The sequence below is a fragment of the Salinarimonas soli genome (assembly GCF_008386575.1).
GTDB classification, from domain to species: domain Bacteria; phylum Pseudomonadota; class Alphaproteobacteria; order Rhizobiales; family Beijerinckiaceae; genus Salinarimonas_A; species Salinarimonas_A soli.
Map to the genome: position 1 here is coordinate 1 of NZ_VUOA01000014.1, position 55,479 is coordinate 55,479.

A 55,479-nucleotide genomic window follows, 5' to 3' on the forward strand; every position below is an offset into this window, starting at 1 on the left:
GCCCGCCTCGGCCGCGCGTCAGTCTGACCGATGGCGACGCGCCTAGACGGCCGCTGATGCGTGCCGGGGCGACCCGGACGGGGCCGGACCATCGACCCGGGCCCCCGTGGACGCCGCTGGGCTCTAAGCTCACGGCCGACTGCCACAATCGAGCCCGCGGCGTCCCGCGCCCCCTCGATCCTCTCTCGCCCGCCCTCCGGCAGACGGCCGGACCGGCCGGGCCGCCCTCGGGGCGCGATGCGCCATGTCCGGGCGACCTCCCCTCTCCCATGGGGAGAGGGATGCACGAAGTGCCAGGGGGTGAGGGGGTACCACGCCGGTCCAGCGGTTCCCCAACCCCCTCATGCTGAGGAGCCTGCGCCAGCAGGCGTCTCGAAGCACGCACCACGCTTCCACAACCGTCCGGAGATCACTGGAGCGCCCTTCGAGGCCGGGCTCACGCAGGGCACCTCAGGACGAGGGTGTCGGTGGGGGCAGCGGGGCGGGAGACCTCTGGTTCGAGGTGGTACCCCCTCACCCCCGGCCCCTCTCCCCATGGGAGAGGGGAGGCGCGCGCCCTCCTATAGGGTAGGAGGGCTTGGCAAGGGCATGAGAGGCGCGGACCACAATCCCATCGGGACGCCGCCTGCCGGCGCCCGCAATCGCTCAGTCGATGTCCTCGACCTCTTCCCCGCCGCCGTAGACGCGCTGGGCGAGGGCGGCCTCCACGAAGGGGTCGATCTCGCCGTCGAGCACGTCGCCGGGGCTCGTGGATTGGGTGCCGGTGCGCAGGTCCTTCACGAGCTGGTAGGGCTGGAGGACGTAGGAGCGGATCTGGTGACCCCAGCCGATCTCGGTCTTGGCGGCGGCCTCGGCGTTCGCCTTCTCCTCGCGCTTCTTCAGCTCCGCCTCGTAGAGGCGGGCGCGCAGCATGTTCCAGGCGGTGGCCCGGTTCTTGTGCTGGGAGCGCTCCTGCTGGCAGGCCACCACGATGCCGCTGGGGATGTGCGTGATGCGCACCGCCGAATCGGTGGTGTTGACGTGCTGGCCGCCGGCGCCCGACGAGCGGAAGGTGTCGATCCGGCAGTCGGACTCCTTGACCTCGATGTTGATGCGGTCGTCCACTACGGGATAGACCCACACGGAGGCGAAGCTCGTGTGCCGGCGGGCGTTCGAATCGAAGGGCGAGATGCGCACCAGCCGGTGCACGCCCGATTCGGTCTTGAGCCAGCCATAGGCGTTGTGGCCCTTGATCAGGAGCGTCGCGCCCTTGATCCCGGCCTCCTCGCCGTCGGTGATGTCCATGAGCTGGACCTTGTAGCCGCGCCGCTCGGCCCACCGGGAATACATGCGGTGGAGCATGTTGGCCCAGTCCTGGCTCTCCGTGCCGCCGGCCCCGGAATGGACCTCCAGGTAGGTGTCGTTCGCGTCCGCCTCGCCCGAGAGCAGCGTCTCGACCTGCCGGCGCGCGGCCTCCGTCTGCACCTTGCGGATCAGGACCTCGCCCTCGGCGACCGTGGAGGCGTCGCCCTCGGATTCGCCGAGCTCGATGAAGGTGAGCGCGTCCTCGATGTCGCGCTCCAGGGCCTTGATCGCCGCGATCTGCTCCTCGAGGGCCGTGCGCTCGCGCATGACCTTCTGGGCGTTGTCGGCGTCGTTCCAGAGGTTGGGATCCTCCGAGAGAGCGTTGAGCTCGCTCAGGCGGCGCTGCGCGTGGTCCCAGTCAAAGATGCCTCCTCAGCAGCCCTATGGACTGCTTGGCGGTCTCGAGAAGCGATTCGATTTCGGCGCGCATGGTGCGTTCGCAGGACCCCAGGGATGGAGGGGGTGATTACCCGCCCCCTCCCCTCATGTAAACCCGACGGGCGGGCTCTAGTAGAGGCCGCCGGTGCCGGCGCCCGCGGCGCGCTCGGCCTCCGGCGTCACGCCGCCGCCGCCGAGCCCGATGACGGAGTAGTTGTCGGGCGGCGCGGTGCCGGGCTTGAACGCCTCCAGGATCGTCCCGCTCTCGCCCCCGGCCCGCAGGCCGCTCGCCGCGCTGATGCGGATGAGCTTCACGCCGGGCGGCACGCGGAACGGCGTCGCAGGCTTGTCCTTGAGCGCGGCGGCCATGAAGTCGCGGAAGATCGGCGCCGCGTACTGGCCCGCCGTGGCGGAGGAGCCGAGCGAGCGCGGCCGGTCGTAGCCGAGATAGACGCCCACCGCGAGGTCGGGGGAGAAGCCCACGAACCACACGTCCTTGGCGTCGTTGGTGGTGCCCGTCTTGCCCGCGAGCGGCTTGCCCACCGCCTTGACCACCTGCGCGGTGCCGCGCTGGACCACGCCCTCCAGCATGGAGACCATCTGGTAGGCGGTGATCGGGTCGAGCACCTGCTCGCGCTTGTCGACGAGCTTGGGCTCGTTCTGGTTCGCCCACGCCTCGGCGGCGCAGCCCACGCATTCGCGCTCGTCGTGGCGGTAGATCGTCTGCCCCATGCGGTCCTGGATGCGGTCGATGAGGCTCGGCTTGATGCGCCGTCCGCCGTTCACGAGCATGGCATAGGCCGCGGTCATGCGCATGACCGTGGTCTCGCCCGCGCCGAGCGACATGGAGAGCACCGGCAGCATGTCGTCGTAGATGCCGAAGCGCCGGGCGTACTCGGAGACCAGCGGCATGCCGACGTCCTTGGCCAGCCGCACCGTCATGAGGTTCTTCGAGTGCTCGATGCCGTAGCGCAGGGTGCGCGGGCCCGACGACTTGCCGTCGTAGTTCGACGGCGTCCAGGCCTCCTGGCCCGGGCCCATGTCGACGGTGATCGGCGCGTCGAGGACCACGCTGGAGGGCGTGTAGCCGTTGTCGAGGGCGGTGGCGTAGACGAAGGGCTTGAAGGAGGAGCCGGGTTGGCGCTGGGCCTGCGTGGCGCGGTTGAACTCGCCCTGGTCGAAGGAGAACCCGCCGACCATCGCCTGCACGCGGCCCGTATAGGGGTCCATGGCCACGAGGGCGCCGGAGATCTCGGGGATCTGCCGCAGCCGGTACTGGCCCATCTTGCCCTCCAGGGGCTCGACATAGACCACGTCGCCGGGGCTCACCGTGCGCTCGACGGGCCGGCGCGTCCAGCGCATGCCGTCGGCGGGGATCACGCCGGTCTGGCGGTCGCGGGACACGGCGCCGGAGGGCTCGCGGCGGGGCTGCAGGCCGATCTTGGCCTCGTTCTTGTTGACCTCCAGCACCACGGCGATGCGCCAGGGCTGCACGTCGGTGAAGGCGCGCACCTCGGCGAGCGCGGTGCCCCATTCCCGGGCGCCGACCTCGATCCGCTGCTCGGTCCCGCGCCAGCCGCGGGCCTCGTCGAAGCGCACCAGACCGTCCACGAGCGCCCGGCGGGCGAAGGCCTGGAGCTTGGGATCGAGCGTCGCTCGCACCGACAGGCCGCCCTCGTAGAGCTTCTTCTCGCCGTAGCGCTCGGCGATGTCGCGGCGCACCTCCTCGGCGAAGAAGCCCGAGGCGATGGTGTTGGGCGAGACCACCCGCGGGTTCACGTCGAGCGGCGTCTTCTTGGCCGCGTCGCCGTCCTCGCGCTTGGCGTAGCCGTTGTCGACCATGCGGTCGATCACCCAGTTGCGGCGCTCGATCGCCGCCTGGCGGCCGCGGAAGGGATGGTAGTTGTTGGGCGCCTTCGGCAGCGCCGCCAGATAGGCCGCCTCCGCGAGGCTGAGCTCGTGGACGGACTTGCCGAAATAGTTCAGCGCCGCGGCGGCGACGCCGTAATTGCCGAGGCCGAGATAGATCTCGTTGAGATAGAGCTCGAGGATCCGGTCCTTCGAGAAGGCGCTCTCGATGCGCAGCGCGATGAGCGCCTCGCGGATCTTGCGCTCGTAGGAGCGCTCGTTGGTGAGCAGGAAGTTCTTCGCCACCTGCTGCGTGATCGTCGAGGCGCCCTGCTCGCGCCGGCCGCCCGAGCGCAGGTTCGTCACGATGGCGCGGGCGATGCCCTCGGGGTCGATGCCGCCGTGCTTGTAGAAGTTCTTGTCCTCGGCCGAGAGGAACGCGGCGAGCACGGTCTTCGGCACGGCCTGGATCGGCAGGAAGAGGCGCCGCTCGCGGGCGTACTCGGCGAGCAGGCTGCCGTCCGCCGCATGGACGCGGGTCATCACGGGCGGCTCGTAATTGGCGAGCTGCGCGTGGTCCGGCAGGTCCTTCGAATAGTGCCAGTAGAAATAGCCCAGCACGGCGGCGCTCAGGACGAAGAGCACGGCGCCGATGCTGAACAGAAACCCGAAAATCCGCAGGATGATGCGCATCCGCCCCGATCCGTCGCTGAGGGACTCCACCGCACCCGGCGGCCCCGCCCCATGTTCCCGCTCCGGGGCCAAACCGCAAGGTGGCCCAGCGGGAATCGTTACACCCATGGCGCCACAGACACGGGATCTATGGTGAAACTGGGGCGCCTGCGCCGATCGCGTGCCGCGTCGCGAAGTAGCGGTCGATCGCCGCCGCCATTGCGGCCGTCGACTTGGCCCGCCAGTCCTCGGACTGCAGAAGGTCGATGTCCTTGCGGCTCGACAGGTAGCCGAGCTCGACCAGCACGGAGGGCACGTCGTGGGCGCGCAGCACCACGAAGCCGGCCTCGCGATGGGGGTTCGAGTTGAGGTTCATCACAGGCTCCAGCTCGCCCACGAGCTTGCGCGCGAATCCGTTGGAAAACCCCCGGGTCTCGCGCAGCGTGAGGTCGCGCAGGATGTCGGCGACGTCCCCCGCCGTCTCGGCGGCCGCATGCCCCGCGATGGCGTCGGCCTGGTTCTCGCGGTTGGCGAGCCGCTCCGATTCGGCGTCGGTGGCGCGCTCGGAGCCCGTATAGACCGTGAGCCCGCGCACCTGCGGCTGGTTCGAGATCGAGTCGGCATGGACCGAGATGAAGAGATCGGCCCGCGCCACCTGGGCGATGCGCACCCGCTCGCCCAGCGGCACGAACACGTCCGTGGAGCGGGTCATCACCACCCGGTAGCGCCGCTCGCTCTCCAGGCGCTGGCGCAGCCGCTCCGTGAAGGCGAGCACGAGATCCTTCTCGTGCACCCCCGCCGCCGTGCGGGCGCCCGGATCGATGCCGCCGTGACCCGCATCGATGACGATCACCGGCCGCCGGTCGCCCTTCGGATCGGGGATCGGGGTCGGCGGGGCGGGGATCGCGGCGGCGGCGTCGACCGCCGCCTGGCGGGCGAAGGTCTCCCGGTCCGTGCGCACGAGCTCGAGGGTGAGGATCGCTGCGCCGTCGGCGCGCACCGAGCTCTCCACCCGCGAGACGAGGGCCGGCCGCTCGAGGTCGACGACGATGCGGGAGCGGCCCGCCGCGTATTGCCCGAAGCGGAACGAGGCGATCGCGCCGCCCCGCGCCTTGGCGCCATCGGCGGGCAGCTGGAAGTTCACCTCCGGCAGGTCGACGATCACCCGGTCGGGCCGCTCCATGACGGCGGCCCGGGCGGTCACGGGCCGCGAGAGCGTGACGACGAGCCGCGTCTTGTGCCCCTCGCTCGCCACCTCGGCCGCCACGGCGACGAGCGGGACGGGAGCGTCGGCGGGGCGCGCCGGAGCGGGGCCGCCCGCGAGCAGGAGCGTCAGGCCGGCGGCGAGACAGCGAAGGATCGTGGCGTTTGGCATGGCGGGGCGTGTTCCTCGATCGCCCTCGTACCCGATACTGGCGGCATGGTTAACAGGTCCTCAACGCGCGAGCGGCGCCGCACGTGCCCCGTGCCGCGCCGCCATCGAGGCGGGAGGGGCGCCGCGCCGGGGACCGCGACGGCGCGCACGAAGCGCCGCGGCGCAGCCCTGCCCCCGTCTATCTTCAACGGAGACCTTGCCAAATGCCCGCGCAAGTCTGTAATGATCGGGACCCCGTCCGGCATCGTCGAAGCTGACGGAGGGCTCGCTTGCCGGCCGCCAGGGCCGGGTTTCGAACCCTTCTCCTCCTGCAGATGCGCAACCGGACGGTGTCGTGCACCGCGACGCCGCTGCGTCGCGTCATCCGATAAGCCGGCTCGCCCGGCGCATCGACTTCGAAGGGGCCATGGGATGGGCGCAGGGACGGGATCGGCTTCGATGCCTGCCGTTGCGCCGATCGTGCCGCCCGGACCGCTTTGCAGGACCGCCGTCCTGCCGGCGCCGTCAGTGCCCATGGCTCAGGTCATAACCCCCCGCGCCCCCCAGCGGCGCGACATGTCGGGTCCCTCCCGGCCGCTCTCCTCGCCTTTGCGCCGTGCACCGGCACAAGGAGCGTCGCGCCAAGCGACGCGGATCGGAGCGCCGGGCGGATCCGCACCCTCTGGTGTTTTCAATGGCAAACAAAATGTTGATCGACGCCTCCCACCCGGAAGAGACCCGGGTGGTTGTCGTTCGCGGCTCGAAGGTCGAGGAGTTCGACTTCGAGTCCGCAAGCCGTAGGCAGCTGCGCGGCAACATCTACCTCGCGAAGGTCACGCGGGTCGAGCCCTCGCTCCAGGCGGCCTTCATCGAGTATGGCGGCAACCGGCACGGCTTCCTCGCGTTCAGCGAGATCCACCCGGACTATTACCAGATCCCCACCGCCGACCGTCAGGCGCTGCTGGAGGACGAGGCCCGCGCCGAGCGCGACCAGGAGCGCGACGACGACCGCCGCCGCTCCCGGCGCGGCCGCAACGAGGCCCCCAAGGCCGCCTCGGCCGAGAGCGGCGAGGCCGTCTCGGAGGGCGAGAGCGAGGGCGATGAGCACGCCGACGCGGAGGCGAACGGCGACGAGGAGGACGTGGTCGAGCAGCTCGGCGGCGATTCCCTCGACGAGCTGCCCGAGCGCACCCGCTCGCCCCGGCGCCAGTACAAGATCCAGGAGGTGATCAAGCGCCGCCAGATCCTGCTGGTCCAGGTCGTCAAGGAGGAGCGCGGCAACAAGGGCGCGGCGCTCACGACCTACCTCTCGCTCGCCGGCCGCTATTCGGTGCTGATGCCCAACACCGCGCGCGGCGGCGGCATCTCCCGGAAGATCACCTCCGCCGATGACCGCAAGCGCCTCAAGACCATCGCGCAGGACCTCGAGGTTCCCGAGGGCATGGGCGTGATCCTGCGCACCGCGGGCGCGTCGCGCACCCGGCCGGAGATCAAGCGCGACTTCGAGTACCTGATGCGGATGTGGGAGAGCGTTCGCGAGCTCACCCTGAAATCGTCGGCCCCGGCCCTCGTCTACGAGGAGGGCTCGCTCATCAAGCGCGCCATCCGCGACCTCTACAACAAGGACATCGACGAGGTTCTCGTCTCCGGTGAGGACGGGTACCGCGAGGCCAAGGACTTCATGCGCATGCTCATGCCGAGCCATGCCAAGGTGGTGAAGCCCTATCGCGAGGCCTCGCCGCTCTTCGCCCGCTTCGGCGTGGAGCAGCAGCTCGACGCGATGTTCTCGAACAACGTGTCGCTGAAGTCGGGCGGCTATCTCGTGATCAACCCGACGGAGGCGCTCGTCTCCATCGACGTGAACTCGGGCCGCTCCACCCGCGAGCACAACATCGAGGACACGGCGCTGAAGACGAACCTGGAGGCCGCCGACGAGGTGGCGCGCCAGCTGCGCCTGCGCGACCTCGCGGGCCTGATCGTCATCGACTTCATCGACATGGACGAGAAGCGCAACAACCGCGCGGTCGAGAAGCGTCTCAAGGACGCCCTCAAGACCGACCGGGCGCGCATCCAGGTCGGACGGATCTCCGCCTTCGGCCTCATGGAGATGTCTCGCCAGCGCATCCGCACGGGCGTGCTGGAGAGCTCGTCGGTCCCCTGCCCCGTCTGCGCCGGCATCGGCACCGTGCGGGCGACGCCGTCGGTCGCGCTGCACGTCCTGCGCTCCATCGAGGAGCAGCTCATCAAGAGCGCCTCGCACAACTTGAACGTCCGCACCCACATGGCGGTGGCGTTCTACATCTTGAACCAGAAGCGCCTGCACCTGCGCGAGCTCGAGGAGCGCTTCGGGGTCGAGATCATGATCAGCGTCGACGAGACGCTGCCGCCGGCGACCTCCTACGCCGTGGACCGCACCGATCCCGCCCTGCGCGTGGAATCGAAGGCGCCCGCGACGGGGATCAAGATCGACACGATCGCGCCGCCCGAGATGGAGGAGGATCCCGATCCCGTCGTCGAGGAGGACGAGGACGAGGAGGAGACCGAGGCCGAGGCGCCCGCCAGGACCGCCCGCGCCGAGAGCGAGGGCGAGGGTGAGGGGGAAGGCGGCCGCCGCCGCCGGCGCCGCCGCCGCCGTCGGGGCCGGGGCAACGGCGAGACGCGCGAGCACGCGGGCTCCGCAGAGACCGAAGGCGACGAGGACGAGCAGGCCGGCGACGCCGTCGCGGCCGCCCCGACGCCCCGTGCGTCCGAGGAGCGCTCCGACGGCCGCAGGCGCCGCAACCGCCGCGGCGGGCGTGGTGGCCGGGGCAATGGGGCCCCGGGCGGCGACGAGGCGGGCGAGGCCGGTGAGGTCGAGACGGTCGAGGTGCCGCTGACCGCCACCGAGCCGGTGGTCGAGGAGCCGATCGCCGCCGTGGCATCGGTGGACGCGGAGGAGCCGGCGACCCCGGCTCCCGCCATCGCGGAGGCCGCTCCCGAGGAGGCCCCGGCCGCGAAGCCCCGCGCCCGCCGCCGCAAGCGCGTCGAGATCGCGACCACCGAGGAGGCTCCCGCCGCCGAGGTGCCGGCACCTGCACCCGTCGAGGCCGAAGCCGCCCCGGCTCCCGCGCCGGAGATCGCGGCCGCTCCGCCGGCTCCCGCGGAGCCGGAGGAGCCGGCCCCGGCGCCGCAGCCGCTCCCTGAGCCCGAGGTGATCGTGCTCACGCCGCCCGACCCGAACCGGCCCAAGCGTGCCGGCTGGTGGTCCAAGGCCAAGGCCGCCCTCACCGGCGAATGAACCAAGGAGCCCCCTCCCCACCGGGAGGGGGCTCTTCTCGTTGTGGGGCGGAACAAGCCAAAGCGCCGCACCGCGCGATCCAAACCGCGGCGTCCGCGTTGGACGCGCGGGCCGCGACCCGGCCCGTCCGCACCGGAGAGCCCGATGACCGAGACCAGCGACCCATATCTGTGGCTCGAGAACGTCGAGGGAGGCGAGGCGCTTGCCTGGGTGCGGGCCCGCGACGAGGCCACGACCGGGGTCCTGTGCGATGCGGCCTTCGAGGCCGACAAGGCCGCGATCTACGAGATCTCGACCCGCCCCACGAACATCCCGTTCATCACGCGCCGGGGCCGCTACGTCTACAATTACTGGCAGGACCAGACCCACGTGCGCGGCCTGTGGCGCCGCACCACGCTGGACAGCTATCGCTCGCCCAACCCCGCCTGGGACGTGCTCCTCGACCTCGACGCCCTGGCCCGCCAGGAGGGCGAGGACTGGGTCTGGCGCGGCTGCTCCACCTTTGAGCCCGAGCACCGCATGGGCCTCGTGAGCCTGTCGCGGGGCGGCGCCGACGCCACCGTCACCCGGGAGTTCGACCTTGAGGCGAAAGGGTTCGTGGCCGGGGGTTTCGAGCTGCCCGAAGCGAAAGGCGGCGCCACCTGGATCGATCGCGACACCCTCATGGTCTCCGCCACCCTCGGCGACGACCCGGCGACCGCCTCCGGCTATCCGCGCAAGGTCCGCCGATGGCGGCGCGGCGAGCCGTTCGAGGCGACCCCGGTCCTCTACGAGGGCGAGCGGAGCGACGTCTGGATCTCCGGCTCCGTCGACCGGGAGCCCGGCTTCGAGCGGACCTTCCTGCGCCGCCAGATCACGTTCGAGGAAGGCGAGAGCTTCCTCATGGGCGACGACGGCATGCTCCGACGTCTCGACCTGCCCCTCGACGCGCGCTTCACCGTCGACCGCGACTGGATCTTCGTCCGGCTGAAATCGGACTGGTCCCTCCCCGGTCGCACCTACCCGGCGGACGCGCTGCTCGCCGCCTCGTTCACGGCGTTCCTCGACGGCGCGCGCGACTTCTCGGTCCTGTTCGAGCCCGCCCCGAGGCGGGTGCTGGAGAGCTTCTTCTGGGCGGAATCGAAGCTGTTCATCACGGTGCTCGACAACCTCGCGAGCGAGATCCTCGTCGCCCGCCCCGACGCCTCGGGGGCCTGGGACATCGCTCCCGTCCCGGGGCTGCCGGACGCGGCGAACGTCGACGTGTGGCCCCTCGACGCCGGCTCGCTGGAGCGCACCGACGAGGTGCTCGTCTCGGTGACGAGCTTCCTCCAGCCGTCCGCGCTCGGCATGATCCACGCCGACGGCCGCTTCGAGATCCTGAAGGAAGCGCCCTCCGCCTTCGACGCGACGGGCCTCGCCGTAACCCGCCACGAGGCGATCGCGGCGGACGGCGAGCGGATCCCCTATTTCGAGATCGGCCCCGCCGACCGGAACGGCCCCGCCCCAGCCGTCCTCTACGGCTATGGCGGCTTCTCGGTGTCAATGACGCCGTCCTATCTCGGCTCCGTCGGCAAGGTCTGGCTGGAGCGCGGCGGCGTCTGGGTGGTCGCGGTGATCCGCGGCGGCGGCGAGTTCGGCTCGGGCTGGCACAAGGCCGGCATGCGCGAGGGCAAGCGCACCTCGCACGACGACTTCGCGGCGATCGCGGCCGATCTCGTGGACCGGGGCGTCACCACGCCGCGCCGGCTCGCGGCCTATGGCGGCTCGAACGGCGGGCTCCTCGTGGGCAACATGCTCACCCGCTATCCCGAGCGCTTCGGCGCCATCTGGTGCACCGTGCCGCTCCTCGACATGCGCCGCTACACGGGCCTGCTCGCCGGCGCGAGCTGGATGGCGGAGTACGGCGATCCCGACAAGCCGGAGGACTGGGCCTTCATGCAGGGCTTCTCGGCCTACCAGAACGTGGCGCCGGACAAGGCCTACCCGCCCGTCCTCCTCGTCACCTCGCGCCGCGACGACCGCGTCCATCCGGGCCACGCCAGGAAGATGGCGGCGCGGCTGATGGAGGTCGGGGCGGACGTGCTCTTCTACGAGCCGGACGAGGGCGGGCACGGTGCCGCCAACAAGGAGCAGGCGGCGTCCCTGTCCGCTCTCGGGTTCTCGTTCCTGCGCCGCACCATAGGGCGCGCGGACGCCTGAGGACGCGATCCCGGAGCAGGCGCCGGCCCGTCGAGGCGTTGCCGCGCCTTGTAGGAAAACGCCGCGGTTCTACGGATCCGAAGCGATGCCTTTTCTTCGAAATGCGGGCTTTTCTTGCAGCGCGTCATCACCGTCAAAGAAACGTGAAGCCGTTTTTGGACGGGGCTTCTTGCCTTCACCTCGGAACTAGACGACGCTGGTGATGTTGAAGCTCGAATCAGAGGAGGGTGGTTCGATGACGGCACGCAATGCTCACCCACCGGTTCGCGAGGCGTACAATCTCTTCCGGCGCCGCTCGGAGCCGGATCTCGTCTGTGCCGTTCCCGAGGATCGCACGGTCCCCGAGTTCGTGACGGCGAGCGACTGGGAGTTCGGCGGCAAGACGACGGGGGCACCGATGGGAGATTTCGATCTCCAGGCCGCCCGTGCGTCCGTACGCTTCAACGGCTTCTATCTCTATCATGCCTATCTGAGCCGCATGCAGGCCGGCCAGGCGCGCTGAAGCGCGCCTGCGCTCACGGGTGGAAGCCGAGGGCTCTCACTTGCCGCACAAGCCGATCCGCTCGAGGGTCCGCACGTCGCGGGGATCGCAGTCGGTCGCGAGGAAGCGGCGCCACTCCGCGGTGGAGCCATAGAAGGCGTTGCGGTCCACGTCCCCGCGAATGCCGGGCACCCGACCCGTCGTGGTGTATTGCCAGAAGGTCCAGCGACGGCCCACGTAGCGCTGATGCGTCTCGGCGGCGACGCTGCGCAGCCAGAACGGATAGGTGTCGAACTCCGTCGTCCCCTCGAAGACGTCACGGTGGAACGTGATGTCGGTATAGATGATGGGACGCTTGCCGGTGTGCTCCTCCATGGCCCGCAGGAGGATGCGGATCTTCTCCTGCGCGGTCTCGCGGGGGAGCGTCTTGGGGCAGGTGCGGGAATGGCCGTTCCATTCGACGTCGAGGACGGGCGGCAGCGCGTCCGGGTCGTTGGGCACGTTCGCCTTGAACCATTCCGCCTGCTCGTGCGCCGGACGGCACCAGAACACGAAATGGTAGGCGCCGCGCGGGATGCCGGCGGCCCGGGCACCGGCCCAGTTCTCGCGGAACTTCGGATCGATGTGATCCCCGCCCTCGGTGGCCTTCATGAACACGAACTGCGTGCCCGCGGAGCGCACCGCGTCCCAGTCGATCTCCGACTGCCAGCGCGAGATATCGATGCCGTGGACGGGGAAGTTCTGCGCCGAGGCGACGCCGTCGTGGGGCCTCGCGTCACCCTTCTTCGGGTAGTAGGCGCGCTCGCCGATCGAGCAGGACGCCAGGGCGAGGCACAGGAGCAACGCGCCGAGCGGGCGGCTGAGGGGGAAGGAGGGCATGTTCACTAACGCAACACACGAACGGAGAAGCCTCACCATGCTTCATCAAGGCTGACGAAGGCTTAACGCGCCACGAATTGTCGGCGCTCCCTAGCCGAGGCCGAACCAGAGCGTCGCGATCCCGAGGAACGCGAAGAAGCCGACGACGTCCGTGATGGTGGTGACGAAAGGGCCCGAGGCCACCGCCGGATCGACCTCGAAGCGGTCGAGCAGCACCGGGATGACGATGCCGCCGAAGGCCGCCGAGGTCAGCGTCACGATGAGGGCAAGCCCGATGACCGGCCCGAGGCTCGGGAGCCCGAACCAGACCACCGCGACCACGCCCATGACGAGCGCGAAGGCGACGCCGTTGATGAGCCCCACCAGGATCTCGCGCCCGACGATCCGGCGCACGTTGCCGCGCCCGAGGTTGCGGGTGGCGAGCGCACGCACGGCGACGGTCATCGATTGCGTGCCGGCATTCCCGCCCATCGAGGCCACGATCGGCATGAGGACGGCGAGCGCCACCATCTTCTCCAGCGACTTCTCGAACAGGCCGATGACCGCCGAGGCGAGGATCGCGGTCAGCAGGTTCACCAACAGCCAGGTGAAACGGCCGCGCGCGATCTCCCATACGTTGTCGGACAATTCCTCGTCCGGCTTCACGCCGCCGAGCGCCTTGATCTCGGCGTCGGCCTCCTCCTCGATGACGTCGACCACGTCGTCGATGGTGATGACGCCGACCAGACGTCCCGCCTCGTCGATCACGGCGGCCGAGACGAGGTTGTAGCGCTGGAAGCGCCGCGCCACGTCCTCCTGCTGGTCCGTCGCTTCGACCTGGTCGGGCTCGTCGAGCATGATCCCGGAGATGCGCACGGGCCGCTTGCTGCGCAGGAGCTTGTCGAGGGGAACGGATCCGAGCAGCCGGATTCCGGGATCGACGACGAAGATCTCGTAGAACGTGTCCGGCAGCTCCTCCGTCTCGCGCATGAAGTCGATCGTCTGCCCCACGGTCCAGAACGGGGGCACGGCGATGAACTCCGTCTGCATCAGGCGGCCGGCGCTGTCCTCCGGGTAGTCGAGGGCGCGCTGGAGCGCGACGCGCTCCACGGCCGGCAGATGCTGGAGGATCTCGGCCTGATCGGCATCGGTGAGGTCCTCCAGGATGTAGACCGCGTCGTCCGAGTCGAGATCGCGGACGCCCTCTGCGACGGTCTCGGTCTCGAGCTCCTCGAGGATCTCCTCACGAACGGCGTCGTCCACCTCGGTGAGGGCCGAGAAGTCGAAGTCGCGTCCCAGGAGCTCGATGAGCTGCGGGCGCTCCTCCGGCTCCAGAGCCTCCAGGAGCGTGCCGACGTCCGCCTGGTGCAGGTCCTCCACGAGGAGCGAGACCCGGCCACGGTCTCCCGCGCCGACGGCATCGGAGACCGCGTCGACGAAGGCCGGGTTGATCTCCTCGTCCTCGTCCAGGCGAAAGGGCGGCGGCTCGCGCCGGGCGGCAGGGATCGTCGCCGTGTCGACGGTTTCCATCGCTCACCCCCTCTTTTTCCGGTTCGTCCGGGCTTGTAGGCGGCTGGGCCGGGCCTGACAATGCGACACCGGCGGAAAGGCGGGGGTTTCCGCCCGATCGCGCACCAGGAGCCCGCATGAGCCCCACGATCTTCACCATCGGCTACGAGGGCGCCGACCCGGAGCGTTTCGCCGCCGCCCTCGACCATGCCGGCGTCGCCGTCCTCGCCGACGTGCGGGCCGTGGCCCTCTCGCGCAAGCGCGGCTTCTCCAAAAATGCGCTGCGGGCGAATCTCCTGGCCGGCGGCATGGCCTACGAGCACTTCGTGGCGCTGGGCACCCCGAAGGCCGGGCGCGAGGCGGCTCGAGCGGGGGACGCGGCCGGCCTGCGAGCCGTCTACGAGACCCAGCTCGCCACGCCCGAGGCTCAGGACGCGTTCGCCGACCTCGAAACGCTCGCGCGCCAGCGACCGATCTGCCTCATGTGCTTCGAGCGTGACCCCGCCCTGTGCCACCGCCGTATGCTGGCGGAGCGTCTGGAGGGATTGGGGTTCAGGACGGTCGACCTCACGGTGCCGTGAGAGCCCTGAAACGGCAACGGCGACCCGAAGGTCGCCGTTGCAGGAGCCCGGTGGCTCATATTTGGTGCGGCCGAGAGGACTCGAACCTCCACTGGTTGCCCAACTAGCACCTCAAGCTAGCGCGTCTACCAATTCCGCCACGGCCGCGGGAGGCTCCGGAGCGGCCAAGGCCGTTTCGTCCGGAGCGGCGGTGCGAATACCAAATCGATCGGACCACCACAAGCGAATAAAGCAGCCCGTCGCGACGATCGGGCTCAAATCTCCGCCGCCGCGGCGAGCGCCACGCCGCCGCCGCCGATCGTGAAGCCCGGACGGTCGATCACGTCGGGCCGGCGGATGATCTCCGTGATCTCCACCTGGATGCGGGTTCCGGTCACGACGACCTGTCCCCGGGCGATCGGGTGGTCGTTGGCGAGGATCTCCACGGTGTCGTTCTCCGTGGCCTCCAGCTCGATGATGGCGCCGCGGCCCATGCGCAGCAGCATGTGGATGGGCATGCGGTTGCGCCCCAGAACCACCGTGACGTCCACTTTCAGGCTGTCGATGGTGGTCAAGGCGGTCCCCTTCGAGTCGACGCGGGCCCCCGCGCCGCTTACATGCTGCGGGAACCGACTTGATCAAAACAGGGTGAACCGGTGGTTAACGTCCGGGAACGGCTGCCAGACACCTTCCTGGCCGGCGGGGGCTCGCCTCCCGTGCGCTGGAGCGTGACGGACGGGCTCGTCGACTACGCCGAGGCCGTCGCCGCCATGGAGGCCCGCGCGGCGGCGATCGCGGAGGGACGCGCGGACGAGCTGGTGTGGCTCCTGGAGCACCCTCCCCTCTACACGGCAGGCACCTCCGCCCGCGACGAGGACCTGATCGAGCCGGACCGGTTTCCCGTCCACCGCACGGGCCGCGGCGGGCAGTTCACCTATCATGGTCCGGGCCAGCGGGTCGCCTACGTGATGCTCGACCTCAACCGCCGGGCGCCCGACTTGCGCCGCTACGTGGCGGCGCTCGAAGCGTGGCTCATCGGGACGCTCGCGGCCTTCAACATCCGCGGCGAGCGGCGGGAGGACCGGGTGGGCGTCTGGGTGCGACGGCCTGACCGGGGCGCGGACGCGGAGGACAAGATCGCCGCCATCGGCATCCGCGTCCGCCGCTGGACGACCTTCCACGGCATCAGCCTCAACGTGGAGCCCGACCTGTCGCACTTCTCCGGCATCGTGCCGTGCGGGGTGTCCCGGCACGGGGTGACGAGCCTCGTCGATCTCGGCATCCCGGTCACGATGCCGGAGGTGGATATGGCGCTGCGGGCGGCCTTCGAGGACGTCTTCGGGCCGACCGCCGATTAGCGCGAGGCGGCCTCTCGCAGCGCCTGCAGGACGTGGACGCGGATTGCGGATGAGAGGTTCGCCTCGCCCCGGCCGGAGTCGATCTCCCCCACGAGCCCCGCGAGCGAGAGCCCCCGCACCGCCGCGAGGGCGCGCAGCTCGGCCCAGAACGGCTCCTCGAGCGACACGCTCGTGCGGTGGCCGGCGATGGACAAGGAGCGCTTGACGACCCGCGCGCTCAAGGCTCGTCCCGGTCGAGCCGATGCCCCTCGTGCCGGCGCTCGCTGAGCTTCTCCAGCTCGTCGGCCTTCTGGCGCTCGGCCTTGGTGCGCCCGAAGGCGGTGCGGTTTGCGGCGGCCTTGGCCTCCTTCTCGGCCTTCATCCGCGCCTTCCTCGCCTGACGCAGGTTGATGATCTCGCCCATGGCTCTCTCCTCGCGCCCGATCATATCGCGGGTCGCGCGCCGTTTGAACCAGCCCGGCTCCCGCGAACCTTTCGCACGGCGACGCGTTTGCGCAGCGAACGGGGCCCTTGCGGCCGCGGACGCGAGGAGAGATTCGATGAAGGCTCTGGTCTGGCACGGCACGAAGGACATCCGCTGCGACGAGGTCCCCGATCCGCAGATCGAGCAGCCGCGCGACGCCATCATCAAGGTCACGAGCTGCGCCATCTGCGGCTCGGACCTGCACCTCTACGATCACTTCATGCCGGGGATGCAGAACGGCGACATCCTGGGCCACGAGTCGATGGGCGAGGTGGTGGAGGTCGGCCCCGAGGCGAAGCACGCCCTCAAGGTGGGCGACCGCGTCGTGATCCCGTTCACGATCATCTGCGGGCAGTGCGAGCAGTGCAAGCGCGGCAACTTCTCGGTCTGCGAGCGGACGAACCGCAACAAGGACATCGCCGCCAAGGCCTTCGGGCACACGACAGCGGGCCTGTTCGGCTACACGCACCTCACGGGCGGCTATGCCGGCGGCCAGGCCGAGTACCTGCGGGTGCCCTATGCCGACGCCACGCACATCAAGGTGCCGAAGACCCTCACGGACGAGCAGCTGCTGTTCTTGAGCGACATCTTTCCGACGGGCTGGCAGGCTGCCGTGCAGTGCGACATCCAGCCCGACGACACGGTCGCGATCTGGGGCGCCGGGCCGGTGGGCCAGATGGCGATCCGCTCGGCGATCCTGCTCGGCGCCAAGCAGGTGATCTGCATCGACCGCGTGCCGGAGCGCCTCGACATGGCGAGGGCTGGCGGGGCGATCACGATCAACTTCGAGACCGAGAGCGTGATCGAGCGCCTCAACGAGCTCACCCGCGGGCGCGGCCCCGAGAAGTGCATCGACTGCGTCGGCCTCGAGGCGCACGCGACCGCCACCCTCGACGCCATGTACGACCGCGCCAAGCAGGCCGTCGCCCTCGAGACGGATCGTCCCCACGTGCTGCGCGAGATGATCTATGTGTGCCGTCCGGGCGGCGTGCTCTCGATCCCGGGCGTCTATGGCGGGCTCCTCGACAAGATCCCGTTCGGAGCCTCCATGAACAAGGGCCTGACCTGGCGGATGGGCCAGACCCACGTCAACCGCTGGACCGGCGATCTCCTGCGCCTCATCGAGGAGGGCAAGATCGATCCGTCCTTCGTCATCACCCACACGGTCGGGCTCGAGCAGGGACCCGACATGTACAAGGTGTTCCGTGACAAGCAGGACGGCTGCATCAAGGTCGTGATCAAGCCTTAAGGGAACCGACGCCATGCGCTTTGAGACCGAACGCACCCGCCGCCGGGGCCACCCGGATTCCGCCACCGACGCCCTCGCCCGGGGCCTGGGCTGGTTCTCCATCGGGCTGGGCCTCACCGAGCTGTTCGGCGCCCGTTCCCTCACCCGGGCGCTCGGCATGGAAGGCCAGGAGACCCTGGTGCGCGCCTATGGCGTGCGCGAGATCGCGACGGGGATCGGGATCCTCGCCTCCGAGGATCCGACGCCCTGGATCTGGGGACGGGTCGCGGGCGACGCCCTCGATCTCGCGACGCTCGCGACGCAGCTCAAGGGCGGCAACCGGGAGCGGGAGAATATCGGCATCGCGATCGGGGCAGTGGCCGGCGTGACGGCGCTCGACATCCTGTGCGCCCAGACCCTGAGCCAGGAGAGCGCCACGCCGCTCGCGCCGAGCCGCGACTACTCGGATCGAAGCGGGCTTCCGCGCTCGCCCGATGCCATGCGCGGGGCCGCGCTGGGCAGCGTCCACATCCCGGACGACTACAAGACGCCCGAGTCGCTGCGGCCCTACCCGCTGCATTGAGCCGGCTGGCACCGTGCGGGCGGGGCCGGGAGGCCCCGCTCACCCTCAACGAGGCCGCGGCCGCGGTGCCTAGGCCGCCTCGGCAGGCGTGAGCGCCCTCACGAAGCAGGCGAAGAACTCGTCCGCGTTCTTCTTCGCCACGCCGTTCACGAGGCGCCCGCCGAGCTGCGCGAGCTTGCCGCCCACGGTCGCCTCGACGTCGTAGACGAGCTTGGTGCCGCCCTCGTCGCCGGGCTCCAGGCGCACCTTGGCGCCGCCCTTCGCGAAGCCCGCCACGCCGCCTTGGCCCTCGCCGCGGATCGTGTAGGCGTTCGGCGGATCGAGGTCCTGGAGCGAGATCCTGCCCTTGAAGGTCGCCTTCACGGGCCCGACCGCCACCTTCGCGACGGCCTCGAACTCGGTGTCGGAGACCTTGTTGAGCTCCTGGCAGCCGGGGATGCAGCTCTTGAGGACCTCGGGATCGTTCAGCGCGGCCCACACCGCGTCGCGCTCCGCCGGCAGGTTGACCTCGCCCGTCATCGTCATCGCCATCGGCCGTCTCCTCGGTGCCCGCTGGTCAGCGCCAGCTGAGGCGCCTAGCATAGCCGTCCCGGGCTGATCCGCCACCCACCTGACATGCCGAGGAGGCGCCCCATGCCGATGATCGATGTCGACGGGCTCGCCTTCCATGTCCGCATCGACGGCCGCGATGACGCGCCCCCGCTGATGCTCGGCAACTCCCTCTCGTCGAACCTGTCGATGTGGGATCCGCAGATGGCCGGCCTCGCCGAGCGTTACCGCGTGATCCGCTACGACCATCGCGGCCATGGCCGGAGCGCGGCGCCGGAGGGCCCCTACTCGATGGACCGGCTCGGCCAGGATGCCCTCGCCATCATGGACGCGCTCGGCGTCGCTCAGGCCCATTGGTGCGGGCTCTCGATGGGCGGGATGACCGGCATGTGGCTTCTCACCCATGCCCCCGACCGCATCGGCCGGGCGGTGCTCGCCAACACGGCGGCCCATATGGGCCCTCCGGACCTTTGGAACGGGCGCATCCGGACCGCCACTCGGGGCGGGATGGAGGCGCTCGTGGACGGCACGATCCAGCGCTGGTTCAAGCCGGGCTTCGCTGAACGCGATCCGGCGATGATCGCGGATGTGCGCGCCATGATCCTCGGCACGCCCGTCGCCGGCTATCAGGGCTGCTGCGCCGCGATCCGCGACATGGACCAGCGCGAAGCGATCCGGGGCATCCGCGCGCCCGTCCTCGTGATCGTCGGGGCGCACGATCCGGCGACGACCCCGGCCGCCGGGCAGCTCATCGCCGAGGCGATATCGGGTGCGCAGGCCGTAACGCTCGACGGAGCGCACCTGTCGAACCTTGAACAGCCCAAGGCCTTCACGCGGGCCGTGCTGGAGTTCCTGGGCTGAGGTGTCGCCGCGGGCAGGTGATCAGCGCCCCTCGCGGCGGGCCATGAAGGCGAGCTTCTCGAAGAGGCTGACGTCCTGCTCGTTCTTGAGCAGCGCGCCGTGCAGGGGCGGGATCGCCTTGCGCATGTCGCGCTCGCGCAGCACGTCGGGGCCGACGTCCTCGGAGAGGAGGAGCTTCAGCCAGTCGAGGAGTTCCGACGTGGAGGGCTTCTTCTTGAGGCCCGGCACGTCCCGCACCTCGAAGAACACGCGCAGGGCCTCCTCGACCAGGCGCTGCTTGATCCCCGGATAATGGACCTCGACGATGCGGGCCATGGTCTCGGGATCGGGGAAGCGGATGTAGTGGAAGAAGCAGCGGCGCAGGAACGCGTCGGGCAGCTCCTTCTCGTTGTTGGACGTGATGATCACCACGGGCCGCCGCTCGGCCCGGATCGTCTCGCCCGTCTCGTAGACGTGGAACTCCATCCGGTCGAGCTCCTGGAGGAGGTCGTTGGGGAACTCGATGTCGGCCTTGTCGATCTCGTCGATGAGCAGCACCGGCCGCTGCGGCGCGTCGAAGGCCTCCCAGAGCTTGCCGCGCCGGATGTAGTTGCGCACGTCCGACACGCGCGGGTCGCCGAGCTGGCTGTCCCGCAGGCGCGAGACCGCGTCGTACTCGTAGAGCCCCTGCTGCGCCTTGGTGGTCGACTTCACGTGCCAGGTGAGGAGCGGCGCGCCGAGCGCCCGCGCGATCTCCTCCGCCAGCACCGTCTTCCCCGTCCCGGGCTCGCCCTTCACGAGGAGCGGGCGCTCCAGGACGATCGCGGCGTTCACCGCGACCTTCAGGTCGTCGGTGGCGACATATGACTCGGTGCCGGTGAAGCGCATCGGGGCCTCGGCTGGAGGGATGACGATCCCGGGAGATAGGCTCACGGGCGAGGGTTGCGCAAGCGCGGGGCGACGACGCGGCGGGTTCGGGTCTATAAGGCTCCCCAATCAACACGCCCGCCATCGGCGGCGAAAGGGACGCCCATGACCCAGGACCGCTACCGCAAGGACCGCATCGGCAACCGGAAGCTCCGGCCCGAAACCCTGATGCTCGGCTACGGCTTCGACCCGCTCCTCTCCGAGGGCGCCGTGAAGCCGCCGATCTTCCTGACGTCCACCTTCGTGTTCAAGTCGGCCGAGCACGGCAAGGAGTTCTTCGACTACGTGGCGGGCCGGCGCGAGCCGCCGGCGGGCGAGGCGGCGGGGCTCGTCTACTCGCGCTTCAACCACCCCAATTCCGAGATCGTGGAGGACAGGCTCGCGGTGTTCGAGGAGGCCGAGGCCGCGTCGCTGTTCTCCTCCGGCATGTCGGCGATCGCGACGACGATCCTCGCTTTCGCGCGGCCGGGCGACGTGGTGCTCCACTCGCAGCCGCTCTATGGCGGCACCGAGACCCTCGTCGCCAAGACGCTGAAGAACCTCGGCATGCATGCGGTGGGCTTTTCGGACGGCGTGGACGAGGCGTCCGTCCGGCGCGCCGCCGAGGACGCGATGGCGAAGGGCCGGGTCTCCGTCATCAAGATCGAGACGCCGTCGAACCCCCTCAACACGCTGGTCGACATCGCCATGATCCGCCGCATCTCCGAGGAGATCGCCGGGCGCCAGGGCGGCACGCGGCCCGTGGTGATCTGCGACAACACCCTGCTCGGGCCCGTCTTCCAGCGCCCCTTGGAGCATGGCGCCGACATCTCGGTCTACTCGTTGACGAAATACGTCGGCGGTCATTCGGATCTCATCGCCGGCGCGGCCCTCGGCTCGAAGGAGCTCATGAAGCAGGTGCGCCTGCTGCGCTCGGCCATCGGCACCCAGCTCGACCCGTTCCCGTGCTGGATGCTGGCACGCTCGCTGGAGACGCTGGCGTTGCGCATGCGGGCGGCCAATCAGAACGGCGAGATCGTGGCGGAGTACCTGTCGAAGCACCCCGCCGTCGCGAAGGTGCACCACCTCGACTACCTGCCCGAGGACTCGGCCGAGGCGCGGGTCTACAAGGCGCAATGCGACGCGCCGGGCTCGACCTTCTCCTTCGACGTGAAGGGCGGCGAGGCGGAGGCCTTCCGCGTGCTGAACGCCCTGCAGATCTTCAAGCTCGCGGTGAGCCTCGGCGGGACCGAGTCGCTCACCTGCCATCCGGCTTCGACCACGCATTCCGGCGTGCCGAAGGAAACCCGCGACCGCCTCGGCGTCACCGACGCGACGATCCGCGTCTCGATCGGCATCGAGCACCCGGACGATCTCGTGGCGGACCTGGCGCAGGCCCTCGACGCGATCGCGTGACGCCACGCCCCCTCTCCCCTGAAGGGGGAGGGTGCCCCCCGGCGTCAGCGGGGGTCGGGTGAGGGGGGGCGAAAAAGCGGATCGAGGCGCTGGGAGGTCTGCAGTGGGGCCGATCTCACGCGCCGGCACGGGCAGCGCGAACCGTCTGACGGCCCCGGCTCCCGGCCTGCTCCGCAGGCCACCCTCTCCCTCCAGGGGAGAGGGTCGACGGCGCTAGCCTCCCGGCATCCGCCCCGCCGACCTGCGGGCAGAAGCCTTGCCCCCTCCCCTGCCTCCCCCCATCATGGCCCGAATCCAGGAGACCCGATGGCCGGAGCCGTTCCGTTCGAAGCCTACAAGGAGACGATCCTCTTCCTCGCGACGGCGGGTGTAGTGGTTCCGCTCTTCCATCGGCTTCGCGTGAGCCCCGTGCTTGGGTTCCTGGGCGCCGGGGCGCTTATCGGGCCGTTCGGGCTCGGGCGGCTTGCGGGCGATCACCCCTCGATCTCGTGGTTCACGATCACGAACGCGGAGGAGATCTCGCACATCGCCGAGTTCGGCGTGGTGTTTCTCCTGTTCACGATCGGCATCGAGCTGTCCTGGGAGCGCCTGCGCACCCTGCGCCGCCTCGTCTTCGGCCTCGGCACCCTCCAGGTGGTGGTCTCGACGGTGGCGATCGGCCTGATCGCGTTCGCGGCCGGCACGGGCGCGACCGCAGCCCTTCTGATCGGCCTCGCCCTGGCGCTCTCATCGACGGCCATCGTCCTTCCCGTGCTCGGCGAGCGGAGGCGGCTCAATGCGCCTGCCGGCCGCGCGAGCTTCGCGGTGCTCCTGTTCCAGGACCTTGCCGTCGCCCCGGTCCTCTTCGCCGTCACCGTCCTCGCGACCGATACCGGCCAGGCCGGCCTCGGCTTCGCCCTGGCGCTCGCCAAGGCGGCTCTCGCGGTGGGGCTCTTCGTGGTCTTCGGGCGACTTGCGCTGCGCCCGCTCTTCCAGCTCGTCGCTGCGACGCGAAGCCCCGAGCTGTTCATGGCGGCCTGCCTCCTGGTGGTGATCGGGGCCGGGCTCGCGGCGGCGTTCGCGGGTCTGTCGATGGCGCTCGGCGCCTTCATCGCGGGGCTGCTTCTCGCGGAGACGGAGTATCGGCGCGCGATCGAGGCGACGATCGACCCGTTCAAGGGCCTCCTTCTCGGCGTGTTCTTCGTGTCCGTGGGCATGGGCCTCAACCCGGCCGCCCTCCTCGCGTCGCCGCTCACCATCCTGGCGATCGCGCTGGGCCTCATGACCCTGAAGGCCGGGATCGTCTACGCGCTCGCGCTTCGCTTCCGGCTCGGCCGGGCCACGGCGCTTGAGGCGGGCCTGATGCTCGGCAATGGCGGCGAGTTCGCCTTCGTGATCCTCGGCGCGGCCTTGTCCCTCGGCGTGGTGCGCCAGGCTTTGGTGCAGGACATCCTCCTCGTCACGACCGTCACGATGATCGCCATTCCGTTCGTCGGCCGTCTGGCGAGCCTGTTCGAGCGGCGCACCCGGGCCCGGACGGTAGCCGAGGCGGCCGCGGAGCCGCTGCCTGAGGACGAGACGCCGCGGGTCGTCGTCGCGGGCTTCGGCCGCGTCGGTCAGCTCGTCGCCGACATGCTGACGCGGCATGGCGTCCCCTTCATCGCCCTCGACATGGACGCCGCCCGGGTGACGGAGCAGCGGCGGGCCGGCCGTCCGGTCTATTTCGGCGATTCGGGGAACCCGGAGATGCTGCGCCGCTGCGGGCTCGCGACCGCGCGGGCGCTCGTCGTGACGCTCGATTCGCCCAGGGGGGTCGAAAGCGTCGTCGCGGCGGCCAAAAGCGTCCGGTCGGACATCCCCATCGTGGCCCGGGCCCGCGACGCGCGGCATGCGACACAGCTCTACGAGATGGGTGTGGACGACGCAGTCCCCGAGACGATCGAGGCGAGCCTCCAGCTCTCGGAGGCCGTTCTCGTCGACCTCGGCGTCCCCATGGGCCTCGTCATCGCTTCGATCCACGAGCGCCGCGACGAGTACCGCCGGACGCTGAGGCGTCCGGCGGATGCAGGGACCCGGGTGGAGGCGGCGCCGTTCCAGGGCCGGCGCGCCTCACGCGGCTAGAGGCGCTTGACGTTTCGGCGCCACCTCCGACATTGACGCCATGCTGCTCAACTTCTTCACCGAACTGCGCGCCGCGAAAGTCCCGGTGAGCCTGCGCGAGTTCCTCACGCTTCTGGAAGCGCTCGACGGCGATCTCGCGGAGAAGCGCGTCGAGGACTTCTACTTCCTCGCGCGGGCCTGCCTCGTGAAGGACGAGCGCAACCTCGACAAGTACGACCGGGTCTTCGGGCAAGTCTTCAAGGGGCTGGAGACGCTTGGCGCCGCCGTGGACGCCACCCCGATCCCCGAGGAATGGCTGCGCAAGCTCGCCGAGCGCTTCCTCTCCGACGAGGAGAGGGCGCAGATCGAGGCGATGGGCTGGGACAAGCTGTTCGAGACCCTCAAGGAGCGCCTGAAGGACCAGAAGGGCCGCCATCAGGGCGGCAGCAAATGGATCGGCACGGCCGGGACGAGCCCCTACGGCGCCTACGGCTACAATCCGGAGGGCGTGCGGATCGGGCAGGACGGAAACCGGAATTTCCGGGCCGTGAAGGTGTGGGACCGCCGCGAGTTCAAGGACCTCTCCGACGACGTGGAGCTCGGCGTGCGCAACATGCGCGTCGCCCTGCGGCGGCTGCGCCGCTTCGCCCGCACCGGCGCGGCCGAGGAGCTCGACCTGGAGGGCACGATCCAGGAGACCGCGAGCAAGGGCTACCTCGACGTGAAGCTGCGGCCCGAGCGCCGCAACGCCGTGAAAGTCCTCCTCTTCCTCGATGTCGGCGGCTCGATGGACTGGCACATCGAGAAGGCCGAGGAGCTGTTCTCGGCGGCCCGGCTCGAGTTCAAGCACTTCGAGCACTTCTACTTCCACAACTGCCTCTACGAGCGCGTCTGGAAGGAGAACCGGCGCCGGCACGACCAGGTGACCCCGACCCTCGACCTCATCCGCACCTATCCGTCGGACTATCGCGTGGTGTTCGTCGGGGACGCCTCCATGAGCCCCTACGAGATCCTGATGCCCGGCGGCTCCGTGGAGCACTGGAACGAGGAGGCGGGACAGGCCTGGATGGAGCGGCTGCTCGCCCACTTCCCGAAGGCGATCTGGCTCAACCCGGTGCCTGAGAAGCACTGGGGCTACACCCATTCGATCGGCCTGGTCCGCGGGCTCGTCGGGGGCCGGATGTTCCCGCTGACCCTGGAGGGAATCGATCGGGCCATGCGGGCGCTCGTGCGGTGACGCCTTGCGGGATCGCCGCCGATCCCGCACAAGCGCCGCCATGACCGACGAGAGCCCACCCCCGAGCTACAGCCACAACCCGCGCCCGGTGGGCTATCCGCTCGCCTTCAAGCTCCTGCGAAACCGGCTCGTCGTCGACACGACGCGCAAGGTGGAGGAGATGCAGCTCGGCGCCGTGACGCGGATCCGGCTCTCCTACGAGCCCCGGAGCTTCGCGCAGCGTGCGTTCCGAACCCGCGTCACCCTCGTGAACGGCCGGACCGTGACGTTCACGAGCGTCAGCTGGACGTCGATCATGAACGTGCGCTCGCAGGAAGCCGAGTACTCCGCCTTCGTGCATGCCTTGATCGAGGCGGTCGCTCGCGCCAACCCGAAGGTGGAGCTCATCACGGGGAAGCATGCCGTGCTGTGGTCGCTGATGATCAGCGCCGCCGCCTTCACGCTCGTGGCGGTCGCCCTGTTCGCCTGGCGCGCCTTCGAGAGCGGGGCACCGGGCGCCGCGCTGCTCGGGGCGGCGGTCGCGGCGGTCGGCATCTGGCAGCTCGAGCCCATCATCCGCCTCAACCGCCCTGGCCGGTTTGCGCCCGACGCCCTGCCCGAGGCGCTGCTGCCGAAGGCGTGAGCGCTCCGCTAGCGCCCTTCCCAGGACGGCTCGCGCTTCTCCATGAACGCGCCGATGCCCTCCTCGGCATCGCGCGCCAGCATGTTCTCGACCATCACCCGCGAGGCGTGCTCGTAGGCGTCGGACAGCCCCATCTCCAGCTGCTCGTAGAAGGCGCGCTTGCCTGTCCTCAGGGTCAGGGCGGACTTGGCGGCGATGAGCGACGCCAGGCGGGAGGCCTCCTCCAGGGCCCCTCCCCTCGGGACGACCCGGTTGACGAGGCCCATGCGCGCGGCGTCGGCAGGCGGGATCATCTCCCCGAGAAGCAGCATCTCCATGGCGTGCTTGGGCGACAGGTTGCGTGAGAGCGCCACCATGGGCGTGGAGCAGAACAGGCCGATATGGACGCCCGGCGTACAGAACCTGGCATCCTCCCCGGCCACCGCGAGATCGCAGCTCGCCACGAGCTGGCACCCGGCTGCCGTCGCGACGCCTTCGACGGCAGCGACGACGGGCTGCGGCAAGCCTACGATCCGCTGCATGACGCCCGAGCAGCGCGACAGGACCTCCGCGAAATAGGCCCGCCCGCGATCCTCGTCGGCTCGCCGCGCCGTCATCTCCTTCAGGTCATGCCCCGCGGAGAAGACGGGCCCAGCGGCGCTCAGCACCACGGCGCGCACCGTTCCGTCCGCGGCGATACGGTCGAGCTCCGTGCCGAGGGCGTCGAGCAGCGCCTCGGACAGAGCGTTGCGGGCTCCGGGCCGGTTGAGGGTCAGGGTCGCGACGCCGTCCCGGTCGTGTCGCAGGAGCGGAGCGTCGACGGCCGCATGCGCATTCACGGCAAACCTCCTCGGTCGATTGCCCCATTGTCGCGGCGGCGGCGACGTGGTGCAAGGACGCTCGTCGAAACGCACCCGTCGTGCAGGCTCCCATGTCCGAACGCCCGCCCATGATGACCGCCGCGGAGGTCTCCGCCTTCCTCGATCGCGAGTTTCCGCAGATCCACATCGGCGGACGCTGCTTCCATGTCGAGGACATCGGGCCGATGTCGGCCCGCATGCGCATGGATTACCACGAGCGGCACGTCCGGCCGGGCGGAACCCTGTCGGGACCGTCCATGATGACGCTTGCCGATCTCGCGCTCTATGTCGCCATCCTCGGCCAGATCGGGCCGGTGGGGCTTGCGGTGACCACCAATCTCGCCTTCAACTTCCTGCGCAAGCCCGCCCAGCGGGCCCTCGTCGCCGAGTGCCGCATCCTCAAGCTTGGGAAGCGCCTCGCGGTCGGTGACGTCGAGATCCGCTCGCAGGGCGACGAGGCGATCGTCTGCCACGCGACAGGAACGTACTCCATCCCTGGATAAGGCACCGACCGCTCCGACGATCACCGGGCAGGAGCCCCCGGCACAACCAGAAACAACTTGCACGCGCTCACCCTTGCGTCACATGATGCATCGCTACCTGTTCTGCGTGTGAGGTGTCCGCGTGTCCGGAGCGGTTCGTCGTGTCGCCCGATGTCTCGTCGTCGGGGCTTTCGCAATGGGTCCCGCGCAGGCCGACGAGGCGCATAGCGTGTTCTTCGCGGGCCTTGATGCGGGCCATTCGCTGCATGCTCACATCGGCTTTAAGCAGGCGCTCACGGATTCGCTGGACCGATCGGGCTTTGTCGCCATGGGCATCCTGGGTGCGGGCGGACGCAAGCGGGACGGCGATCATCCGCTGCAGCTCGGGCTTCTCGGCGGCTATCAATGGGCCATGCCCCGGATCCATGCCGCCCTCTTCCTGGGCCCCGAGGGCGAGCGGGACGGCGGATTGCGGCTGGGCGTGCGGGCCCAGGGCGAAATCTGGGCGCGCCCGTCCGATGAGACGCTGCTCACGGCCACCCTGATCGCAGGCTCGGCCCGGCCGCAGGCCTGGGGACGGGTCTCGGCCGGCTACAAGGCCTGGGACGAGACCTTCGTCGGCCCCGAACTGTCCCTCAAGCGGGAGCGCGACTGGACCGAATGGCGGGCCGGCGTGCACGTCACCGGCCCGACCTTCGCCGGGGTGACCTGGCGTGTCTCGGCGGGGCGCAGCTTCGCGGAGGGCGGTCGCGAAGGCTTCTATGGCGGGCTCTCGGGCCACATCCGGTTCGGCGGCCCCTGACCTCGCTCGACGGGAGCAAGGCCTGGTACCGGCGCGTCAGCCCTTCGTGCGCAGGGTCGAGCGCCCGCCGTCGACCCCGATGATCTGACCCGTGACCCACGAAGCTTCGGCGGACACGAGGAAGGCCGCGAGAGGGCCGATGTCGCCGGGCTCGCCCAGCCGCTGCAGCGCATGCATCCCGGCGATCGCCGTCGCCATCGTCTCGTTGGCCGTGAGGGGGCGGGCCAGCTCGGTCCGGGTCAGGGACGGCGCGATGGCGTTGACGCGGATCTTCGGCGCGAGCTCGGCCGCAAGCGCCAGGGTCAGGCCCTCGACGGCGCCCTTCGCCATAGCGACCGAGGCATGCGCCGCGAAACCCTGGCTCGCCGCGACCGTGGAGAACAGGACGATGCCCGGCGAGCCCTCGGCGGATTTGAGGGCCGGCAGAGCGGCCTGGACCGCGCGCAGGGCACCGAGGGCATTGATCCGGAAATCCTGAACCGCGTCCGCCTCGCTGACCCGCGCGGCAGGCTTCAGGTTGATGGTGCCGACCGCATAGACGAGTCCGGCCACGTGGCCCCGTTGCGCCGCCTCCTCCGTCGCCTGGCGGAGCGTGGCGTCGTCGAGGATATCGCCTGCGGTGGTGCCGGCAGCGCCGACGGCTCGCGCGGCCTCGGCGAGACGACCCGCATCGCGGGCCACGAGGTGAACGGCATAGCCCTTCTCGACGAGCGCGCGGGCCGTCGCCGCCCCGATGCCCCCCGAACCGCCATAGACCAGCACCACTCCCGACATGCACGCCCCTTTGTCTCATTGATGCCACGCGGGCGTTGAGCTAGCGCGGGCGTGGGGCATGTCGACGGGCCTGCGTCGCCCCACCGCAGGAGAGGCGAGCGATGGCGCGGATGCGCAAGAAGGGCGATCTCCCCACGAAGGACTGCGCGTCGTGCGGCCGGCCCTTCGCCTGGCGCAAGAAGTGGGAGCGGGTCTGGGACGAGGTTCGTTACTGCTCAGACCGCTGCCGGGCCGAAGCCAAGCGCGGCAAGGACGCCGCCGACGCTCCCGGGCGGTCCTGAAACGAAAAACGGGGAGGCTCTCGCCTCCCCGTCGAACCGAATGCCCGGTCCCGAGCGCCTTAGCGCTTCGAGAACTGGAACGAGCGGCGGGCCTTCTTGCGGCCGTACTTCTTGCGCTCGACGACGCGCGGGTCGCGGGTCAGGAAGCCGCCCTTCTTGAGCGGGCCGCGAAGCTCCGGCTCGAAATAGGTGAGCGCCTTCGAGATGCCGTGGCGCACCGCGCCGGCCTGGCCCGAGAGACCGCCGCCGCGAACCGTGACGTTCACGTCGTACTGGGTGCCGCGGTCGACCAGCGCCATCGGCTGCTGGAGAACCATGCGGAGCACCGGACGGGCGAAGTACACCTCGAGCGCACGGCCGTTGACCGTGATTGTGCCGGAGCCCGGCTTGATCCACACGCGGGCGACCGCGTCCTTGCGCTTGCCGGTCGCGTAGGCGCGGCCTTGGGCGTCGAGCTTCTGGACGTGGCGGGGCGCCTCGGCCTGGGCGGCGGGCGACTGGCCGGCGAGATCGGCGAGAGACTGCAGGGTCGCCATGGTCACTGCCTCTTGTTCTTGGGGTTCAGGGCCGCGACGTCCAGCGGCACAGGCTGCTGAGCCACGTGGGGGTGCTCCGTGCCCTTGTAGACGCGCAGGTTGCCCATGATCTGGCGGAAGAGCGGGCCGCGGGGGAGCATGCGCTCCACGGCCTTCTCCACGACGCGCTCCGGGAAGCGCCCGTCGAGGATGAAGCGCGCGGTGCGCTCCTTGATGCCGCCCGGATAGCCGGTGTGGTGATAGTACACCTTCTGCTCGCGCTTGCGGCCGGTGAAGACCACCTTGTCGGCATTGATGACGATAACGTTGTCGCCGCAATCGACGTGGGGGGTGTAGCTCGGCTTGTGCTTGCCGCGCAGCCGCATGGCCACGACCGAAGCGAGACGGCCCACAACGAGGCCCTCCGCGTCGATGACCACCCACTTCTTGTCGACGTCGGCGGGCTTCAGCGAAAAAGTCTTCATCGCGCTGTGTCCCTGGTTCCGAAACGAAGAACCGCCGCGGGATCGCGGCGGCTTGTGACCGGGGGTGTACGGGACGGAGCGCGCTTTGTCAACGCGGTTCGCGATCGCGAACGCGGCTGAAAGCCTTATGCGGCAAGCGTTTGTGTGTCGCGGTAATTAGATACCGCACGTGTGACCGAACCTGCTTACAGGAGAGGGGCGCGGACCGCGACCGGTCCGCGCCCCCCCCCCCTGATCCGACCCGTCGAGACGATCAGAAGTCCATGTCGGCGCCGGCCGCAGGCGCGGCGGGGGCCTTCTTCTTCGGCGCCTCGGCGATCATCGCCTCCGTGGTGATGAGAAGCCCCGCGACGGAGGCTGCATCCTGGAGCGCGGTGCGCACGACCTTGGCCGGGTCGATGACCCCGAAGCCGAACATGTCGCCGTACTCGGCCGTCTGGGCGTTGAAGCCGAAGGCGTAGTCGCCCCGCTCCAGGATCTTGCCCACGATGACCGAGCCGTCCTCGCCCGCGTTGAGCGCGATCTGGCGGGCCGGCGCCTGGATCGCGCGGCGCACGATCTCGATCCCGGTCTTCTGGTCGGCATTGCTGGGCTCGAGCCCCTCGAGCGCCTTGAGCGAGCGCAGGAGCGCCACGCCGCCGCCCGGCAGGATGCCCTCCTCGACCGCCGCCTTGGTGGCGTGCATGGCATCGTCCACGCGGTCCTTGCGCTCCTTCACCTCGATCTCGGTCGCGCCGCCGACGCGGATCACCGCGACGCCGCCGGCCAGCTTCGCCAGGCGCTCCTGGAGCTTCTCGCGGTCGTAGTCCGAGGTCGTCTCCTCGATCTGCGCCTTGATCTGGGTGACACGCGCCTCGATGTCGGCCTTGGAGCCGGCGCCATCCACGATGGTGGTGTTCTCCTTCTCGATCACCACCTTCTTGGCGCGGCCCAGCATGGCGAGCGTCACGTTCTCCAGCTTGATCCCGAGATCCTCGGAGATGGCGGTGCCGCCGGTGAGGATCGCGATGTCCTGGAGCATCGCCTTGCGCCGGTCGCCGAAGCCCGGCGCCTTCACGGCCGCGATCTTGAGGCCGCCGCGCAGCTTGTTCACCACGAGGGTCGCCAGCGCCTCGCCCTCGACGTCCTCGGCGACGATGAGCAGCGGCTTGCCCGTCTGCACCACGGCCTCGAGGACCGGGAGCATCTCCTGCAGGTTCGAGAGCTTCTTCTCGTGGATTAGGACGTAAGGATCCTCGAGCTCCACCCGCATCTTCTCCGTGTTGGTCACGAAGTAGGGCGAGAGATAGCCGCGGTCGAACTGCATGCCCTCGACGACGTCGAGCTCGGTCTGCAGAGACTTCGCCTCCTCGACGGTGATCACGCCCTCGTTGCCGACCTTAGCCATCGCCTCGGCGAGATAGCGGCCGATCTCCACGTCGCCGTTGGCCGAGATGGTGCCGACCTGGGCGATCTCGTCGTTGGAGGTCACCTTCTTGGCGTTCTTCTTCAGGTCCGCCACGATGGCCCCGACGGCATCGTCGATGCCGCGCTTGAGGTCCATCGGGTTCATGCCGGCGGCCACGGCCTTGGCGCCCTCGCGCACGATGGCCTGGGCCAGAACGGTCGCGGTCGTGGTGCCGTCGCCGGCCAGATCGTTGGTCTTCGAGGCCACCTCGCGCACCATCTGGGCGCCCATGTTCTCGAACTTGTCAGCAAGCTCGATCTCCTTCGCGACCGTCACGCCGTCCTTGGTGATGCGCGGCGCGCCGAAGCTCTTCTCGATCACCACGTTGCGGCCCTTCGGCCCCAGCGTCACCTTCACGGCGTCGGCGAGAATGTCTACGCCGCGCAGCATCTTCTCACGGGCGTCCGCCGAAAACTTCACGTCCTTGGCTGCCATGTTCATCACTCCGTATCAGACATGATGCTCGTCGCGCGAGGCCCCGTTCAGGCGGCCTTGCGCTGGGCTTCGGCGTGCTCCAGCACGCCCATGACGTCGGACTCCTTCATGATCAGGAGGTCCTGGCCGCCAATCTTCACCTCGGTGCCCGACCACTTGCCGAACAGCACGCGATCTCCGGGCTGCACGTCGAGCGGGTTCACCTTGCCGTGCTCATCGCGGGCACCGGGCCCCACCGCGATCACCTCGCCCTGCTGCGGCTTCTCCTTGGCCGTATCGGGGATGATGATCCCGCCGGCCGTCTTCTCCTCCGCCTCGATGCGGCGGACGACGATGCGGTCGTGAAGGGGACGAAACTTCATCTCTGTCCTCCAAGAAATGCGAGTCAGATGGTCGTCTGTCGAAGCGTCGGCGGCCTCGCGACAAGCGCCGCCGTAACGCTCCGGGCGATGAGCTAGGCGCGGGATTTCGGCCGTTCAAGAGCCCCGTCCGAAAATTTTGGCAGTCAGCGCGTCGAGTGCCAAGCGCAAGCGTGCCGGGATTTGTCAGCAGACCGGGGCCCATGCTGCTAAGGCTATGGAACAAAACACTAATTTCGTGGATTGAGCTTGAGCGTGGCGGCTGTTCGCGGCACCCTCGTGGGTGCGCAACACGCGGGCCGTCACGCGCGTTGCGCGTCAAGCCAATGGAGGTCCCATGGTCTCGAAGGAGTTCATCCGTCAGCTCGAGGGTTACGGGCTGACCACCGCCACCATCCTCTACCGGATGCCCGACCATCCGTCCTTCCTCCAGAGCTACATCTGGCAGGAATACGACTTGGCGCCGCGCTTCCCCATCCTGCACGAATTCCTGGACTTCTGGACCCGCGAGCTCGAGGGGCCGCTCCATTCCGTCACGGTCGCGCATTCGCGCCTGATCAAGCCGGCGGAGTTCAAGAAGGTGGACGGCGTGCTCACGATTCACTGAGGGACGGCCGCGATCGGGAGCTTTCCGGGCGGGGCCGCGTGGGTTACAGGAGCAGGACAGCCTGATCCCAGCAAGGCCCCTCTTGGCTCGCACGACCCGCACATCCGAAATCCTCATGTCGCTTGCCGCGCACGGGGGCGAGCGCCAGACCGTGGGCGAGATCATGGCGGTGCTGCGCGACCGGGCCTTCGCCCTGCTCGTGGTGCTTCTCGGGCTCCCGAACTGCCTACCGATGCCCCCGCCGATCCCGCTCGTCTGCGGCATCCTGCTGGCCTTCGTCGCGCTTCAGATCGCGGCCGGGCGACAGGCCCCTTGGCTGCCCCGCGCGCTTCTGCTGCGCTCCGTGCGGCAGAGCGACGTCTCGCGGGCCGCGGGCCGGGCCGTGCCGGTGTTCCGGCGGCTGGAGCGCTGGTCGCGTCCACGCCTCCTCGTCTTCGACACGGGGGCGGCGATGCGGGTGGTCGGGCTCATGCTCCTGGCGCTCGCCCTGGGACTGCTCGTCGCGGCTCCCGTCGTCGGGCAGATCCCGCTCGGCCTCGCCGTATGCCTCGTGGGTCTGGGCCTCGTGGAGCGGGACGGCGTGGTCGTGCTGAGCGGTCTCCTGATCGGCGCCATCGGCGTCGCGCTCAGCGCGGGCTTCGTCTACGCGATCGTTGCCGGCATCGATCTTCTGAACTGAGCCGCCCGTCAGGCCGCCGATGCGCTCTCGTCGGGCGGAGCGATGCCGAGAAGGACATCCACCTCCGCGGCGGGGATCGGCCGGGAGAACAGGAACCCCTGGAGCTGGTGGCAGCCGAGCGCCTGCAGGAAGCGGTGCTGCTCCTTCGTTTCCACGCCCTCGGCGGTCACGGTGAGCCCGAGCGCCCGGCCGAGATGGACGATGGAGTGAACCAGGATCGCCGACTCCCCCGTCGCCTCCATGGATTCAAGGAAGGACCGGTCGATCTTGATCTTGTCGAAGGCGAAGCGCCGCAGATAGATCAAGCTCGAATAGCCCGTGCCGAAGTCGTCGAGCGCGAGGTGCACGCCGAGCGCCCGCAGCTCCATCATCGCGGCCTCGGCGGCGTCGGCGTCCTCGACCACCACGCCCTCGGTCAGCTCCAGCTCGAGGCGGGTCGCATCGAACCCCGTCTCCTCCAGGGCGTCGACGACCTTCGCGACGAAGTCGCGGTGGCGGAACTGGATCGGCGACACGTTCACCGCGATGCGCAGGCCCGGCCAGCGCTTCCCGTCCGTGAACGCGCGGCGCAGGACCCATTCACCGAGCGGGATGATGAGACCCCGCTCCTCGGCCATGGGGATGAAGCGGTCTGGCGCGATGAGCCCCTGCGTAGGGTGGGGCCAGCGCACGAGCGCCTCCAGTCCGACCACGGTCTGGCCGTCGGCGGAGAACAGAGGCTGGTAATGCAGGGCGAGCTGGTCGGTCGCGATCGCGTCGCGCAGGTCGTCCTCGACCACCTTGCGCAGGCGGATAGCCTCGTCCATCTGGCTTACGAAGAACGAGTAGCGGTTCCGGCCCTCGCTCTTCGACTGGTAGAGCGCCGTGTCGGCCAGACGCATCAGGCCCTCGCGGTCGAGACCGTGCTCCGGGGCGAGCGCCACGCCGATCGACACGCCGACGCTGACGGGCGCCTCGCCGAGCTCGAAGGGATGCGTCAGCTCGTCGAGGATGCGGCGGGCGAGACTCTCGGCATCGACCCGGGAGCGGACCTGCGTCTGGATGACGGCGAACTCGTCGCCCCCGAAGCGGGCGAGCGTGTCGGCCCCGCGCAGGAGCCGACCCAAGCGCTCGGCGACCCGCTTCAGGAGCTCGTCGCCGGCCTGGTGCCCGTAGGTGTCGTTGACCTCCTTGAACCGGTCGAGGTCGAGGAACATGACCGCGAGCCCCTCCCCCGTGCGGGAGATGCGGGCGAGCTCCTGATCGAGGCGCTCGCCGAAGAGGAGGCGGTTTGGGAGGCCGCAGAGGGGATCGCGTCCCACGAGGCTCTGCGCCTTCTCCTGGGTGGCCGCGAGGTCGCGGGCGATGGTGCGAACGTGCCCCATGATGAAGGCGAACATCGCGAAGGTAACGATGGTGCCGATGAGCGTAAGGGGCAGGAGGCGCTCGAGGAGCATCTGGCCGGGCCGATCGGCGGTCCAGCTCAGATGGGCGGCTGTGCCGATGCGCTCGTCGCCGAAACCGAGGCCCGCCTGATCCGCCGGGAGCGGGCCGGAATGCACGGCGAAATCGCGCACGCCGTGCAGCTCGGCGAGGCGCCGCAGGCTCGCCTCGTCGATGCGGCGCATGCCGACGGCGAGGATGAATCCGTCAGCGGAGGGAACCCGGTTCGGAACGGCGACGAGCCCGTAGACCGACCCGTCCACCCGCAGGAGACGGGTGAGGCCCTGGCTGATGTTGAGCTGGATCAGGGGCGAGCCCTTCACAGGCAGGCCGCTCAGGCGAAGCTCCGCCGACCTGATGAGCTCGGGCAGCATCACGCCGGCAACCTCGAAGGCCGCGCGGCCAGCTGCATCACCCTCGGCCGGGCTCACCGCCGGCAGGCCCGTCGCGTCCACCCAATACACGGCCGAGACGTCGAAGAGCGGAACGATCCGCGCGGAGGACTGGCGCAAGGCGTCGCCCGGCTGGAGATCGGCGGGGCTCTCGACCGCCTTGCGCAGGGCGGTGGCAAGCTGGCTCTCCAGATCCTGGAGCCGCTGCTCGATCGCGGCGGCGAGCTGGAGGCGCTGGCGTTCGGCGGCCTCCATGTCGGCCGTCTGGCTGCTCAGGAAGATCGTCAGCAGGACGAACCCGATGGTTCCGCACAGTAGCATCGCCGTCGGCCAGAACAGCCGGTGGAGCAGCTGGGCGAAGGATCGGCGGCTTGTCGGTAGGCTGCTCGCCATGTCGAGTCCCGGTGAGGATGGACCCCGACCTTGCGCGCCTTCCGTTTAAATCGCGTTGCGCCGGAGGGTAAATCTTCCCCGAACCGGATGATCAGCTTTTTCGGGGCTCGTAAGGGGGGCGCGGGATCGCCATGTGGGCCGCCCGCAGGGCCGCCGACCAGCGCTCGCGCAGATCGTGAAAATAGGGCTCGCCGGCCTCGATGCGGTGGACGACCTCGGGCTCCAGCGCGTCGCGCCGCAGCACCGCGATGTCGATGGGCAGGCCGACCGCAAGGTTCGAGCGCATGGTCGAGTCCATCGAGATGAGGCCGATCTTCAGCGCGTCGTAGAGGTCGGTGGAGAACTTCACGGCGCGGTCGAGGATCGGCTTGCCGTATTTGTGCTCCCCGATCTGCAGGAAGGGGGCGTCCTGCCCGCATTCGATGAAGTTGCCGGCCGCGTAGATCATGAACAGTCGCATGGGCCCGCCGCGGATCTGCCCTCCGAAGAGGAAGGATACGTCGAACGTGACGTTCGCCGCCTCCAGCCCCGGGCCGTCGATGGTGCGCACGCTGCGCACCGCCCGGCCGACGAGCTGGGCCGCCTTGAAGAGGCTCGCCGCACTATCGAGGCGCTCGACCTCGCCGGTGTCCGGGTTCTCCATGCCCTCGGCCAGAAGGCTCACGACGGATTGCGATACCGAAAGGTTGCCGGCGGAAGCGAGCAGCAGCACCCGGTCCCCCGCGCCGCGGTAGACGTGGAGCTTGCGGAAGGTCGAGACGTTGTCGAGGCCCGCATTGGTCCGCGTGTCGCCGAGCATGACCAGGCCCTGCTCGACGAGGATGCCGGTGCAATAGGTCATCCGTGTCCCCCCTTCGTCCCCGGCCCCGGGTTTCCGGGTGCCCTGCGGCTTCAGCCTTGCGCCTGGCTCTGCCCATTGTCGACGCGAAGCCGCACGTCAAGGGTCTCGTTCCCGCCGCCGTAGCGGCTGCCCCGGATCGGGGCGGCCCCGAGATAGTCGAGGCCGATGGCGAGGCGCAGATGCGCGGGCCCCGTGGCGATGCCGTTGGCGGGATCGAATCCGACCCAGCCCAGCCCCGGCACCTTCGCCTCCGCCCAGGCATGCCCCGCCTCCTGCTCCACCACGCCGTCAGCGCGGAAGAAGTAGCCCGAGACGTAGCGGGCCGGGATGCCGAGATGGCGCGCGGTGGCGATGAAGACGTGGGTGAGGTCCTGGCAGACGCCGCGGCGCATGGCGAAGGCCTCCGCCGCCGTCGTCGCGGCGTGGGTCGGCGCCGTGTCGAACACGATCGTGCCGTTGATCGCCTTCAGGAGATCGTGGAGGCGGGTCAGCGGGTCGGGGCTCCCGCCGGCCTCGGCCGCGAAGGCGCGAAGCGCGTCGTCCGGCGTGGTGAGGTCGGTGTCGCGGAGAAAGAAGGCCTCGGGCACCCGCTCGGCGGTGCCCGTCACGACGCCGTGGGTGTCGAAGGTCTCCACCTCGCCCGAGACGCGGACGACGAGCTGGTCGACGGCGCCGTCGGCGGAGAAGACGTGGATCGTGTTGCCCAGCGTGTCCTCCTTCACCTTCAGGCTGCCGTCGACGCTCGGGTCGATGCGCCAGCGGCGGACATGCTGGCCCTCGTGGCTCGCGGGGGTGAGCCGCATGACCTGGATCAGCCCGCGGGCGGGCTGGTCGTAGGCGTAGCGGGTCTCGTGGAGGACGCGAAGGCGCATGATGGATCCGGGGCGGGGCGCGCGTCAGGTGAGGTACTGCTCGGCGACCGCCGTGCCGAGCTGGTTGTTGTCGAGGATGAACGCTTCGATGAACTCATGCAGGCCTTGCGCGAAGATCTCCTCGATCGCAAGGTCGTTGAGGCGGCCGAGGGTGGCGCTGGCGAGCCGCTGGCTCGGGCCGCGCCGGCCATAGGCGTCCGCCGTGAGGTCGAGGTGGCGCACCATCACCTCGTAGCAGCTCGCCAGCGAGCGCGGCATCTGCCGGTTCAGGATGAGGAGGTCGGCCACGCGCATCGGCCGGATCCGGTCGCGATAGACCCAGTGATAGGCGGTGAGGGCCGAGACCTCGCGCAGGATCGTGGTCCACTGGAAATAGTCGAGACTGCCGCCCACCCGCTCGTTCTCGGGCAGGAGCACATGGTACTTCACGTCGATGATGCGGGCGGTGTTGTCGGCCCGCTCCATGGCGAGGCCCAGCCGCGTGAACCAGTAGGCGTCGTTGCGCAGCATGGTGCGGTGCGCCGAGCCCTCGAACATCAGCGACAGGCTCTTCACCCATTCCAGGAACCGGGCGAACTCCTCGCGGCTCATGGAGCGGCCGTCGAAGCGCTTGAACTCAAGCCACGCGCCGTTGATCCCCTCCCACATCTCCGTGGTGAGCGCCGTGCGCACCGCCCTCGCATTGGTGCGGGCGAGCTCCAGGCAGTTGCGGATCGAGGAAGGGTTGGCAGGGCTGAAGGCGAGGAAGTCGCGGACGGTGTCCTCGTTCGTCGCGGAATAGAGGCCCTGGAACGTCTCCATGCTGCCCGCCGAGGCGAGCGCGCTTTCCCACTCGTTGCGCTCCCCCGAATAGGAGGAGGGCAGCGAGGCAAGCCGCATGGCGGCATCGAGGATGCGGGCCACGAAGTCGGCGCGCTCCGTGTAGCGGGCGAGCCAGAAGAGGTTGTCGGCGGTGCGGGAGAGCATGGGGCAAACCGTCGGGAACGCTGGACGCTGGCTTGGGGGCGATGAACGGTAGCGGGGCGGGTCCTACCCGTCGAGGATCCAGGTGTCCTTGGTGCCTCCGCCCTGGCTCGAATTGACCACGAGCGACCCCTCCTTGAGCGCCACGCGGGTGAGGCCGCCCGGGACGATGTGGACCCCGTCGGCGCCGGTGAGCACGAAGGGCCGCAGGTCCACGTGCCGGGGGGCGACGCCCGACGCCACGAAGGTCGGGCAGGTGGAGAGCGCCAGCGTCGGCTGGGCGATGAACCCGTCCGGGTCCCGCTTGAGCTTGCGGCGGAACTCCTCGATCTCGGCCCGCGTGGCGTGGGGGCCCACCAGCATGCCGTAGCCGCCCGAGCCGTTGACCTCCTTCACGACGAGCTCGTGCAGGTTGTCGAGCACGTGGCCCAGCGCATCCCGCTCGCGGCAGCGCCAAGTGGGCACGTTGGAGAGGATCGGCTCCTCGCCCGTGAAGAAGCGGATGATCTCGGGCATGTAGGTGTAGACCGCCTTGTCGTCGGAGATGCCCGTTCCGACGGCATTGGCGAGGGTGATGTTGCCTGCCTGATAGGCACTCATGAGGCCCGGCACGCCGAGCACCGAGTCCGGCCGGAACACCAGCGGGTCGAGATACTCGTCGTCGATGCGCCGGTAGAGCACGTCGACGCGCTTCGGGCCCTCGGTGGTGCGCATGTAGACGACGTCGTCGCGCACGATGAGGTCGGAGGATTCCACGAGCTCGACGCCGAGCTTGTCGGCGAGGAACGAGTGCTCGTAATAGGCGGAGTTGAACTGGCCCGGGGTGAGCAGCGCCACCACGGGATCGCGGCTGGCGCTCGCGGGAGCGACGGAGCGCAGGCTGGAGAGCAGGCTGTCGGCGTAGTTCTCGATGGGCGCGACCCGGTGCTCGGCGAAGAGCTCCGGGAAGAGGCGCATCATCACCTCCCGGTTCTCCAGCATATAGGAGACGCCCGACGGCGTGCGGGCATTGTCCTCCAGGACGTAGAACGTGCTCTCGTCGACCCGCACGATGTCGATGCCCGCGATGTGGCAATAGACGCCGTGCGGCACCGCCACGTCCACCATCTCCAGCCGATAATGGGGGTTGCGGTAGACGAGGTCGGCGGGGATCACCCCCGCCTTGATGCATTCCTGCCCCGAATAGATGTCGGCGAGGAACATGTTGAGCGCCTGGACGCGCTGCGTGAGCCCGCGCTCGACGATGCTCCATTCGGGCTTGGTGAGGACCCGGGGGATGATGTCGAACGGGATCAGGCGCTCGGCCGCCTCGTTGTCGCCGTAGACCGCGAAGGTGATGCCGATGCGCCGGAAGAACAGCTCCGCCTGGCTGCGGCGGGTGTCGAACACGTCGCGGGGCGTCGCCTCCAGCCAGCGCTTGAGCCCCGCATAGGCCTCCCGGACATCGGCCGCCATCGGCCCCATCTCGTCGAACGCTCCCATCCGCCCGGCTCTCCTACAGTCATCGCCCAGCCTAGACGCAAGTTGCGTTCCAGGGGAAGGAGGTTGCTGGGGCGTCCGATAGAGAGAGATGCAGACGTGCCCGGGCTCCCTCCCCTCTCCCATGGGGAGAGGGGCCGGGGGTGAGGGGGTACCACCTCGAACCATCGGGTCTCCCCACCGCTGCCCCCACCCGCCAACCTCGTCCTGAGGTGCCCTGCGCAGCCCGGCCTCGAAGGGCGGTCCAGAGGTCTCCGGACGGCTGTGGAAGCGTGCTGCGTGCTTCGAGACGCCTGCTGGAGCAGGCTCCTGGGCATGAGGGGGTTGGGAGATATCTGGCTCAGCGTGGTACCCCCTCACCCCCGACCCCTCTCCCCCCGGGAGAGGCGAGCAGGCGCGCCGCATCGCGCCCCGGGGGCGGCCCGTCCTGTCCGGCCGTCTGCCGGAGGGCGGGCGAGAGAGGATCGAGGGGGCGCGGGACGCCGCGGGCTCGATTGTGGCAGTCGGCCGTGAGCTTCGAGAGCCCAGCGGCGTCCACGGGGGTCCGGATCGATGGTCCGGCCCCGTCCGGGTCGCCCCGGCACGCATCAGCGGCGGTCTAGGCGCGTCGCCGTCGGTCAGACTGACGCGCGGCCGAGCCGGGCTAAGGGCCCTCGCAAGAGGAAACCCCGCCGTTGTGCCCCACCGCCGTCGCCCTGTGGGTCGTCCGTGCTTGGGTGCGTCCCGTCACGATAACCCCACCAGATCCCGCCATAGTACGGGCATCGCCGACATCACGGGTGTCGCCACCCGCTTAGGCATCCGTCCCCCGAGACCCCGGACCGCGTATCCGGGGGCGCAGGCGCCGCGCACCACCCCACCTCACGACGCCTCGCGACAGCGCCCCTCATCGGGTGATGCGGTGTAGGACATAAATCAGGTGAGTAGGAATGTCAAGGCGGGAAGGGGGTGATGGCGGTGTGGGGGCAGAAGAACCCGTAACCGAAAGGCTGACGTCCCTTCCTGCCAGGACACCGCCGTCACCCCCCNNGGGGAGGGAGCGCGGCGGCGCTTGCCGGGAGCGGTGCGCCAGCCCTGGGCCGACCTCGCGGAGGCGGCGTTTGGCGTCGCGCCTTGACGGCTGCTGGCCCATCCGGTTCTCTCACGCCCTCCCCGCCGGCGGACCTGCCTCGGAGCCCCTTCTGACCCTGACCCCCGACGAATGGAGCGCCGTGCGCCTGAGCCTGGTCGTGGCGGCCTATGCCACGCTCGCGAGCCTGCCCCTCGGCGTCGCGGCGGCGTGGTGCCTGGCGCGCGGGCGCTTTCCCGGGCGCACGCTCCTCGACGCCCTCATCCACCTGCCCCTCGTCCTGCCGCCCGTGGTGACGGGATACGGGCTCCTGGTGCTGTTCGGCCGCCGCGGCCCCCTCGGCGGCGCGCTGGAGGCGTGCTGCGGGATCGTGTTCTCGTTTCGCTGGACGGGCGCGGCGCTCGCCGCCGCCGTGATGGCCTTCCCGCTCATGGTGCGGGCGATCCGCCTGTCCATCGAGGCGGTGGATGCCCGGCTCGAGGGCGCGGCGGCGACGCTCGGGGCCCCTCCCCTGCTCGTCTTCCTCACCGTGACCCTGCCCCTGGCGCTGCCGGGGATCCTCGCAGGCGTGGTGCTCGCCTTCGCCAAGGCGCTCGGCGAATTCGGCGCCACGATCACCTTCGTCTCCGCCATCCCCGGCGAGACGCAAACCATCCCGGCCGCGATCTACGCCTACACCCAGACCCCAGGCGGCGAGGCGGGGGCGCTGCGCCTGAGCCTCATCGCGGTGGCGGTGGCGCTCGGCGCCGTGGTGCTCTCCGAGCTCCTCACCCGCCGCATCGGCCGCGCCGGCCGGCTGACCTGATTGCGCGGCGGGACGCGGGAAGCTACGACAGCCCCATGAACCACGACTCCTATCCCGACGCGACGATCCGCGCGATCCTCAAGGGCGTGAAGACGGTGGCCATCGTCGGCGCCTCCAACAACCCGGCCCGCCCGAGCTACATCGTCACGAAGTACCTCGCCGAGCGCGACTACGACGTTGTGGCGGTCAATCCGGGCCAGGCGGGCGGCGAGATCGTCGGCTGCCCCGTCTATGCGCGCCTCGCCGACGTGCCGCGCCCCATCGACATGGTGGAGATCTTCCGCAACTCCGCCGCCGCCGGGCCCATCGTCGACGAGGCCCTGGCCCTCGACCCGAAGCCGCGGGTGATCTGGATGCAGCTCTCGGTGCGCGACGACGAGGCCGCCGCGAGAGCCGAGGCCGCCGGGCTCCAGGTGGTGATGAACCGCTGCCCGAAGATCGAGTATGGCCGCCTCTCCGGCGAGATCGGCTGGCAGGGCGTGAACTCGCGGATCCTGAGCGCCAAGAAGCCGCAGCTCGCGGGCAAGGGCTTCCAGAAACTCACGATCGACCGGCGCTAGGGGTCAGCGCTCCGCGCGCCGCTCCGACCAGAACGAGCGCATATTCGCGTTGTGGACGTGGGACTGCTCGGCCTGCCGGCGCTGGTCCTCGCGCAGCTCGTAGCCCAGGACCTTGCCCGCCGTCTGGAGCTTCGTCGCGGCCAGCACGCCGCCGCCGCCCACGAGCACGCCCGCTACGCTCACCGCGATCCACGGCAGCGCGATCCCGATCGTGCGGCGCCGCGCCTCGGCCCGTCGCTGGGCAGGCGTCTTCAGCGGGCAGGCGCGCCGCAGCGCCTCGCTCCGCGGCAGATGCTCGTCGTCGTTCCAGTGGTCGGTCACGGCACTCCCCCTCGGAGGCATGGGGGGATCCTGGCGGGGATCTCGTCAAATTTTCCTGAAAGGCATCAGCGAGTTGCGGGTATCGTGCGGCAGGGTGAACGGAGGCTTGCGGGGGAAGTTTGGAATCGAGGGAATGGGTCTGGCGTATGGGCCCTGGCCGGGCATGAGGTGCGCCTGCGGCGCGACAAGTCGTGCTGGATCCCCTTCCCCTCCGCCCTGACGGGCTCCGGCCGGGGATGACATGTGGAGTGCGCGACCGCTGTCATCCCCGGCCGGAAGCAGCGTCAGCTGCTGGAGGGGAAGGGGATCCAGCACGGCTTGATGTCGCGAAGCGACGCCTTTTGCCCGCCCGAGGCCTTCACGGGAAATCCGTCCGCCCCCGATCCCACCCGTTGATCCCCCGCCCATGTTCCTTTAAAAGAACTAACGTTCGGTTTGAAGGCCGACGCGGGCGGAGCGGCCGCCCTCGAGGGGATTGAGGAGGAAGGGATGACTGACCGTTTGCCGGGGTTCAACACGCTCGCGATTCATGCCGGCGCCGCGCCGGATGCCGCGACGGGGGCGCGCGCCACGCCCATCTACCAGACCACGTCCTTCGTGTTCGACGACGTGGATCATGCGGCCTCGCTGTTCGGCCTGCAAGCGTTCGGCAACATCTATTCGCGCATCGGCAACCCGACCTGCGCGGTGCTGGAGGAGCGCGTCGCGGCGCTGGAGGGCGGCACGGCCGCGCTCGCGGTGGCGTCCGGCCACGCGGCGGAGTTCCTCGCCTTCCATGCCCTGATGCAGCCCGGCGACGAGTTCGTGGCCGCGACCCGGCTCTATGGCGGCTCGATCAACCAGTTCAACCATTCCTACAAGAACTTCGGCTGGACGGTGCGCTGGGCCGACTCGGACGATCCGTCCACCTTCGAGGCGGCGATCAACGAGCGCACCAAGGCGATCTTCGTGGAGTCGATCGCGAACCCGGGCGGCGTGATCGTCGACATCGCGGCGCTCGCCGAGATCGCCAAGCGCCACCGCATCCCGCTCATCGTCGACAACACGATGGCCTCGCCCTACCTCATCCGCCCCTTCGAGCACGGGGCCGACATCGTCGTGCATTCGGCCACCAAGTTCCTCGGCGGCCACGGCAATTCCATCGGCGGCCTCATCGTCGACGGCGGGTCGTTCAACTGGGCGGGCGACGATCGCTATCCCATGCTCTCCAAGCCCCGGCCCGAATATGGCGGCATGGTGCTGGGCGAGACCTTCGGCAACTTCGCCTTCGCCATCGCCTGCCGGGTGCTGGGCCTGCGCGATCTCGGGCCGGCGCTGTCGCCGTTCAACGCCTTCATGCTGCTCACGGGCATCGAGACGCTGCCGCTGCGCATGCAGCGCCACTCGGACAACGCGCTGGCGGTGGCCGAGCATCTGCAGGCGCACGACGCGATCTCCTGGGTGAGCTATCCGGGCCTGCGCTCCGACCGCTACCACAACCTCGCCTCCCGCTACTGCCCCAAGGGCGCGGGCGCGGTGTTCACCTTCGGCCTCAAGGGCGGCTACGACGCGGGCGTGCGGCTGGTGTCGAACCTGAAGCTGTTCTCGCACCTCGCCAATATCGGCGACACCCGCTCGCTGGTCATCCACCCCGCCTCCACCACCCACCGCCAGCTCACCGACGAGCAGCGCACGATCGCCGGCGCCGGCCCCGAGGTGGTGCGCATCTCGGTGGGCCTGGAGGACAAGGAGGACCTGATCGACGATCTGGACCAGGCGCTCGCCGCGGCGTGACGGACGGGCCCGGGACGGGGGCGCCTTCGTCCCGGGCTAGAGACTTCGCTGTCATCCCCGGGCGGAGGCGGCCTGTCCGCCGGAGGATTGCTTTAGAGTGCGCGCGCTTGTCATCCCCGGCCGGAGCCCGTCAGGGCGGAGGGGACGGGGATCCAGCGCAATGATGTTGCCGCGCAGCGGCTCACTTCGGCCCGCGAAGGGCCCTGGACGGGCATAAGGTGCGCCTGCGGCGCAGCAAGTCTCGCTGGATCCCCTTCCCCTCCACTGACCTGACGGTCAGTTCCGGCCGGGGATGACGCGGAGAGCGCGTCATCCAGCTCAGGCGCCTCCGATAACCTCGGAACCAAAATCAGCCCAGCTTCGTTGTCCGCTGCCCCGCCTCACGCGCCGGGCCTGGAACGCCGCGCCTTGGATCGTCTTCGACGAGCGCGCGAGCGTCTATCTCCCGTTAACGATAGCTTAGAAAATCCCCGTCACCATCATCTCGCCTCCTTACAGCCAAGCTTATTGCCCGTCGACCAAATCTGTTGCCTGAATGCCACCCGCCTGGACCTTGTGCACAGGCTTTGCCGCTAGGGAAAGAGCCTGCCACATTCCAGCCTTACTTTCCGCAAGGCTGCACCTTCCGCAACGACAAGAAGGAAGGTCCCCATGAAAGCCATCGTCCGCCTGACGTGCCTCGTTCCCGCGCTGATGCTCGGCGCCTGCGTGCAGCAGGGGGCCGGCCTCGATGTCGGCGCCACGGGATCGCTCGGCGCCACGGACAAGGCGGGCGTGCTCGCCGGCGGGACGATGATGCAGCGGGGGATGGCCTCCTATTACCGGCACGGCCGGCGCACCGCGAACGGCGAGGCGTTCAATCCCGGCGGGATGACGGCGGCGCACCGCACCCTGCCCTTCGGCACCCGGGTCAAGGTCGTCCACGAGGACACCGGCCGCGCCGTGGTGGTGCGCATCAACGACCGCGGGCCGTTCTCCCACGGCCGCGTCATCGACCTCGCCCACGGCCCCGCCCAGTCGCTCGGCCTCACGCGCTCCGGCGTCGGCCGCGTGGCGCTCTACCGGCTCGACTGATCACGGCCGCCGGTGGCGGGCGATCACCCAGACGGCGTGCACCACGCCGGGGATGTAGCCGAAGATCGTCAGCAGGATGTTGACCCAGAACTGCAGCCCGATCCCCACGCGCAGGAACACCCCGAGCGGCGGCAGCAGGATCGAGAGAAGGATGCGGAGGAAATCGCCCATCGTGACCTCGTGAGGGGGTGGACACCCTCGCGGTGTTGAACGAGTGCGGAACCGGCCGGGTTCCGATGGGGCCGAGCCGCTTGGCGGCGCTTTATGCGGGGCTGGATCCCGGATCTGCGATCCGCTCCGCCTGCGGCTGCGCTCCTCTTCTCCGGGAAATTGATGGAGGGTGCCAAAAGGGGTTCTCCAGAGCCTCGACGCCACTTTCCCGGACAAGCCTCGCGAAGCGAGGGGCAGATGCGGGATCCGGCGCAAGAAGCTGCGGCGAAGCCGCACCGCACGCCCCCAATCCCCCAGGGAACTAAGTAGAACCCTCCGACGTTCGGAGTCCCAAACCGTCAAGCTTTTTGCAAGGGACACCGCATGCGCCAGCCGATCGTCGCTCTCAGCCGCATCGTTCGGGGGCGCGCATGAGCGACACCGTCCTCATCACCGGCGGGGCCGGGTTCATCGGGCGCTACGTGGCGGGCGCGCTCCTGAAGCGCGGGCATCGCGTGCGGGTGCTCGACAGCCTCATCGAGCAGGTGCACGGCGAGCGCACCACCCCCGACGCCCTCGATCCGGCGGTGGACTTCGTCCCCGGCGACATCCGGGACGAGGCGGCGCTGAAGCGGGCGCTGTCTGGGGTCGACAAGGTGGTGCATCTCGCCGCCGAGGTGGGCGTGGGCCAGAGCATGTACGCGGTGGACCGCTACGTGTCGGTCAACGATTACGGCACCGCGATGCTGTTCCAGCAGCTCATCGACCGTCCCGTGAAGCGCGTGGTCGTCGCCTCCTCCATGAGCATCTACGGCGAGGGGCTGTACCGCACCGTCGACGGCGACCTCATCCAGGACGCCGTGCGCACTCCGCGCCCCTCCGCGCCCTGGGACCCGCTCGACGCGCAAGGCCGCCCGCTCATCCCCGTGCCGACCCCCGAATGGAAGCAGCCGGCGCTCGCCTCCGTCTACGCGATCACGAAATACGTCCAGGAGCGCCTGACGCTGACGCTCGCGCCGACCTACGGCATGGAGGGCGTGGCGCTGCGCCTGTGGAACGTCTACGGCCCCGGCCAGGCGCTCTCCAACCCCTATACCGGCGTGCTCGCGATCTTCGCCGCGCGGCTTCTCAACGGCAACGCGCCCGTGATCTTCGAGGACGGCGAGCAGCGGCGCGACTTCGTTCACGTCGAGGACATCGCCCAGGCCTTCGTGCTGGCTCTGGAGCACCCCAAGGCGCCGGGCGAGGTGTTCAACATCGCGAGCGGCGCCGACCGCACGGTGAGCCAGGTGGCGGAGCTCCTCGCCGCCGCCATGGGCCGCCCGGACATCAGGCCTGAGATCGCCGGCAAGGTGCGCATCGGCGACGTGCGCCACAACATCCCCGACATCACCAAGGCCCGCGAGGTGCTGGGCTTCGCGCCGAAGATGGACTTCAGCCAGGGCCTGGCCGAGCTCGCCGAATGGGTCGCCCAGCAGCAGGCGGTGGACCGGGTGGCGCAGGCTCGCAGCGAGCTCGAGATGCGGGGACTCGTGGCATGACCGTCACGCCGCTCACACCAAGGGCGCCCGCGATCGCGGGGCGCCGCCCCGTGCTCGTCACGGGCGGCGCCGGCTTCATCGGCTCGAACCTCGCCGACCGGCTCGCCCGCGACGGCCACGACGTGCTCGTCTACGACGCGCTGGCGCGTCCCGGCGTCGAGATCAACGTGGCCTGGCTGAAGAAGCGCCACCCGGCGCGGGTCTCGATCGTGACGGGCGACATCCGGGACGACGACGCGATCTCGGCCGCGGCCGCCGACGCGCAGGCCGTGTTCCACTTCGCGGCCCAGGTCGCCGTCACGACGAGCCTCGTCAACCCGCGCGAGGATTTCGCGATCAACGTCCAGGGCACGCTCAACCTCCTGGAGGCGCTGCGCCGGCGGCCCGAGCCCGCGCCGCTCCTGTTCGCGTCCACCAACAAGGTCTATGGCGACCTCGCCGACATCCCCCTCGACGAGACGAACGACGCCTACCTGCCCCAGGATCCCGCGATCCGCGCCAACGGGGTGGGCGAGAGCCGGCCGCTCGACTTCCACACGCCCTATGGCTGCTCGAAGGGCGCGGCGGACCAGTACGTGCTCGACTACGCCCGCTCCTTCGGCGTCCCCACCGCCGTGATGCGCATGAGCTGCATCTACGGCCCGCGCCAGCTCGGCACGGAGGACCAGGGCTGGGTGGCGCACTTCCTCATCCGGGCGCTCCAGGGCGAGCCGATCTCGATCTACGGCGACGGGCGCCAGGTGCGCGACGTGCTGCACGTGAGCGACGCCATCGAGGCCTATCTCGCGGCGTGGCGGCGGATCGGGGCCGTGCAGGGCCGCGCCTTCAACATCGGCGGCGGGGCGGGCAACGCGGTGAGCCTGCGCCAGGTGGTGCGCACCATCGAGGAGGAGATCGGCCGGCCGGTGGACCTCCAGTTCTCCGACTGGCGAGCCGGCGACCAGCGCTATTTCGTGGCCGACACGCGCCTTGCCGCCCGCGAACTCGACTGGCGCGCCGCCACGCCCTGGCGGCGCGGCGTCGCCTCGCTCGCGGCCTGGCTGCGCGAGGAGCGCGGCCTCGACCCCCACGCCCCCCTGCCCCGCACGGCCGAGGCCCTCTCGTGAGACGCGCCCGGCGCGTCGGGGGACCCGGCCGATGAGCGGCATCCACGTCCTGATGACGGCCGACGCCGTCGGCGGGGTCTGGCAATACGCCCTCGAGCTCGCCCGCGAGCTCTCGGCCGCGGACGTGCGCACCACGCTCGCCGTGCTCGGCCCCGCGCCGGGCGGGGATCAGGCGGCGGATGCCCGCGCCGTGCCGAACCTCACCCTGCGCCCCCTCGACCTGCCCCTCGACTGGACGGCCGACCGGCAGGAGGACGTGGAGACGGCCGCCGCCGCGGTGGCCGATCTCGCCACGGGGCTCGGCGTGGATCTCGTCCATCTCAACAGCGTGGCGCTCGCGGCGGGCGGCGGCTTCACCATGCCCGTGGTGGCCGTGTGCCATTCGTGCCTCGCCACCTGGTGGGACGCGGTGCGGGGCACGGAATCGCTCCCCGAGGACTTCGTCTGGCGCGTCAGGATGGGGGCGCGGGGCATGGCGGCGGCGGATGCGCTGCTCGCCCCCACCGCCGCCTTCGCCCAGGCCACCGCTCGCGCCTACGGCCTCGCCCAGGCCCCCATCGTGGTGCGCAACGGCCGCACCGCGCCGGCCACCCGGGAGGAGCCCGGCGGCGCGCCCGCGGGCGACTTCGTGTTCACGGCGGGCCGGCTGTGGGACGAGGGCAAGAACGTCGCGGCGATCGATCGCGCGGCGGCGCGCATCAGCCTGCCCGTGATCGCGGCCGGGCCGACGGTGGGCCCGAACGGCGCCCGCATCGCCCTGGAGGACGTCGTGTCCCTCGGGCGGCTCGGGGAGGAGGAGATCGCGGCGTGGCTTGGGCGCCGGCCGATCTTCGTCTCCATGGCGCGCTACGAGCCCTTCGGCCTCGCCGTGCTGGAGGCCGCGCAGGCCGGCTGCCCCCTGATCCTCTCCGACATGCCCACCTTCGTGGAGCTGTGGGGCGGGGCGGCGGAGTTCGTCGACCTCAACGACGACGAGGCGCTCGCCGCCGCGATCCACCGGGTCGCTCATGACGGGGCTCACCGCCGCAGGCTCGCTGACGCGGCCCGGGAGCGGGCCGCCCAATACACCCCGGGGACCATGGCCGAGGGGGCGCTCGGCGTCTATCGCACGCTCCTGTCCCCCGCCAACCAGGGTCCCCCGCGCCGCCAGGAGGCCCGCGTTTGAAGTTCGTGTATCTCACCCACTCCCTGGCCTCCTGCTGGAACCACGGCAACGCCCATTTCCTGCGCGGCGTGCTGCGCGAGCTGATCCATCGCGGCCACGAGGTGGCGGCCTACGAGCCCGAGGGCGCGTGGAGCCTCGACAACCTCCTGCGCGACCACGGCACCGGGGGCCTCGACGCCTACCGCGCCGCTTATCCCGAGCTGCGCTCCACCGCCTTCGGAGCGGACGTCGATCCGGAGGCGCTCACCGACGGCGCCGACGTGGTGATCGTGCACGAGTGGAACGAGCCCGCCCTCGTCGCCGCGATCGGGGCGCTGCGCCGCCGCGGCGCCTCCTTCCGGCTCCTCTTCCACGACACGCACCACCGGGCGGTGAGCGATCCGGGCGCGATCCGCGCCTTCGACCTCGACGGCTATGACGGCGTGCTCGCCTTCGGCGAGACCCTGTCGGAGGTCTATCGCCGCTGGGGCTGGGGCGACCGCGTCTTCACCTGGCACGAGGCCGCCGACACCCGCCTGTTCCATCCGCCCGCCACCGAGGGCCCCCGCGAGGGCCTGGTCTGGATCGGCAATTGGGGCGACGGGGAGCGCAGCGAGGAACTGGAGCGCTATCTCCTGCGGCCTGCCCGCACCGTCGGCCTGCCCCTCGACATCTACGGCGTGCGCTATCCCGACGAGGCCCTGGCGGCGCTGGCGCGATATGGGGTGCGCTATCGCGGCTGGCTGCCCAATGCCCGCGCCCCGGAGGTCTTCGCCCGGCACCTCGCCACGGTGCACGTGCCGCGCCGCTTCTATGTCGAGAGCCTGCCCGGCATCCCGACGATCCGCGTCTTCGAGGCGCTGGCCTGCGGCATCCCGCTGGTGAGCGCGCCCTGGCGCGATTCCGAGCACCTGTTCCGTCCCGGCACCGACTTCCTCGTCGCCGCCGACGAGCCCGCGATGGAGGTGGCCCTGCGGGCGCTCGCCCACGATCCGGACCTGCGCGCCGCCCTGGTGGCGAGCGGCCTGGAGCGCATCCGCGCCCGCCACACCTGCGCCCACCGCGCGGACGAGCTTCTCGCCGTCGTCGATGCGATCGGCGCCCGCGACGCCCTGGAGATGAGTTCATGAAGATCGCGTTCTACGGCTCCAGCCTCCTGTCGTCGTACTGGAACGGCGCCGCCACCTATTATCGGGGCATGCTGGGCGAGCTCGCCCGCCACGGGCACGAGATCACCTTCTACGAGCCCGACGCCTTCGACCGGCAGAAGCACCGGGACATCGAGCCCCCCTCTTATGCCGAGGTGAAGGTCTATCCCGCCACCGTCGAGGCCTGCCGGGCCGTGATCGCGGAAGCGGCCGCCGCCGACGTGGTGGTGAAGGCGAGCGGCGTCGGTGTGTTCGACGACATGCTGCTCGAGGGCATCGTCGCGGCCTCCCGTCCGGATGCGATCCGCATCTTCTGGGACGTGGACGCGCCCGCGACCCTCGCCGAGCTGCGCGCCCATCCCGACCATCCCATGCACCGGGCGATGCCCGCCCTCGACCTCGTCCTCACCTATGGCGGCGGCCCACCCGTCATCGAGGCCTATGAGGGCCTGGGCGCGCGCCGCTGCATCCCGGTCTACAACGCGCTCGACCCCGCGACCCATCATCCGGTGCCCCCGGACGAGCGCTTCACGGCGGATCTGTCGTTCCTGGGCAACCGCCTGCCCGATCGCGAGGCGCGGGTGGAGGAGTTCTTCCTGGAGCCCGCCAAGGCGCTGCCGAGCCGGCATTTCCTCATCGGCGGCAACGGCTGGGAGAGCAAGGCCATGCCCGCGAACGTGAGCCATCTGGGCCACGTCTACACGCGCGACCACAACGCCTTCAACTGCACGCCACTCGCCGTCCTCAACATCGCCCGCGATTCCATGGCGAGCACGGGCTACTCCCCAGCGACCCGCGTCTTCGAGGCGGCGGGCGCCGCGGCCTGCCTCATCACGGACGCCTGGGTCGGCCTGGACGGGTTCCTCGCCGAGGGCTCGGAGGTGCTCGTCGCCCGCGACGGGCGCGACGTCGCCGAGATCATGGCGGGGCTCGACCGGGACCGGGCGCGCGCCATCGGCGAGGCCGCGCGCCGCCGCGTCATGGCCGAGCACACCTATGCCCGCCGCGGGGTGCAGGTCGACGCGATCCTCAAGGAGGAAGCCGCCCGCAAGGCGCTGAGGAGCGTGGCATGACGGGGCAGCCCCTGCGCGTCGTGGTGCTGGGCCTGAGCCTGTCCTCCTCCTGGGGCAACGGCCACGCCACCACCTTCCGGGCGCTCCTCAAGGCCTTCGCGGGCCTTGGTCACGACGTCCTGTTCCTGGAGCGCGACGTGCCCTGGTACGCGGCGCACCGGGACCTCACCGATCCGGATTATTGCCGCCTCGCCTTCTACCGCGACCTCGCGGACCTCGGACGCTTCCGCGACGCGATCGCGGGCGCCGACGCGGTGATCGTGGGCTCCTATGTGCCCGAAGGCGTCGCCGTCGGCCGCCTCGTCCAGGAGACGGCGCGGGGCGTCACGGCCTTCTACGACATCGACACGCCGGTGACGCTCGCCAAGCTCGAGCGGGAGGATTTCGAATATCTCTCGCCGGGCCTCATCCCGGGCTTCGACCTGTACCTCTCCTTCACGGGCGGGCCGACCCTGGAGCGGCTGGAGCGGCAATACGGCTCGCCGGACGCCCGCGCCCTCTATTGCTCGGTGGACCCGGAGCTCTACCCCGCGCTTCGTCACGAGACGCGCTGGGACCTGTCCTATCTCGGCACCTACAGCCCCGACCGGCAGCCGACCCTGGAGGCGCTCCTCGTGGAGCCCGCGCGCCGGGTGCCGCATCTGCGCTTCGTGGTGGCTGGGCCGCAATATCCCGCCGGGATCGACTGGCCGGAGAACGTCGAGCGCATCGAGCACGTACCGCCCGCCGACCACCCGGCCTTCTACGCCGCTAGCCGCTTCACCCTGAACGTCACCCGGGCCGACATGATCCGGGCGGGCTACAGCCCCAGCGTCCGCCTGTTCGAGGCCGCCGCGTGCGGCGTGCCCATCGTCTCGGACATCTGGGACGGCATCGACACCATCTTGCGCCCCGGCCGGGAGATCGCCCTCGCGCGGGACGCCGACGACGTGCTGGAGGTGCTGCGCGACTGGCCCGCCGCGCGCCGCGACGCCATGGCGGCGGCGGCCCGGGAGCGGGTGCTCGGCCATCACACGGCGGCGCACCGCGCGCTGACCCTGGACGAAGCCCTGCGCGACGCCGCCTCGCCCCGGGGCCGGGCCGCGCGGCGCGCGGTCGCAGCCGCCGGCTGAAGCGCTCGCCGCCCGGGAAAGACGCGAAAGCTCAGGACAGAATTCTTTGTAGATGAAGCAACCAAAGCCAAGCTTTTCGCGTTGAGCCCCCATCAGTACCCGTGGCGGCCCGCAGAGGCCGAGCGTAGCGAGAGAGGTCCATGATGACGAACGGGACAGGCAAGCTCGTCCTCGTCGCCGGAGGTGCCGGTTTCATCGGCTCTCATCTGTGCGATGCCCTGTTGAGCGAAGGCGCTCGCGTCCTCTGCCTCGATAATTTTCGCACCGGCCGGAAAACGAACCTACGGCATCTGGAGCGCGAGCCGCGTTTCGACGTGATCGAGCACGACATCATCGACCCCCTGCCTCGGAGCCTCACCGCCGGGCGCGCCCGCTTCGACCGGATCTACAACCTCGCCTGCCCCGCCTCGCCCCCGCATTACCAAGCCGACCCCGAGCACACGATGCTCACCAACGTCACGGGCACGCACCACCTCCTGCGCCTCGCCGAGGCGAAGGGCGCCCGCTTCCTCCTCGCCTCCACGAGCGAGGTCTACGGCGATCCGGACGTCCATCCGCAGCGTGAGTCTTACTGGGGCAACGTGAACCCCACGGGTCCCCGCGCCTGCTACGACGAGGGCAAGCGCGCCGCCGAGGCCCTGACCTTCGACTACGAGCGCACCGGCCGCGCCGCCGTGCGCGTGGCGCGCATCTTTAACACCTACGGCCCGCGCATGCGCGCCGACGACGGCCGCGTGGTCTCGAACGTGGTGTGCCAGGCGCTCGCGGGCGAGGACATCACGATCTACGGCGACGGCTCGCAGACCCGCTCCTTCTGCTACGTCGACGATCTCGTCGACGGCCTCATGCGCCTTATGGAGAGCCCGGAGAACGGCCTCGGGCCCGTCAATCTCGGCAACCCGCACGAGATGACCATCGCCGAGTTGGTGAAGCGTGTCCTCGCGCTGACCGGCGTCACGGCGAGCGTGGTGAGCCGGCCGTTGCCGGTGGACGACCCGCGTCGCCGGCGCCCCGACATCAGCGTGGCGGACCAGCGCTTGGGCTGGGCGCCCCGGGTCTCCCTCGACCAGGGCCTCAAGCCCACCATCGCGTGGTTCGCCGAGGAGATCGCGCCGCCCCGCGAGACCGCCCGCCCCGAGCGCGCCCGCGCCGGCCGCGTGCCGAGCCCCGCGCCCGCCAACTCCTCCGCCTCGTGAGCCGCCGCGCCCGTCGTCGGCGATACGTCGAACCTGGAACAGCCGTCCTGGCGAGGAGTTGATTGAGACAACGAACGGACCCTTTAATGACCCGTCGGACGCCACCGTCTCCCGCCGCACCGGACCCCCGGTCCAACCGTGCCATGACGTCCGTTCCCAAGACCCTGCGTGACCGATGGCTCAAGTCCGGGAGCGACCCGGCCTTGAGCCGTCCCGCTTACGGCGGCGCCATGGCCTTCGGCTCCGACGACGACAACGCTGCGGCGGGCGCCTCCACCGCGCGCCTCGTGGTGGTCTCTAACCGCGTGCCGGTGCCCACGGGGACGGGCCACAAGGCCGCGGGCGGGCTGGCGGTGGCGCTGGAAGCGGCGCTCAAGAGCCATGGCGGCGTCTGGTACGGCTGGTCGGGCCGCATCGTGGACGGACCGCCCTCCCCCGAGCCGGAGCAGAAGCGGGTCGGCGAGATCACCTTCGCGGTTCTGGACCTCGCCCAGCGCGACTACGACCTCTATTATTCGGGCTTCGCCAACCGGGCGCTCTGGCCCGTGTGCCATTACCGCCTCGACCTCATCCAGATCGACGGCGAGGACACGGAAGGCTATTTCCGCGTCAACGACGCCTTCGCGACCTCCCTCGTCCCGCTCCTGCGGCCCGACGATCTCGTCTGGGTGCACGACTACCACTTCCTGCCGCTCGGCAAGGCCCTGCGGGACCGGGGCGCGGGGAACCGGATCGGCTTCTTCCTCCACATCCCCTGGCCGCCGCCGGACGTCGCGAGCGCCATGCCGGCCTACGCCACCCTGCTCGAAGCCCTCACGGCCTATGACGTGCTCGGCTTCCAGACCCAGCAGGACGCGGAGAATTTCGGCCGCTGCCTGGAGCGCGACGGGTTCGCACGCCACGTCGCGGACGGGATCTACGAGACGGGTGGGCGCCGCTTCCTCGTGAAGGCCTTCCCCATCGGGATCGACGTGGAGGCCTTCCGGCGCACCGCCAACCGGGCGGTCCGCAACAGCGTGGTGCAGCGCTTCCGCGCCAGCATCGGCGAGCGCCGCCTCGTGATCGGCGTCGACCGTCTCGACTATTCCAAGGGCATCCGCGAGCGCGTCGACGCCTTCGGCTGCTTCGTGCGCTCGAACCCGAAGGTGCGCGGCCGGGTCACCTATCTCCAGATCACCCCGAAGAGCCGCTCCGAGGTGCCCGAGTACCGGCGCATGCAGGAGGAGGTGGCCGAGGAGGTGGGCTCGCTCAACGGCAGCCTCGGGGAGCTCGACTGGATCCCCGTCCGCTACCTGAACCAGACCGTGAACCACGCTTCCCTCGCGGGCCTCTACCGCATGGCGTCGGTGGGCCTCGTGACGCCGCTGCGCGACGGCATGAACCTCGTCGCCAAGGAGTTCGTGGCGGCGCAGTCGCCCGACGATCCCGGCGTGCTCATCTTGTCGCGCTTCGCGGGCGCGGCGCACGAGCTCGACGGGGCGCTCATCGTCAATCCCTACGACATCGAGGCCACCGCCCGCGCCATTGCGCGCGCCTACGACATGGAGCTCGAGGAACGCCAGGAGCGCTGGGCCTCCATGTCGGCGCGCCTGCCCGA

52 protein-coding genes and 1 tRNA gene (1 of these 53 only partly in view) are annotated in these 55,479 nt (G+C 70.0%); 29 read left to right on the forward strand and 24 right to left on the reverse strand.

The window, feature by feature from the left end:
* Positions 1-645 precede the first annotated feature (645 nt).
* The 3 genes from prfB to F0L46_RS05765 all read right to left on the reverse strand — a co-directional run bounded on the left by prfB (position 646) and on the right by F0L46_RS05765 (position 5,617).
* Positions 646-1,774, reverse strand: a protein-coding gene (gene prfB, locus F0L46_RS05755; protein ID WP_149816102.1) for a peptide chain release factor 2 whose coding sequence is annotated in 2 segments (ribosomal slippage) — positions 646-1,704 and positions 1,706-1,774 — 1,128 coding nt in all. Because the reading frame shifts where the segments join, the coding sequence is not laid out codon by codon here.
* A gap of 77 nt (positions 1,775-1,851) precedes the next feature.
* Complete coding sequence (locus tag F0L46_RS05760; RefSeq protein WP_149816103.1) at positions 1,852-4,263, reverse strand: penicillin-binding protein 1A; 2,412 nt, start codon at positions 4,261-4,263, stop codon at positions 1,852-1,854.
* 127 nt (positions 4,264-4,390) lie between these two features.
* Positions 4,391-5,617: an N-acetylmuramoyl-L-alanine amidase gene (locus F0L46_RS05765; protein ID WP_149816104.1), complete on the reverse strand. Its 1,227-nt coding sequence runs from the start codon at positions 5,615-5,617 to the stop codon at positions 4,391-4,393.
* A gap of 673 nt (positions 5,618-6,290) precedes the next feature.
* On the opposite strand from F0L46_RS05765, the gene F0L46_RS05770 reads away from it, so the two are divergent.
* From F0L46_RS05770 to F0L46_RS05780, 3 genes are all read left to right on the forward strand, one after another.
* Complete coding sequence (locus tag F0L46_RS05770; protein ID WP_149816105.1) at positions 6,291-8,873, forward strand: Rne/Rng family ribonuclease; 2,583 nt, start codon at positions 6,291-6,293, stop codon at positions 8,871-8,873.
* 144 nt (positions 8,874-9,017) lie between these two features.
* Positions 9,018-11,054, forward strand: a complete 2,037-nt coding sequence (locus F0L46_RS05775; protein ID WP_149816106.1) for a prolyl oligopeptidase family serine peptidase — start codon at positions 9,018-9,020, stop codon at positions 11,052-11,054.
* Between the two features lie 235 nt (positions 11,055-11,289).
* Positions 11,290-11,556, forward strand: a complete 267-nt coding sequence (locus tag F0L46_RS05780) for an adenylosuccinate synthetase (RefSeq protein WP_149816107.1) — start codon at positions 11,290-11,292, stop codon at positions 11,554-11,556.
* 36 nt (positions 11,557-11,592) lie between these two features.
* On the opposite strand, the gene F0L46_RS05785 is transcribed toward F0L46_RS05780, so the two are convergent.
* A complete protein-coding gene (locus tag F0L46_RS05785) occupies positions 11,593-12,414 on the reverse strand; it encodes a glycoside hydrolase family 25 protein (protein WP_149816108.1) in 822 nt (273 codons plus the stop codon).
* A 90-nt stretch (positions 12,415-12,504) separates the two neighbouring features.
* A complete protein-coding gene (gene mgtE / locus F0L46_RS05790; protein ID WP_149816109.1) occupies positions 12,505-13,923 on the reverse strand; it encodes a magnesium transporter in 1,419 nt (472 codons plus the stop codon).
* A gap of 116 nt (positions 13,924-14,039) precedes the next feature.
* On the opposite strand from mgtE, the gene F0L46_RS05795 reads away from it, so the two are divergent.
* Positions 14,040-14,483, forward strand: coding sequence for a DUF488 domain-containing protein (locus F0L46_RS05795; RefSeq protein ID WP_149816110.1), 444 nt, complete (start codon positions 14,040-14,042; stop codon positions 14,481-14,483).
* Between the two features lie 62 nt (positions 14,484-14,545).
* On the opposite strand, the gene F0L46_RS05800 is transcribed toward F0L46_RS05795, so the two are convergent.
* Both F0L46_RS05800 and F0L46_RS05805 read right to left on the reverse strand, forming a co-directional pair.
* Positions 14,546-14,630: transfer RNA gene (locus tag F0L46_RS05800), tRNA-Leu, on the reverse strand.
* A gap of 107 nt (positions 14,631-14,737) precedes the next feature.
* Positions 14,738-15,037 carry a FliM/FliN family flagellar motor switch protein gene (locus F0L46_RS05805; RefSeq protein WP_149816111.1) on the reverse strand — a complete coding sequence of 100 codons (300 nt, stop codon included), beginning with the start codon at positions 15,035-15,037 and terminating at the stop codon, positions 14,738-14,740.
* 81 nt (positions 15,038-15,118) lie between these two features.
* Here F0L46_RS05805 and lipB point away from each other — a divergent pair, with 81 nt between their 5' ends.
* Positions 15,119-15,820: a lipoyl(octanoyl) transferase LipB gene (gene lipB / locus F0L46_RS05810; protein WP_240539885.1), complete on the forward strand. Its 702-nt coding sequence runs from the start codon at positions 15,119-15,121 to the stop codon at positions 15,818-15,820.
* Here lipB and F0L46_RS05815 read toward each other — a convergent pair.
* Together F0L46_RS05815 and F0L46_RS05820 are read right to left on the reverse strand one after the other, a co-directional pair.
* Positions 15,817-16,041, reverse strand: coding sequence for a ribbon-helix-helix domain-containing protein (locus tag F0L46_RS05815; protein WP_149816112.1), 225 nt, complete (start codon positions 16,039-16,041; stop codon positions 15,817-15,819). The two genes, lipB and F0L46_RS05815, sit on opposite strands and share 4 nt — an antisense overlap.
* Entirely contained in the window at positions 16,038-16,223 is a 186-nt protein-coding gene (locus F0L46_RS05820; RefSeq protein ID WP_149816113.1) for a DUF4169 family protein, read from the reverse strand. The genes F0L46_RS05815 and F0L46_RS05820 overlap by 4 nt, the downstream gene beginning before the upstream one ends.
* Positions 16,224-16,359: 136 nt before the next feature.
* Here F0L46_RS05820 and F0L46_RS05825 point away from each other — a divergent pair, with 136 nt between their 5' ends.
* Positions 16,360-17,532: a zinc-dependent alcohol dehydrogenase gene (locus F0L46_RS05825; RefSeq protein WP_149816114.1), complete on the forward strand. Its 1,173-nt coding sequence runs from the start codon at positions 16,360-16,362 to the stop codon at positions 17,530-17,532.
* A gap of 13 nt (positions 17,533-17,545) precedes the next feature.
* A complete protein-coding gene (locus tag F0L46_RS05830; RefSeq protein ID WP_149816115.1) occupies positions 17,546-18,094 on the forward strand; it encodes a cyclase dehydrase in 549 nt (182 codons plus the stop codon).
* Positions 18,095-18,163: 69 nt separating this feature from the next.
* Here the strand turns inward: F0L46_RS05830 and F0L46_RS05835 are convergent, their stop codons facing one another.
* Positions 18,164-18,625, reverse strand: coding sequence for an SRPBCC family protein (locus tag F0L46_RS05835; protein WP_149816116.1), 462 nt, complete (start codon positions 18,623-18,625; stop codon positions 18,164-18,166).
* Between the two features lie 102 nt (positions 18,626-18,727).
* Between F0L46_RS05835 and pcaD the strand changes: the two genes are divergently transcribed.
* A complete protein-coding gene (gene pcaD / locus F0L46_RS05840; RefSeq protein WP_149816117.1) occupies positions 18,728-19,504 on the forward strand; it encodes a 3-oxoadipate enol-lactonase in 777 nt (258 codons plus the stop codon).
* A gap of 21 nt (positions 19,505-19,525) precedes the next feature.
* On the opposite strand, the gene F0L46_RS05845 is transcribed toward pcaD, so the two are convergent.
* Complete coding sequence (locus tag F0L46_RS05845; protein WP_149816118.1) at positions 19,526-20,371, reverse strand: AAA family ATPase; 846 nt, start codon at positions 20,369-20,371, stop codon at positions 19,526-19,528.
* Positions 20,372-20,515: 144 nt separating this feature from the next.
* Between F0L46_RS05845 and F0L46_RS05850 the strand changes: the two genes are divergently transcribed.
* The 4 genes from F0L46_RS05850 to F0L46_RS05865 all read left to right on the forward strand — a co-directional run bounded on the left by F0L46_RS05850 (position 20,516) and on the right by F0L46_RS05865 (position 25,743).
* Positions 20,516-21,805 carry a cystathionine gamma-synthase family protein gene (locus F0L46_RS05850; protein ID WP_149816119.1) on the forward strand — a complete coding sequence of 430 codons (1,290 nt, stop codon included), beginning with the start codon at positions 20,516-20,518 and terminating at the stop codon, positions 21,803-21,805.
* A 306-nt stretch (positions 21,806-22,111) separates the two neighbouring features.
* The gene (locus F0L46_RS05855) at positions 22,112-23,905 is read left to right on the forward strand and encodes a cation:proton antiporter domain-containing protein (RefSeq protein ID WP_149816120.1); all 1,794 of its coding nucleotides are present in this window, start codon (positions 22,112-22,114) and stop codon (positions 23,903-23,905) included.
* A gap of 40 nt (positions 23,906-23,945) precedes the next feature.
* Complete coding sequence (locus F0L46_RS05860) at positions 23,946-25,121, forward strand: vWA domain-containing protein (protein WP_149816121.1); 1,176 nt, start codon at positions 23,946-23,948, stop codon at positions 25,119-25,121.
* A 40-nt stretch (positions 25,122-25,161) separates the two neighbouring features.
* Positions 25,162-25,743 carry a hypothetical protein gene (locus F0L46_RS05865; protein ID WP_149816122.1) on the forward strand — a complete coding sequence of 194 codons (582 nt, stop codon included), beginning with the start codon at positions 25,162-25,164 and terminating at the stop codon, positions 25,741-25,743.
* Positions 25,744-25,751: 8 nt separating this feature from the next.
* Here the strand turns inward: F0L46_RS05865 and F0L46_RS05870 are convergent, their stop codons facing one another.
* Entirely contained in the window at positions 25,752-26,561 is an 810-nt protein-coding gene (locus tag F0L46_RS05870) for an enoyl-CoA hydratase (RefSeq protein WP_149816123.1), read from the reverse strand.
* 92 nt (positions 26,562-26,653) lie between these two features.
* On the opposite strand from F0L46_RS05870, the gene F0L46_RS05875 reads away from it, so the two are divergent.
* Both F0L46_RS05875 and bcsS read left to right on the forward strand, forming a co-directional pair.
* Positions 26,654-27,085 carry a PaaI family thioesterase gene (locus F0L46_RS05875; protein WP_149816124.1) on the forward strand — a complete coding sequence of 144 codons (432 nt, stop codon included), beginning with the start codon at positions 26,654-26,656 and terminating at the stop codon, positions 27,083-27,085.
* Positions 27,086-27,260: 175 nt separating this feature from the next.
* Positions 27,261-27,866: a cellulose biosynthesis protein BcsS gene (gene bcsS, locus F0L46_RS05880; protein WP_149816125.1), complete on the forward strand. Its 606-nt coding sequence runs from the start codon at positions 27,261-27,263 to the stop codon at positions 27,864-27,866.
* Positions 27,867-27,902: 36 nt separating this feature from the next.
* Here bcsS and F0L46_RS05885 read toward each other — a convergent pair whose 3' ends face one another.
* Entirely contained in the window at positions 27,903-28,640 is a 738-nt protein-coding gene (locus F0L46_RS05885; protein ID WP_149816126.1) for an SDR family NAD(P)-dependent oxidoreductase, read from the reverse strand.
* A gap of 101 nt (positions 28,641-28,741) precedes the next feature.
* Between F0L46_RS05885 and F0L46_RS05890 the strand changes: the two genes are divergently transcribed.
* Positions 28,742-28,921, forward strand: a complete 180-nt coding sequence (locus tag F0L46_RS05890; RefSeq protein WP_188311869.1) for a DUF2256 domain-containing protein — start codon at positions 28,742-28,744, stop codon at positions 28,919-28,921.
* Between the two features lie 59 nt (positions 28,922-28,980).
* Here F0L46_RS05890 and rpsI read toward each other — a convergent pair whose 3' ends face one another.
* The 4 genes from rpsI to F0L46_RS05910 form a co-directional block, all read right to left on the reverse strand.
* Positions 28,981-29,457 carry a 30S ribosomal protein S9 gene (gene rpsI, locus F0L46_RS05895; RefSeq protein ID WP_149816127.1) on the reverse strand — a complete coding sequence of 159 codons (477 nt, stop codon included), beginning with the start codon at positions 29,455-29,457 and terminating at the stop codon, positions 28,981-28,983.
* Between the two features lie 2 nt (positions 29,458-29,459).
* Positions 29,460-29,921, reverse strand: a complete 462-nt coding sequence (rplM, locus tag F0L46_RS05900; protein WP_149816128.1) for a 50S ribosomal protein L13 — start codon at positions 29,919-29,921, stop codon at positions 29,460-29,462.
* Positions 29,922-30,174: 253 nt separating this feature from the next.
* A complete protein-coding gene (groL, locus tag F0L46_RS05905) occupies positions 30,175-31,803 on the reverse strand; it encodes a chaperonin GroEL (protein WP_149816129.1) in 1,629 nt (542 codons plus the stop codon).
* 47 nt (positions 31,804-31,850) lie between these two features.
* The gene (locus tag F0L46_RS05910) at positions 31,851-32,165 is read right to left on the reverse strand and encodes a co-chaperone GroES (RefSeq protein ID WP_149816130.1); all 315 of its coding nucleotides are present in this window, start codon (positions 32,163-32,165) and stop codon (positions 31,851-31,853) included.
* A gap of 334 nt (positions 32,166-32,499) precedes the next feature.
* Here F0L46_RS05910 and F0L46_RS05915 point away from each other — a divergent pair, with 334 nt between their 5' ends.
* Together F0L46_RS05915 and F0L46_RS05920 are read left to right on the forward strand one after the other, a co-directional pair.
* Positions 32,500-32,769, forward strand: a complete 270-nt coding sequence (locus tag F0L46_RS05915; protein ID WP_149816131.1) for an usg protein — start codon at positions 32,500-32,502, stop codon at positions 32,767-32,769.
* 115 nt (positions 32,770-32,884) lie between these two features.
* On the forward strand, positions 32,885-33,448 hold the full coding sequence (locus tag F0L46_RS05920) for an exopolysaccharide biosynthesis protein (protein ID WP_149816132.1): 564 nt from the start codon (positions 32,885-32,887) through the stop codon (positions 33,446-33,448).
* A gap of 8 nt (positions 33,449-33,456) precedes the next feature.
* Here the strand turns inward: F0L46_RS05920 and F0L46_RS05925 are convergent, their stop codons facing one another.
* From F0L46_RS05925 to F0L46_RS05945, 5 genes are all read right to left on the reverse strand, one after another.
* Entirely contained in the window at positions 33,457-35,655 is a 2,199-nt protein-coding gene (locus F0L46_RS05925; RefSeq protein ID WP_149816133.1) for a putative bifunctional diguanylate cyclase/phosphodiesterase, read from the reverse strand.
* 91 nt (positions 35,656-35,746) lie between these two features.
* Complete coding sequence (locus F0L46_RS05930) at positions 35,747-36,496, reverse strand: proteasome-type protease (protein ID WP_149816134.1); 750 nt, start codon at positions 36,494-36,496, stop codon at positions 35,747-35,749.
* A 50-nt stretch (positions 36,497-36,546) separates the two neighbouring features.
* Positions 36,547-37,368 (reverse strand): transglutaminase family protein, encoded by an 822-nt coding sequence (locus tag F0L46_RS05935; RefSeq protein ID WP_149816135.1) that lies wholly within the window; start codon positions 37,366-37,368, stop codon positions 36,547-36,549.
* A 24-nt stretch (positions 37,369-37,392) separates the two neighbouring features.
* A complete protein-coding gene (locus tag F0L46_RS05940; RefSeq protein WP_149816136.1) occupies positions 37,393-38,334 on the reverse strand; it encodes an alpha-E domain-containing protein in 942 nt (313 codons plus the stop codon).
* Between the two features lie 63 nt (positions 38,335-38,397).
* Positions 38,398-39,813, reverse strand: coding sequence for a circularly permuted type 2 ATP-grasp protein (locus F0L46_RS05945; RefSeq protein ID WP_149816137.1), 1,416 nt, complete (start codon positions 39,811-39,813; stop codon positions 38,398-38,400).
* Positions 39,814-40,991: 1,178 nt separating this feature from the next.
* Here F0L46_RS05945 and modB point away from each other — a divergent pair.
* Positions 40,992-41,684 carry a molybdate ABC transporter permease subunit gene (modB, locus tag F0L46_RS05950; RefSeq protein WP_240539891.1) on the forward strand — a complete coding sequence of 231 codons (693 nt, stop codon included), beginning with the start codon at positions 40,992-40,994 and terminating at the stop codon, positions 41,682-41,684.
* Positions 41,685-41,719: 35 nt separating this feature from the next.
* The gene (locus F0L46_RS05955) at positions 41,720-42,244 is read left to right on the forward strand and encodes a CoA-binding protein (RefSeq protein WP_149816139.1); all 525 of its coding nucleotides are present in this window, start codon (positions 41,720-41,722) and stop codon (positions 42,242-42,244) included.
* Between the two features lie 3 nt (positions 42,245-42,247).
* Here F0L46_RS05955 and F0L46_RS05960 read toward each other — a convergent pair whose 3' ends face one another.
* Positions 42,248-42,565: a hypothetical protein gene (locus F0L46_RS05960; RefSeq protein WP_149816140.1), complete on the reverse strand. Its 318-nt coding sequence runs from the start codon at positions 42,563-42,565 to the stop codon at positions 42,248-42,250.
* 489 nt (positions 42,566-43,054) lie between these two features.
* On the opposite strand from F0L46_RS05960, the gene F0L46_RS05965 reads away from it, so the two are divergent.
* Both F0L46_RS05965 and F0L46_RS05970 read left to right on the forward strand, forming a co-directional pair.
* A complete protein-coding gene (locus F0L46_RS05965) occupies positions 43,055-44,338 on the forward strand; it encodes an O-acetylhomoserine aminocarboxypropyltransferase (protein WP_149816141.1) in 1,284 nt (427 codons plus the stop codon).
* A gap of 651 nt (positions 44,339-44,989) precedes the next feature.
* The gene (locus F0L46_RS05970; protein WP_149816142.1) at positions 44,990-45,412 is read left to right on the forward strand and encodes a septal ring lytic transglycosylase RlpA family protein; all 423 of its coding nucleotides are present in this window, start codon (positions 44,990-44,992) and stop codon (positions 45,410-45,412) included.
* On the opposite strand, the gene F0L46_RS05975 is transcribed toward F0L46_RS05970, so the two are convergent.
* On the reverse strand, positions 45,413-45,583 hold the full coding sequence (locus tag F0L46_RS05975; RefSeq protein WP_149816143.1) for a YqaE/Pmp3 family membrane protein: 171 nt from the start codon (positions 45,581-45,583) through the stop codon (positions 45,413-45,415).
* A gap of 410 nt (positions 45,584-45,993) precedes the next feature.
* On the opposite strand from F0L46_RS05975, the gene F0L46_RS05980 reads away from it, so the two are divergent.
* The 8 genes from F0L46_RS05980 to otsA all read left to right on the forward strand — a co-directional run.
* On the forward strand, positions 45,994-47,103 hold the full coding sequence (locus tag F0L46_RS05980) for an NAD-dependent epimerase/dehydratase family protein (protein WP_149816144.1): 1,110 nt from the start codon (positions 45,994-45,996) through the stop codon (positions 47,101-47,103).
* Complete coding sequence (locus tag F0L46_RS05985) at positions 47,100-48,209, forward strand: SDR family NAD(P)-dependent oxidoreductase (RefSeq protein WP_188311870.1); 1,110 nt, start codon at positions 47,100-47,102, stop codon at positions 48,207-48,209. Before F0L46_RS05980 ends, F0L46_RS05985 begins: the two co-directional genes overlap by 4 nt.
* 31 nt (positions 48,210-48,240) lie before the next feature.
* Positions 48,241-49,374 (forward strand): glycosyltransferase family 4 protein, encoded by a 1,134-nt coding sequence (locus tag F0L46_RS05990; RefSeq protein ID WP_149816145.1) that lies wholly within the window; start codon positions 48,241-48,243, stop codon positions 49,372-49,374.
* Positions 49,371-50,483, forward strand: a complete 1,113-nt coding sequence (locus F0L46_RS05995) for a CgeB family protein (RefSeq protein WP_149816146.1) — start codon at positions 49,371-49,373, stop codon at positions 50,481-50,483. The genes F0L46_RS05990 and F0L46_RS05995 overlap by 4 nt, the downstream gene beginning before the upstream one ends.
* Positions 50,480-51,574, forward strand: coding sequence for a CgeB family protein (locus tag F0L46_RS06000; protein ID WP_149816147.1), 1,095 nt, complete (start codon positions 50,480-50,482; stop codon positions 51,572-51,574). The genes F0L46_RS05995 and F0L46_RS06000 overlap by 4 nt, the downstream gene beginning before the upstream one ends.
* Positions 51,571-52,686 (forward strand): CgeB family protein, encoded by a 1,116-nt coding sequence (locus F0L46_RS06005; protein ID WP_149816148.1) that lies wholly within the window; start codon positions 51,571-51,573, stop codon positions 52,684-52,686. The genes F0L46_RS06000 and F0L46_RS06005 overlap by 4 nt, the downstream gene beginning before the upstream one ends.
* Before the next feature lie 143 nt (positions 52,687-52,829).
* The gene (locus F0L46_RS06010; protein ID WP_438646662.1) at positions 52,830-53,882 is read left to right on the forward strand and encodes a UDP-glucuronic acid decarboxylase family protein; all 1,053 of its coding nucleotides are present in this window, start codon (positions 52,830-52,832) and stop codon (positions 53,880-53,882) included.
* A gap of 230 nt (positions 53,883-54,112) precedes the next feature.
* Positions 54,113-55,479 carry the 5' portion of an alpha,alpha-trehalose-phosphate synthase (UDP-forming) gene (gene otsA / locus F0L46_RS06015; protein ID WP_149816229.1) on the forward strand. Its footprint extends 109 nt past the window's final position, so only the first 1,367 of its 1,476 coding nucleotides appear in the window; it begins with the start codon at positions 54,113-54,115; its stop codon lies off the right edge, out of view.

Coding starts and splice junctions, on each gene's coding strand:
- F0L46_RS05935 (WP_149816135.1), bottom strand. CDS start 37,368: ATGCGCCTTCGCGTCCTCCACGAGACCCGCTACGCCTACGACCAGCCC.
- F0L46_RS05965 (WP_149816141.1), top strand. CDS start 43,055: ATGACTGACCGTTTGCCGGGGTTCAACACGCTCGCGATTCATGCCGGC.
- F0L46_RS05775 (WP_149816106.1), top strand. CDS start 9,018: ATGACCGAGACCAGCGACCCATATCTGTGGCTCGAGAACGTCGAGGGA.
- bcsS (WP_149816125.1), top strand. CDS start 27,261: ATGGGTCCCGCGCAGGCCGACGAGGCGCATAGCGTGTTCTTCGCGGGC.
- F0L46_RS05975 (WP_149816143.1), bottom strand. CDS start 45,583: ATGGGCGATTTCCTCCGCATCCTTCTCTCGATCCTGCTGCCGCCGCTC.
- F0L46_RS05910 (WP_149816130.1), bottom strand. CDS start 32,165: ATGAAGTTTCGTCCCCTTCACGACCGCATCGTCGTCCGCCGCATCGAG.
- F0L46_RS05915 (WP_149816131.1), top strand. CDS start 32,500: ATGGTCTCGAAGGAGTTCATCCGTCAGCTCGAGGGTTACGGGCTGACC.
- F0L46_RS05990 (WP_149816145.1), top strand. CDS start 48,241: ATGAGCGGCATCCACGTCCTGATGACGGCCGACGCCGTCGGCGGGGTC.
- F0L46_RS05875 (WP_149816124.1), top strand. CDS start 26,654: ATGTCCGAACGCCCGCCCATGATGACCGCCGCGGAGGTCTCCGCCTTC.
- F0L46_RS05825 (WP_149816114.1), top strand. CDS start 16,360: ATGAAGGCTCTGGTCTGGCACGGCACGAAGGACATCCGCTGCGACGAG.
- F0L46_RS05765 (WP_149816104.1), bottom strand. CDS start 5,617: ATGCCAAACGCCACGATCCTTCGCTGTCTCGCCGCCGGCCTGACGCTC.
- F0L46_RS05920 (WP_149816132.1), top strand. CDS start 32,885: ATGTCGCTTGCCGCGCACGGGGGCGAGCGCCAGACCGTGGGCGAGATC.
- F0L46_RS05930 (WP_149816134.1), bottom strand. CDS start 36,496: ATGACCTATTGCACCGGCATCCTCGTCGAGCAGGGCCTGGTCATGCTC.
- rpsI (WP_149816127.1), bottom strand. CDS start 29,457: ATGGCGACCCTGCAGTCTCTCGCCGATCTCGCCGGCCAGTCGCCCGCC.
- F0L46_RS05760 (WP_149816103.1), bottom strand. CDS start 4,263: ATGCGCATCATCCTGCGGATTTTCGGGTTTCTGTTCAGCATCGGCGCC.
- mgtE (WP_149816109.1), bottom strand. CDS start 13,923: ATGGAAACCGTCGACACGGCGACGATCCCTGCCGCCCGGCGCGAGCCG.
- pcaD (WP_149816117.1), top strand. CDS start 18,728: ATGCCGATGATCGATGTCGACGGGCTCGCCTTCCATGTCCGCATCGAC.
- F0L46_RS05985 (WP_188311870.1), top strand. CDS start 47,100: ATGACCGTCACGCCGCTCACACCAAGGGCGCCCGCGATCGCGGGGCGC.
- F0L46_RS06005 (WP_149816148.1), top strand. CDS start 51,571: ATGACGGGGCAGCCCCTGCGCGTCGTGGTGCTGGGCCTGAGCCTGTCC.
- F0L46_RS05795 (WP_149816110.1), top strand. CDS start 14,040: ATGAGCCCCACGATCTTCACCATCGGCTACGAGGGCGCCGACCCGGAG.
- F0L46_RS06010 (WP_438646662.1), top strand. CDS start 52,830: ATGACGAACGGGACAGGCAAGCTCGTCCTCGTCGCCGGAGGTGCCGGT.
- F0L46_RS05770 (WP_149816105.1), top strand. CDS start 6,291: ATGGCAAACAAAATGTTGATCGACGCCTCCCACCCGGAAGAGACCCGG.
- F0L46_RS05785 (WP_149816108.1), bottom strand. CDS start 12,414: ATGCCCTCCTTCCCCCTCAGCCGCCCGCTCGGCGCGTTGCTCCTGTGC.
- rplM (WP_149816128.1), bottom strand. CDS start 29,921: ATGAAGACTTTTTCGCTGAAGCCCGCCGACGTCGACAAGAAGTGGGTG.
- F0L46_RS05865 (WP_149816122.1), top strand. CDS start 25,162: ATGACCGACGAGAGCCCACCCCCGAGCTACAGCCACAACCCGCGCCCG.
- groL (WP_149816129.1), bottom strand. CDS start 31,803: ATGGCAGCCAAGGACGTGAAGTTTTCGGCGGACGCCCGTGAGAAGATG.
- F0L46_RS05780 (WP_149816107.1), top strand. CDS start 11,290: ATGACGGCACGCAATGCTCACCCACCGGTTCGCGAGGCGTACAATCTC.
- F0L46_RS05980 (WP_149816144.1), top strand. CDS start 45,994: ATGAGCGACACCGTCCTCATCACCGGCGGGGCCGGGTTCATCGGGCGC.
- F0L46_RS05850 (WP_149816119.1), top strand. CDS start 20,516: ATGACCCAGGACCGCTACCGCAAGGACCGCATCGGCAACCGGAAGCTC.
- F0L46_RS05835 (WP_149816116.1), bottom strand. CDS start 18,625: ATGGCGATGACGATGACGGGCGAGGTCAACCTGCCGGCGGAGCGCGAC.
- F0L46_RS05830 (WP_149816115.1), top strand. CDS start 17,546: ATGCGCTTTGAGACCGAACGCACCCGCCGCCGGGGCCACCCGGATTCC.
- F0L46_RS05925 (WP_149816133.1), bottom strand. CDS start 35,655: ATGGCGAGCAGCCTACCGACAAGCCGCCGATCCTTCGCCCAGCTGCTC.
- F0L46_RS05855 (WP_149816120.1), top strand. CDS start 22,112: ATGGCCGGAGCCGTTCCGTTCGAAGCCTACAAGGAGACGATCCTCTTC.
- F0L46_RS05885 (WP_149816126.1), bottom strand. CDS start 28,640: ATGTCGGGAGTGGTGCTGGTCTATGGCGGTTCGGGGGGCATCGGGGCG.
- F0L46_RS05955 (WP_149816139.1), top strand. CDS start 41,720: ATGAACCACGACTCCTATCCCGACGCGACGATCCGCGCGATCCTCAAG.
- F0L46_RS05970 (WP_149816142.1), top strand. CDS start 44,990: ATGAAAGCCATCGTCCGCCTGACGTGCCTCGTTCCCGCGCTGATGCTC.
- F0L46_RS05860 (WP_149816121.1), top strand. CDS start 23,946: ATGCTGCTCAACTTCTTCACCGAACTGCGCGCCGCGAAAGTCCCGGTG.
- F0L46_RS05940 (WP_149816136.1), bottom strand. CDS start 38,334: ATGCTCTCCCGCACCGCCGACAACCTCTTCTGGCTCGCCCGCTACACG.
- F0L46_RS05890 (WP_188311869.1), top strand. CDS start 28,742: ATGGCGCGGATGCGCAAGAAGGGCGATCTCCCCACGAAGGACTGCGCG.
- F0L46_RS05945 (WP_149816137.1), bottom strand. CDS start 39,813: ATGGGAGCGTTCGACGAGATGGGGCCGATGGCGGCCGATGTCCGGGAG.
- F0L46_RS05845 (WP_149816118.1), bottom strand. CDS start 20,371: ATGCGCTTCACCGGCACCGAGTCATATGTCGCCACCGACGACCTGAAG.
- F0L46_RS05820 (WP_149816113.1), bottom strand. CDS start 16,223: ATGGGCGAGATCATCAACCTGCGTCAGGCGAGGAAGGCGCGGATGAAG.
- F0L46_RS06000 (WP_149816147.1), top strand. CDS start 50,480: ATGAAGATCGCGTTCTACGGCTCCAGCCTCCTGTCGTCGTACTGGAAC.